Raw genomic sequence first — 56,849 nt, 5'->3', positions numbered from 1 at the left:
CGTCCATACGGCGGCGACGCTGGTCGAGGCCTGGAACTGGGCCACCGGGGCGGCGGGACTGCCCCGGGCAACGGGGTCGGTGCCTGCCCGGTGCCGCAAGGTCCCCGACTTCGCCGACCTGGCCGGACAACCCGAAGCGAGGCTCGCCGCCGAAGTGGCGGCCGCCGGGGGACACCACATGCTGCTGCTCGGCCCGCCCGGATCGGGCAAGTCCATGATCGCCGCCCGGCTCCCGGGCATCCTGCCCCCGCTGACACCTGCCCAGTCGCTGGAGGCCACCGCGGTGCATTCCGTGGCGGGCCGCGGGCAGGTGATGACGCAGGCGCCCTTCATCGACCCGCACCACTCCATCACCCGGGCGGCACTCCTCGGCGGCGGTTCCGGGGTGCCGCGCCCGGGGGCGGTGAGCCTCGCCCATCACGGGGTGCTCTTCCTCGACGAGGTCTCCGAGATACCGGCCGCCATTCTCGACGGTCTGCGTACCCCGCTCGAGGACGGCCACATCCGGCTCATCCGGGCGCGCCGGGAGGTGATATTCCCCGCCCGCCTGCAGCTCATCCTCGCCGCCAACCCGTGCCGGTGCGCGGCGGAGGACCCCGCCCGCTGCCGGTGCCGGTCCCGCGACCGGTCCACCTACCTGGGAAACATCTCCGGGCCGTTGCGCGACCGCCTGGACATCGTCGCCACCACCTCCGCCACGGGTGCCGTCCTGGGCACCGGGGACGATGAACCGTCGAGCCGTATCGCCGAGCGCGTGGCACAGGCCCGCGAGCGCGCGCAGGCGCGGTGGAGAATGACCAACGCGATGATGGATCCCCACGAACTGCGTCGGCATCACCCCGCGGATGAGGCCGGCATGGCGATGCTCGGGGCCCTGCTCTCCGACGGCGGCCTCACCCAACGCGGTGTCGACCGCTCCCTGAAACTCGCCTGGACCCTCGCCGACCTCGACGGCGCCGTCAGTCCCGACCTCGGGCACGTCGCCCGCGCGCTGGACCTGCGGGAGGGAGCATGAGCCTGAAGTCCTGGGCCTACCTCAACCGCGTCGTCGAAGGCCCCAGCCGCCCGCTTCAGCTGCTGCTCGGCGCCGGCCGTGACGCCGAGGAGATCGCCCACGGCGTGCGCACCCGCGCCAGCTGGCTCGGAGAGCTGGAACCCCAGACCGCCGCCCGCCACGGCTGGGACCGTGCCGAACAGGATCTCGCCGAGGCCGCGGCCGTCGGCGCCCGCCTGATCACCCCGGAATCCGGGGAATGGCCCCGGGAGGAGCTCGACCTGGCCTTCGGATTCGCCGCCACGGGACGCAGCGAGCATGTCCGCAGCTACCAGGCGGACGCCGTCCCACCTCATGCCCTGTGGGTCCGGGGCGCCCCGCTCAACCAGGCGGTGGCGCAGTCGGTGGCGGTGGTGGGCACCCGAGCCGCCACCCGCTACGGCCATGAGGCCACCCGCCAGATCGCCACAGGGCTGGCCACCCATCAATGGACCATCGTTTCCGGGGGCGCGCTGGGCGTCGACACGGTGGCACACGAAGCGGCCCTGGCCGCCGGTGGACTCACCCTCGCGGTGGCGGCGTGCGGCATCGACCGGACGTACCCGGCCAGGAACGCCGCACTGCTGGACCGGGTCGCGGGGCAGGGGTGCGTGGTCAGCGAGTATCCCCCGGGCACATCCCCGCAACGTCACCGCTTCCTCACCCGCAACCGGCTCGTCGCGGCGCTGACGGCAGGAACCGTCATCGTCGAGGCCGCCTGGCGCTCGGGTGCACTCAACACCTTGAGCTGGGCGGAGGGGCTCGGCCGGGTGACCATGGCCGTGCCGGGCCCGATCACCTCGGCGGGGTCGCTCGGCTGCCACGAACGGATCAAGGATGGTCGTGCCCAACTGGTCACCGGCGCCGACGACGTCCGTGCCCTCCTGGGTGCCGTCGGCGCCCTCGACATCGCCGAGCAGTATGAGCTGGCGTTCGCCGCAACCCCGGTGCAGTCGCTGACACGCAATGAGCTCCGTGTCTTCGACGCCTGCGCACCGGGTGGGTCCACCGCGCAGGATATTTCGGGGACCGCGGGACTGCCGGTACCGCTCACCGTGCACCTGCTCATGGATCTGGCACGCCGGGGCATCGTCCACCGGGATGGCACCGCCTGGTCGCGAATGGCGGCGCCACAGGGATAGACTTGTGCACCATGAGTGCACATAAGTCCCAGCTGGAGGAGGCGGTCGAGGACTTCGCCGACCACTCCCGGCTGGTTCTGGGCCGTTCTGCGGCGACGGTGCGGGGCTACCGATCCGACCTGCTCGACCTGGCGGCACACGTGCCCACCTTCCGCCACTTCACCCTTCCCGCGCTGCGCGCCTGGCTGGCGCTGGCCGTCTCGGAGGGGAAGTCCCGGGCCACGATCGCACGCCGCACCGCCTCTTTGCGCGGCTTCTCCAGCTGGGCGTTGAAGCAGGGGCACATTGACACGGACGTCGCCGCCCGCCTGGTCACACCGAAGGTGAACCGGCCGCTTCCTCAGGTGCTCAACGTCAGGAAGGCCGGCGAGTTCGTGGGCAATGCCGCCTCCCGGGACGAGACCGAGTTCCTCCGGGACACGGCCATGCTCGAGCTGCTCTACGCCACCGGAGTGCGGGTTGCGGAGCTCACCGGGATCAACGTCAAGGACCTGGACCTGACCCGAAACACGGTTCGTGTGCGGGGCAAGGGCGACAAGGAACGGGTCGTCCCCTTCGGGAGGGCGGCGGCCGACGCCGTGCAGCAGTGGCTGCACAGCGGGCGGCCCACGATGGCAGGGGACACCCCGGCACTGTTCGTCGGCGTCCGCGGCGGGCGGATCGACCCCCGTCAGGTGCGGAGGATCGTCGAGAAGGCGGGCCGGGTCACCGGCCAGCGGATCAGTCCGCACGGGTTGCGACACACCGCGGCGACCCACCTGCTCGAGGGAGGGGCCGACCTCCGTGTCGTGCAGGAGATGCTGGGGCACTCCTCACTGCAGACGACGCAGATCTACACGCACGTCTCCGCGGAACGCCTCAAGGAGGTCTACAGCCGGGCGCATCCCCGGGCCTGAGCGGTTCAGGGGTTGGGTTTGAGGCGGATGGTGGGGGCAGCCAGGAGCGAGAGGGGATTGAGGTAGTCGGACGGGCCGGCGCGGGCGCCCCAGTGGAGTCCCGGCCAGCCGTCGCCCGGATATCCGAGCAGGCCGATCACCTCGCCCCCGGCCACCTCGTCGCCCCCGGCGACCCGGGCGTGGACGGGTTGATAGGTGGTGCGGATGCCGTCCGCATGATCGATGGAGACGGTGGGGGTGCCCGCTACCACGCCGGCGAAGACAACCACTCCCTCCCCGGCGGCGAGCACCGGCGAGCCGACGCCCAGCGCCAGGTCGACCCCGCGGTGTCCGGGCAGCCAGTTGTGTGCCGGTTTGTCGAAGGCACGCAGCACTCCGGTAGCCGCCGGCGCGCCGGTGGTGGGGGAGACGTAGGCCTCGGCGACGGGCGTCACAGTCAGGAGCAGTGAGGCGAGGACTGCCAGGGGTCGGCGCATGCCTGCAGATGCTAGGAGAGGCCGGGGCGGAGGGGGTGTCGGGAAGCGCCGGGCTGTGGATGGTGTGACGGGTGTGGCGGGCCTGTGGAGAAGCCCCGGGTTTCGTTTTGGTGAGCGTGCCGCAGAGGGCTAAGCTGGGCGACAGCAGTGTGTCCTCATACGATGCGCTGACTACGCGCGGCGGGGAAAACCGACGTCGACCTGGTCCCGGGTATCCGGGTGTCGGCGTGGCCACGTCGCTAGGGTGCAGGACAAAAACCTGCACGTCAACACATGAAAACCGAAACTACAAGAAAGCGAGCGTGACATGGCTGTCGTTACCATGCGCGAACTTCTCGATGCTGGTGTGCACTTTGGCCACCAGACCCGTCGTTGGAACCCGAAGATGCGTCGTTTCATCTTCACGGACCGCAACGGTATCTACATCATCGACCTGCAGCAGACCCTGACCTTCATCGACGCAGCGTTCGAGTTCGTCAAGGAGACCGTCGCCCACGGCGGCACCATCATGTTCGTCGGCACCAAGAAGCAGGCCCAGGAGGCCGTGCAGACTGAGGCCGAGCGCGTCGGTATGCCCTACGTCAACCACCGTTGGCTCGGCGGCATGCTCACCAACTTCCAGACTGTCTCCAAGCGTCTGCACCGCCTCAAGGAGCTCCAGGCCATGGACGCCGCCGAGGACGGCTATGAGGGTCGCAACAAGAAGGAAATCCTCATGCTCACCCGCGAGCGCACCAAGCTGGAGCGCGTCCTGGGCGGCATCGCCGAGATGAGCCGCATCCCCTCCGCTCTCTGGGTGATCGACACCAACAAGGAGCACATCGCGGTCAGCGAGGCTCACAAGCTCAACATTCCGGTCGTCGCCATCCTGGACACCAACTGTGATCCGGACGTCGTCGACTGGCCGGTGCCGGGCAACGATGACGCCATCCGCTCCACCGCTCTGCTGTCCCGCGTGATCTCCACCGCGGTGGAGCAGGGCAAGCAGGCTCGCGAGGAGCGCGCTCTGGCCGCTTCCAAGGATGCCGCCGGTGACACCGAGGAGAAGGCCGCGGCTGACGCCGAGAAGGCCGCCGAGGCTGCTGCCGCTGAGGCCACCGAGGCTCCCGCTGCCGAGGCTGCTGAAGCTCCGGCCACCGAGACCACTGAGGCTCCGGCTGCTGAAGCTGCCGAGACCACTGAGGCTCCGGCTGCTGAGAGCACCGAGAACTAAATCAGGCCGAGGCCTGAACTTTAGGCCCCCGCCGGTCGTGCACGCGGCGGGGGCCTAAACCATCGACTACGCTCTGTGAACGAAAACCGTTCCGATATGAGGAGGATCGCCCAGACTATGGCGAACTACACTGCTGCAGACGTCAAGAAGCTCCGCGAGATCACCGGCTCCGGCATGATGGACTGCAAGAAGGCGCTGGAGGAATCCGCAGGCGACTTCGACAAGGCCATCGAGATCCTGCGCGTCCAGGGCGCCAAGGACGTCGGAAAGCGCGCCGAGCGCAGCGCCTCTGAGGGCCTGATCGCCGTCTCCGGCAACACCATGGTGGAGATCAACTCCGAGACCGACTTCGTCGCCAAGAACGCCGAGTTCAAGGAGATCGCAGCGACGATCGCCCGGGCCGCCGCCGCAGCCAAGGCCAACTCCCCGGAGGAACTCGCCGCCGCTGACGTCGACGGCCAGCCTGCCGGCGACGTGATCCAGGAGCTTTCCGCCAAGATCGGTGAGAAGCTCGAGCTGCGTCGCGCCACCACCATCGACGGTGACAAGGTCGCGGTTTACCTGCACCAGCGTTCCGCCGACCTGCCCCCGGCAGTCGGCGTCCTGGTCGCCTACACCGGCGAAGGTGCAGAGGCAGAGACCGCCGCCAAGGCCGCAGCCATGCAGGTTGCCGCCCTGAAGGCCGGTTACCTGACCCGCGAGGACGTCCCGGCCGAGGTCGTCGAGAAGGAGCGCTCCATCGCCGAGCAGATCACCCGCGAGGAGGGGAAGCCGGAGCAGGCCATCCCGAAGATCGTCGAGGGTCGTCTCAACGGTTTCTACAAGGATGTCGTCCTTCTGGAGCAGGCCTCTGTCGCCGACTCCAAGAAGAGCGTCAAGCAGGTCATGGATGACGCAGGCGTCACCCTGACCGGTTTCCGCCGCTTCGAGGTCGGCCAGGCCTAAGCAGCCTGAAGCCGCCTCACGCTTCAACAGGTGACCGCCGTGTCTCCCCGAACCAGGGGAGCGCGGCGGTTTCCGCATGTCCCGGGCCTCTCATGAATACCGGGTGAGGGGGCCTAGGGGATAGGATGGATCCGGTTCAATCGACCCTCGCCCCACCCAAAGGAGAATCCACGGTGACCACCGCTGAAAGCACCACCCCCAAGAGGACCAGCTACAAGCGAGTCATGCTGAAGCTGGGGGGTGAGATGTTCGGCGGCGGCACTGTCGGCATCGACCCGGATGTGGTCGAGAACGTCGCCCGCCAGATCGCCGAGGTCGCCCGCACGGGCGCCGAGATCGCCGTGGTCATCGGCGGCGGCAACTTCTTCCGCGGTGCGGAGCTCCAGCAGCGCGGCATGGACCGCGCCCGCTCCGACTACATGGGCATGCTCGGCACGGTGATGAACTGTCTGGCTCTCCAGGACTTCCTGCATCAGCAGGGCATCGACTGCCGGGTCCAGACCGCCATCAACATGGCACAGGTGGCCGAGCCCTACCTTCCGCTGCGCGCCTCCCGCCACCTGGAGAAGGGCCGCGTGGTCATCTTCGGCGCAGGCATGGGTATGCCCTACTTCTCCACCGACACCACCGCCGCACAGCGTGCGCTGGAGATCGGCTGCGACGTCCTGTTCCTGGCCAAGGGCGTGGACGGCGTCTACTCGGACGATCCCCGCACCAACCCGGAGGCCGAGCTGTACACGGAGATCACCCCGCGCGAGGTCATCGAGAAGGGCCTGAAGGTCGCGGACGCCACCGCCTTCTCCCTGTGCATGGACAACGACATGCCCATCCTGGTGTTCAACCTGCTCACCGAGGGCAACATTGCCCGTGCGGTCGCCGGTGAGCAGATCGGCACGCTGGTCAAGTCCTAGGGGCGTTCGTCCCTGTCCTGGTAGATTGATGCAGGATTACCCCTGCGCAGAATTTGCAGGCGCGTCACAAGGCACCGACAACAGAAAAGGAAATACCTCATGATCGACGAGATCCTCCTCGAGTCCGAGGAACGCATGTCCAACTCGGTTGAGCACACCCGCGAGGACCTGACCACGATCCGTACGGGACGCGCCAACCCTGCCATGTTCAACGGCATCGTCGCCGAGTATTACGGTTCGCCCACGCCGATCACCCAGATGGCGACCATTTCGGTGCCGGAGCCGCGCATGCTCATCATCAAGCCCTACGAGATGGGCCTGATGAACGATATCGAGAAAGCCATCCGTAACTCGGATCTGGGTGTCAACCCGACCAACGACGGCCAGGTTCTGCGCGTGAGCATTCCGCAGCTGACCGAGGAGCGTCGCCGTGACATGGCGAAGATGGCCAAGGGCAAGGGGGAGGACGGCAAGATCGCCATCCGCAACATCCGCCGTAAGGGGATGGAGCAGCTGAAGAAGCTCCAGAAGGATGGCGACGTCGGCGAGGACGAGGTCCAGACCGCGGAGAAGGAGCTGGACAAGATCACCCAGGGTTACGTCGCGCAGGTCGACGAGCTGGTCACCCGTAAGGAAGCGGAACTGATGGAGGTCTAGTCCTCCGCTGTTTCCCGAATTCCCCCCTTTTCCACATCATCCAGGAGGCTCCAGGTGAGCGACGCAAGGCGCCTTGCTCCGGCGGGTCACCTGCCGAAACCGAAGAACAACCCCGGTCGTAACCTGCCGGTTGCCATCGCCGTCGGCGCGATCCTGGGGACACTGGTTCTTCTGGCGGTGTGGATCGGCCCGGTGGGCTGGTACCCGCTCGTGGCTGCTGCGGTGGCCGTGGCGACGTGGGAGGTCATTTCCCGGTTGCGGGAACGGTCCTACCAGATCCCCCTGCTGCCGATGATCCTGCTGGGGCAGCTCATGGTGTGGATGTCCTGGCCCTTCGGCACGAAAGGGCTGGTGGCGGCGTATGTGACGGCGGTGCTGGGCGCGATGTTCGGCCGTCTCTTCTATCACGGTCGCACCACGGCACCGCAGAACTATCTGCGGGACACCTCGATGGCGATCTTCGTCCTCACGTGGATCCCGCTTTTCGCCTCCTTCGCGGCGATGCTCTCCCTCATCGCCTCCGACGGGGTGCCCGGGGGTTTGTACATCATCACGTTCATGCTGTGCGTGGTGGCCTCGGACACAGGTGGTTTCATCGCCGGAGTGATGTTCGGGTCACACCCCATGGCCCCGGCGGTGAGCCCGAAGAAATCCTGGGAGGGCTTCGCGGGTTCCGTCGTCGGCGGTTCCGTCACGGGCGCGCTGACCGTTGCCCTGCTCCTGCAGCACGAGTGGTGGGTCGGTGCCTTCATGGGCGTCGGCCTGGTTGTCTGTGCGACGCTCGGCGACCTGGTGGAGTCCCAGTTCAAACGCGAGCTGGGCATCAAGGACATGTCCACCCTGCTCCCGGCCCACGGTGGTCTCATGGACCGGCTCGACGGCATGCTGCCTTCGGCGATGGTGACCTGGCTGGTGCTCAGCCTGCTGGGTAGTTAGCCCTTCCGCGTTTTCCGCACCTGACGGCGCAGCTCCAGCATCCGCACGGCACCGACCAGTGCCATGATCAGCGCGCCGGTGATCGCGGCGAAGAGGAAGCCGATGCCGATCGGGAACTGGAAGGTCCACGCGAACAGGTTGAGTTGAACCTGTTGCTGGTTCTGCAGGATGAACACCAGCAGACCGATGAGCAGCAGCGCGCCGATGATCAGCGCGGCCCAGGTGCCGCTGGCCACGGAGCCCCGGACCTTCGGCTTCTCCACCTTCTCCTGCTTCACCTTGTGATGTTCAGGTTCTGTCACGGTCGCGGGCAGATTGGCCGTCCCGTGTTCCTCGGCGTAGATATCCCGGTGTTCGTCGAGGTGGGCGGCAGGCGGTTCGTTGCGGACTGAGGGGTTGGTGTCGTAGACGGGATCATCCCCGTACTGGGAGTTGGAACGTGTCATACCATCATTCAACGCTGTGGCTGCGACCTTCGCCACGGGATGTGCCGATCAATGGGTGACCAATTGGGTGATGCCACCCCCGTCGTGCAAGGATGGGAACTATTATGGCCGAACCTGTGACCCTCCAGTTCTCCGCCCCGAAGAGGGGCATGCCGCCCACACACTTCGCCGACCTCACCACCGAGGAGCGCGTCGAGCGCATCACCGCCCTCGGCCTGCCGAAGTTCCGTGCCGACCAGATTGCCCGCCACTACTACGGGCGTTTCGAAGCCGACCCCTCCACCATGACCGACCTGCCGGCAGACGCCCGCGAGACGGTGGCGAAGGATCTTTTCCCCACCCTGCTGTCCCCGGTGCGCAGCATCAGGACCGACAACGGTGACACCACCAAATCACTCTGGCGCCTCAACGACAGCACCCTGCTGGAATCTGTGCTCATGCGTTACCCGGACCGGGCGACGCTGTGCATCTCCTCGCAGGCGGGCTGCGGCATGGCGTGTCCGTTCTGCGCCACCGGCCAGGCCGGCCTGGACCGTAACCTCTCCGCCGCGGAGATCGTCGATCAGGTCCGCGCCGCGGCCGCCGAGATGGAGGCGGAGGGTTCACGCCTGACCAACATCGTCTTCATGGGCATGGGGGAGCCGCTGGCCAACTACAAGCGCGTCGTCTCCGCCGTCCGACAGATCACCCAGCCTTCGCCGCAGGGCTTCGGCATCTCGCAGCGCAACGTCACGGTGTCCACGGTCGGTCTGGCACCGGCGATCCGCAAGTTGGCGGATGAGGACATGAGCGTGCGCCTGGCCGTGTCCCTGCACACCCCGGACGATGAACTGCGTGACACCCTCGTGCCGATCAACAACCGCTTCTCCATCCAGGAGGTGCTCGACGCCACCCGCTACTACGCGGAGAAGTCCGGTCGTCGTGTCTCCATCGAGTACGCCCTGATCCGCGACATCAACGACCAGGACTGGCGCGCCGACCTGCTGGGTAAGAAGCTGCACAAGGCCCTCGGCCCCAAGGTGCACGTCAACCTCATCCCGCTCAACCCCACCCCGGGTTCGAAGTGGGACGCCTCCCCGAAGGAGCGCCAGGAATCATTCGTCCGTCGTGTCATCGCCCAGGGTGTGCCGTGCACGGTGCGTGACACCCGCGGTCAGGAGATCGCCGCCGCCTGCGGACAGCTCGCGGCAGAGGAGAGATAGGGCAGATCGACGGCGTAGCTTGGGAGGCATGCCTGTTCCTCACCTGCCTCCCCTCGTCCCTGATCCGATAACCCAGGCGCTCTCCGTCCGTGACCTGACGAAGGTCTTCGGGGAGCAACGGGCCGTCGACAAGCTCTCCCTCGACATCCCGCGCGGCTCCATCTACGGCGTGGTCGGTCCGAACGGCGCCGGCAAAACCACCATGATCACCATGGCGGCGGGGCTGGCGCGCCCAACCGGGGGGCGGGCCTGGATTGCGGGCCACGACGTGTGGGCTGACCCGATGCCCGCCAAACGCGCGATGGGTCTGCTCGTCGACGGCGTCCCCGTCTTCGACCGTCTCTCGGGTCGGGAGTACCTCTCCTACCTCGGCGGGTTGCGCGGCATCGAGCCCCGGGAGGTGGGGCGCCGGTCCACGGAGCTTCTCGACGCCCTCGGTCTCGCCGACGCCGGCGGCAAGTTCATCGTCGACTACTCGGCGGGCATGACCAAGAAGATCCTGCTGGCCGGCGCGCTGCTGCACAACCCGGAGATCCTCATCCTCGATGAGCCCCTCGAGGCCGTCGATCCGGTGTCGGGCCGGCTCATCCAGCAGATTCTGCGCGACTTCGCCGCCCGCGGCGGCACCGTGGTGTTGTCATCGCACGTCATGGAGCTGGTGGAGGGTCTGTGCGACCATGTCGCCATCATCGATCACGGGCGGGTGCTGTCCGCCGGACACGTCGACGACGTCCGTCAGGGGTCTTCGCTGGTGGACACCTTCGTCGGTTTCGTCGGTGGGGGAGAGCTGGCGGAGGGCGCGCTCGGCTGGCTGCGTGGGGAGGTCGACCATGAGTGAGACCACCCGTCTGCTCCTTCGTCTGCAGCGCACGCTGTGGGTCCGGACGATGAAGGGCAATCCCTCGGCGTGGACCATGATCGTGCTCATCGGCATCTACACGCTGCTGGGCATGGTCAGTCTCGCGGCGACGGTGTGGCTGCTCGCCCCGTCCGACCGGTGGTGGGGGATGGTCGCCGTGGTGGGGATCGGCACGCTCGCCTACCTGGCGGTGGCCGTGGTCATCCCTTCCGGCGAGGCGCATCTGCACGCCGGCGACTTCGCCTCCCTGCCACTCACCGCCCGGCAGCTGCTGCCGGCGATGGCCTGGTCCACCCTGCTCAACAGCCGCGGCGTCACCGCGGTGGTGGCCACGACGCTGACCACCGTCTTCGCTGTCATCCTGCTCCTCAACTCAGGCCATGCCGCGGCTGCTGTGCTCGTTGTTCCGGTCATGGTGGTGGCGTTGGCGCTCACGCTGCTGCTCGGGGAGGTGGTGCTCAGCGTCAGTTCGGGGGCCGGCCGGGTGTCCTCGGAACGCACCACGGTCATCAGCGGCGTGCTGGTCCTGGTCATGATCTTCGGCTTCAACCTCCTCATGTCCTACGGCGTGGAGAACATTCCCCTGGACCGCATCGGGCGGATCTTCGCCTGGACCCCTGTCGGTGCGGCCCCGGCGATGGTGGCCTCCCTCATCGACGCGGATTATCTGTCCGCCCTGGCCCGGCTGGGTATCGTCGTGGCCACGTTCTTCCTGGGGGGCCGGTGGTGGCTGGGCACGGTCACCCGGCGACTGGATGCGCCGCTCGACGCGATGCAGCGGGTCACGGCGGGGGAGAAGGGTCCGGCCGACCAGGAGGAGACCGTGCTTCTCCGTGGCCTGCCGTACACCCCGGCCGCGATGATCTACTCCCGTGCGGTGCGCTATTTCCGGCGCGACCCGCGGATGCTGGGCAGCCTGGTCACCTATCCGGTCGTCGCCGTCGTCCTCCTGGTGCAGGGCGTGCTGGTCGACGATTCCGCGATGCTTCTGGGCATGGTCATTCTGGCCCTGGTCGTCGGCTCCCTGGCCACCAACGACTTCGGCTACGACGGCCCGGCCGTCTGGCTGCACATCATCTCCGGGGTGCCCGCCCGCACCATCCTGCTCGCACGGCACCTCGCCTCACTGTCGCCGATGATCGCGCTGCTCCTGCTTTTCGACGCCGCCGTCATCCTCCTCACCGACAACCGCACCATCGCGCTGCTCATCGCCGCCGCTTCGGTGGGCGTGGTCCTCTCCGTGTCGGCGCTGGCGCTGTTCCTGACCACCCGTAACCCGTTCCCCACCTCGCGGCCGGGCACCAGCCCCTGGTCGGACAAGGCCGGCTTCTCCGGGGCTGCCTTCGTGGCGGCGTTCGCGTCGCTCCTGCTGGGTTGGGTGCCGTCCGCCCCGGGCGGTGCGCTGATCGCCTTCGGGTATGGCGCCGGGCGCCTCTGGCTCGTCCTCCTCGGCCTGGTTCTCTCCCTGGTCATCCCCGCCGCCGTCTACTGGCTCAGCCTGCGGGTGAGCGTGCGTCGGGTGGAGGCGCGGATGCCGGAGATCTACGCCCGGGTCGAGCACTGGGTGAACTGATGCGGGCATGAAGAAACCGCCCTCCCGAACGGGAGGGCGGTCAACTTCCGCACGCTGCTAGTGCTTGGCGTGCTTGGCGTCCAGCTCGCGCAGGTGCTGCACGCGGGCCGGATCGATGTTCATGGAACGCAGCTGGGAGTCGGTGAGACCGGAGTAGGCGCCCGACAGGGTCTTCTGGTCGTAGGACCACTCCGGCTCGCGGTGGCCGATCGGCTGGTTGCGCGCGGTCAGGGTGCGGACCTGGTTGAGCTTCGGCTCGAAGAGGTGGATCAGCAGTCCGACGGCGACCAGGGCCGCGATGGTCAGCAGCCAGATGGTCTCGACATGGCCCTCGTGGTTACCGAAGTTGTAACCCAGCAGGATCAGCACACACACCCAGCCCGAGACCTGGACGGTGGTGCGGGACAGCTCGCTCCAACCGAGTGCAGCAGACGGCACATCCAGGGTGGAGGTTCCGTTGTGAACCTCAGGCACGATCTCGTGGGAAGCAGCCACGTTCTTCTCCTTCTCATGAACGTGCAGCACCCGGACCGGGCGCAGGGCACGTCTCTGCGTCATTTACTTGCTTCACATCTTTGCACATACCTGCCAGGGTTGCGACTGAATACCCCCGGGAAACGCCGGGTGACAGAATGGGTCCGTGACTATCTCCGGTGTTTCCCCCAGGCGTATTCTCCTCCTCGGCTCGACAGGATCGATCGGCACCCAGGCCATGGAGGTGGTGCTGGCCAATCCCGACCTGTTCGAGGTGGTCGGCATCGCCGCGGGTGGTTCGGCCCCGGACCTCGTTGTCTCCCAGGCGTGTCAGCTGGGGCTGGCCCCGGACCGGGTCGCGGTGGCCGACGAGCAGGCCGCGTACACCGTGAGCCGTGCGCTGGGGGGCGCGGTCATCGCCGGCCCGGACGCCGCAGAACGACTGGTCCGGGAGGTGCCGGCTGACACCGTCCTCAATGCTCTGGTCGGTTCCCTCGGGTTGGCGGCCACCCTGGCCACGATCGAGCTCGGCCAGACCCTGGCGCTGGCGAACAAGGAGTCCCTCGTCGCCGGCGGTGACCTGGTCATGGCGGCCGCGGCCGAAGGACAGATCGTGCCGGTGGATTCCGAGCACTCCGCGATGGCACAGTGCCTCCGGTCCGGAACGGAACGGGAGGTGGACCGCCTGGTGCTGACCGCCAGCGGCGGCCCTTTCCGCGGACGGGACCGCAGGCAGATGTGGGACGTCACCCCGGAGCAGGCCGCCGCACACCCGACGTGGTCGATGGGGCAGATGAACACCCTCAACTCGGCGACGCTGATCAACAAGGGTCTCGAACTCATCGAGGCGACCCTTCTCTTCGGCATCCCGGCCCAGCGTATCGACGTCACCGTCCACCCTCAGTCGATCATCCACTCCATGGTCACCTTCACCGACGGCGCGACCATCGCGCAGGCCTCGCCCCCGTCCATGAAGCTGCCGATCGCCCTGGCCCTGGCCTGGCCGAACCGGGTCCCGGAGGCTCAGCCCGCGCTTGATTTCACGCAGGCGCACGACTGGCGTTTCGAGCCGCTTGATGACATCGCTTTCCCCGCCGTCCAGCTCGCCCGCGACGTCGCCCATCGCCGCGGTACCTTCCCGGCGGTGTACAACGCAGCCAACGAGGAGGCCGCGGCCGCCTTCCTGCAGGGGAGGATCCGGTTCCCGCAGATCGTCGACACCGTCGCGGAGGTTGTCGCGGGGGCCGACCGTTATGCTGGTGTACCGTCTACCGTCGACGACATCCTGGCGGTTGAGCGTGAGGCCCGGGTACGGGCGAACGCGATCGTCGACAAGCTCTAGAGGAGATACGTGGGCGCCTACCTGTTCGGCGTGGCCCTGTTCGCCCTCGGCATCGCGGTGACCATCGCGCTGCATGAGGCGGGCCACATGTTCACCGCCCGTGCCTTCGGGATGCGGGTCCGCCGTTATTTCATCGGCTTCGGTCCGACCGTGTGGTCGACCAGGCGCGGCCACACCACCTACGGTGTGGCCGCCCTGCCCTTCGGCGGGTTCTGCGACATCGCGGGCATGACCGCGCAGGATCCGGTCACCGAGGAGGAGGCCCCGCACGCCATGGTGAACAAGCCGTGGTGGCAGCGGGTCATCGTGCTCTCCGGCGGCGTGGTCACGAACGTGCTGGTGGGCATCATCATCCTGTACGGGATCGCCGTGACCAGCGGACTGCCCAACCCGGACGTGGACACCACCCCGACGGTGGGGGAAGTCACCTGTGTCTCCGACCAGGTCGACGCACAGACCCTCTCGGAGTGCACGGGCACCGGCCCGGCGGGTGCGGCCGGCGTGCGGGTCGGCGACCGGATCCTCGCCATCGACGGCGAGGAGATGGCCGACTTCCGCCAGGTCCGCGAGACGGTGATCTCCCGCCCGGGCGAGGACGTCGTACTCACCATCGAACGCGACGGGCGGACCCTGGACATCACCGTGCCGGTCGAACCCGTCACCCGACTGTCCGCGGAAGGCGCCTCCTTCGAGGCCGGGGCCGTGGGTCTGAGCAGTGCACCCATCACGAATGCGGTGAAGTCCTACGGTCCGGTCGAGGCGGTGCCCGCGACCTTCGCCTTCACCGGCCTGCTTCTCGAGGGCACCGTGCAGGGCCTGATGTCCTTCCCGGCCAAGCTCCCCGGGGTCGTCGCCTCGATCTTCGGCGCCGAACGCGACATGGAGGGACCGATGAGCGTCGTCGGCGCCTCCCGCGTGGGCGGCGAACTGGTGGAGCGTTCCCTGTGGGACGTGTTCTGGATGATGCTGGCCTCGTTGAACTTCTTCCTCGCGCTGTTCAACCTCGTCCCGCTGCCGCCGCTGGACGGCGGACACATCGCGGTGGTGCTGTGGGAGAAGGTCCGGGACTTCTTCCGCCGCCTGCGCGGCCTCGCCCCGGCGGGACCCGCGAACTATGAGAAGCTCCTGCCGCTGACCTATGCCATGGCAGCCGTCCTGCTCACGATCGGCATGCTGGTCATCGTCGCTGACGTGGTTAATCCTGTGAGGTTATTCGGCTAGAGTAGGATCATCCCTTTACCCGAACGCCTGAGGAGAAATAGTAACGTGTCGACCTCCATCGGACTTGGAATCCCGGCCTCCCCGCCGCCCACCCTGGCGCCGCGCCGGAAAACCCGCCAGTTGATGGTCGGCAACGTCGGCGTCGGGTCGGAGCACCCGATCTCGGTGCAGTCCATGACGACCACCAAGACCCACGACATCAACGCCACACTCCAGCAGATCGCGCAGCTGACCGCCGCGGGTTGCGACATCGTGCGCGTCGCCTGCCCGAAGACGATCGACGCCGAGGCGCTGCCCATCATCGCCAGGAAGTCCCCGATCCCGGTCATCGCGGACATCCACTTCCAGCCGAAGTACATCTTCGCCGCCATCGACGCCGGCTGTGCCGCCGTGCGCGTGAACCCGGGCAACATCAAGGAGTTCGACGGCCGCGTCAAGGAGGTCGCCAAGGCGGCCGGTGACGCGGGCATCCCGATCCGCATCGGCGTCAACGGCGGCTCCCTGGACCAGCGTCTGATGCAGAAGTACGGCAAGGCCACCCCGGAGGCGCTCGTCGAGTCCGCGCTGTGGGAGGCCGGACTGTTCGAGGAGTACGGCTTCGGTGACATCAAGATCTCCGTCAAGCACTCCGACCCGGTCATCATGGTCGAGGCCTACCGTCAGCTCGCGGAGCAGAGTGATTACCCGCTGCACCTCGGCGTGACCGAGGCCGGCCCGAAGTTCCAGGGCACCATCAAGTCCGCCGTCGCCTTCGGCGCCCTCCTCTCGCAGGGTATCGGCGACACCATCCGCGTGTCCCTGTCGGCCGATCCGGTCGAGGAGATCAAGGTCGGCGACCAGATCCTGCAGTCGATGAACCTGCGTCCCCGCAAGCTCGAGATCGTGTCCTGCCCGTCCTGCGGCCGCGCCCAGGTCGATGTGTACAAGCTCGCCGAGGAGGTCACCGCCGGTCTGGAGGGTATGGAGTTCCCGCTGCGGGTGGCCGTCATGGGCTGTGTCGTCAACGGCCCCGGCGAGGCCCGGGACGCGGACATCGGCGTGGCCTCCGGCAACGGCAAGGGCCAGATCTTCGTCAAGGGCGAGGTGATCAAGACCGTGCCCGAATCCAAGATCGTGGAGACCCTGATCGAGGAGGCCATGCGCATCGCCGAGGAACAGGGGCTCGAGGAGATCGCGGGAACCAAGGCGGAAATCAAGGTCACCCACTAGACACGGGGGCCTGGAGGGCGTCCGGGCGCGCCTGGGTGCCCGGAAGCGGGCCGCCTGTTAACCTGCCTGCATGACCGGGACCGCAAGAACTCTGGTGGGGGCGTTGACAGTGCTGGTCAGCGTATTCACGCTCGCTTCCTGCACCCCCAAGCCGGTGGATGCTTCGCCCGTCGTCGAGGATTTCCTCGAGGCGCTGGCCACGCGCGACACGGAGACGCTCGCCTCCCTGGTGGACCTCCCGTCCAGTGCCCAGCCCGTCATCGACGCCACCTGGGACGGCCTGCAGGCGGAGTCCCTGAGCGCCACGCTGGGTGAGATCGACGTGCGGGAGAACATCGCCACCGCGCAGTACACGCTGGACTGGCGGTTGCCGCGCGAGCGCAACCTCACCTACGACACCACCCTCACCCTGACGAAGACGAACGAGGACTGGACCGTCCGCTGGCAGCCCACGCTGCTGCACCCGCGCCTGGGCGCCAACCAGCACCTCGAGCTGCACCCCGTGACGGCGGACCCCGCGAGCGTGGTCAGCTCGGACGGAGTGGAGATCCTCCAGCCCGGCACGATGTGGCGCGTCCTCGTCGACACCGACGACGTCGCGGACGTCCGGCCCGTCGCCGCCGACATCGCCGCGGCAGTCAATGCGGCCCACGACCGCGACAAGTCGGTGACGCGTATCGACGCCGCCGCCCTCGCCGAGCAACTCGACCGCGCCTCCGGCGTCTACTCCGTCGCGATGATCAACCCGGTGGAAGGTCCCCGGGTGGCGGAGGAGCTCAGGGACGTGGGCGGGGTCATCGTCAACGACGAGGCCGCCATGGTGAACAGGGACCCCTCCTTCGCGCCCGACATCATGGCGCGCGTGTCCGCCATCGTCGCCGCCGATCTCGACGGCACCAACGGCTGGCGGGTCACCGCGGTCAACGACTACGGCGCCCCCATCGACGACGTGGAGTACCACGCGGCGGAACCCGCGCCGGCCATCCGCATCGGCCTGGACCATGACATCCAGCAGGCCGCACAGCAGGCCGTGGATCTGCGGCCCGATTCGCAGGCCATGCTCGTGGCGATCCGCCCCTCCACCGGCCAGGTGCTCGCCGTCGCCCAGACGAAGGCAGCCGACGAGAAGGGCGACGTCGCCCTTTCCGGCCTCTATCCGCCAGGCTCGGTGTTCAAGATCATCACCGCCGCGGCGGGCATCCAGCAGCAGGGGCTCACCACGGGTTCGATCGTGCCGTGCCCGGGGTCGATGAACCTCTACGGTCGCGTGGTCATCAACTACAACCAGTTCGCGTTGGGCAACGTGCCTCTGGAACGCGCCTTCGCGTCCTCCTGCAACACCACCTTCGCGGACATCTCGACCAACCTGGCGCCGGGGGAGCTCTCCCACACCGCCAAGCAGTTCGGCCTGGGCATCGACTTCCAGATCCCCGGACTCCACACCGTCACCGGTTCCGTCCCGGAGGGCGAGACCCCGCTCGACCGGACTGAAGCCGGTTACGGTCAGGGCCTCGACCTAGCCAGCCCCTTCGGTCTTGCGCTGGTCGCCGCGACCGCCGCCCGCGGCGAGACCCCCGTCCCCGTGCTCATCGACGGCCACGCGACCACCGTCAGCGAGGAGGTTCCCGCACCGGATCCCGCTGTGGTGGACCAGGTCCGGCAGATGATGCGCTCCGTGGTCACCTCCGGTACGGCCCGGGGCATGCGGGCCGGCGGAGAGATCCACGGCAAGACCGGTGAGGCCGAGATCAACGAGGGATCCCACGCCTGGTTCGCCGGCTACCGTGCCGACGACGACATCGCCTTCGCCACGCTCGTGGTCCTCGGTGGTGGTTCCGAGTCCGCGGTCGCCATCACCGATCACATGTTCGTCACCCTCGACCAGATGCGCGCAGACCGCGAGCCGGACGCGGTTCCGGGGTCCGTCGGCTAAAGGGCTACCATGTCAGGCATGTCGAATCGTTCCCTTCTTGTCCCCGGTCAGCCCACCCCCATCCGCACCGTCCCGGACCACATCGAGCGCCCCGAGTACGTGTGGAAGGACGAGGTCCGGGAGAACGTCGGCGAGGCCTTCATCCAGCCCCCCGAGGTGATCGAGGCGATGCGCGAGGCGTCGAAGATTGCGGCCAACGCACTGAAGGAGGTCGGCAGGGCCGTCGCCCCCGGCGTGACCACCGACGAGCTTGACCGCATCGCCCACGAGTACATGCTCGACCACGATGCCTACCCGTCCACGCTCGGGTACCGGGGCTACACCAAGTCCTGCTGCACCTCACTGAACGAGATCGTCTGCCACGGTATCCCGGACACCACCGTGATGGAGGAAGGTGACATCGTCAACGTTGACGTCACGGCCTTCAAGAACGGCGTCCACGGTGACACGAACGCGACCTTCCTGGTGGGCGAGGTCTCCGAGGAGCACCGCCTGCTCGTCGAACGCACCCGCGAGGCCCTGATGCGCGGCATCAAGGCCGCGAAGCCGGGCCGCGAGATCAACGTCATCGGCCGGGTCATCGAGTCCTACGCCAACCGTTTCGGCTACAACGTCGTCCGTGACTTCACCGGCCACGGCGTGGGCCCGACCTTCCACAACGGCCTCGTGGTGCTCCACTATGACTCGACGATGTACCGCGACATCCTCGAGCCGGGCATGACCCTCACCATTGAGCCGATGATCAACCTCGGCAGCCTCGACTACACCATCTGGGACGACGACTGGACGGTGCAGAACGTGGACGGCAGGTTCACCGCCCAGTTCGAGCACACCATCGTGATCACCGACGACGGCAACGAGATTCTCACGCTCCCCGACGAGGACCAGCCGCAGTTCTCCGCCTAGAAGTCCAGGCCGAGTAGGGCGTTCTCCGTGACCTCGGGCAGTGCCGGGTGGATCCAGTACTGCTTCGTGGCCACTTCGCGGACGTCGAGGTCGAAGACCATGACCGTGATCATCTGCTGGATGAGCGTGGAGGCCTGGGGGCCGAGGAAGTGTGCGCCCAGCAGCCTGCCGGTGTCCTTGTCGGCGATGAGCTTGACAATGCCGCTGGTGTCCTCCAGTGCCCAGCCGTAGGCGACGTCGCCGTACTTCTGGATCTTCACCGTGACGTTGTGTCCCGCCCTGCGTGCCTCACGCTCGGTGAGACCCACCGTGGCGATCTGCGGATTGGTGAAGACCGCGGAGGGCACGTGCTCGTGGGGCATCTTCTGCAGGTCATCAGGGTGGAGCAGGTTGTGGCGCACGGCGCGCATCTCCGCGTTGGCCACGTGCTTGAGCATGAACGGCGAGGACACGTCGCCCAGGGCCCACACCCCCTCGGCGGAGGTGGAACGTCCGAATTCGTCGACGCTGACGCGGCCGTCCCCGGTTATCTCCACGCCACCGAGATCCAGGTCCATCTGGTCGCCGTTGCGGATGCGGCCGGTGGCGACGAGCAGGACGTCTGCGGTGATGGTGCCGCCGTCGTCGAGCGTGACGGTGATGCCGCCGTGATCCTGGACGGCGTCGGTGACGGTGCGGCCGATGCGGACGTCGTAACGCTTGACGGCGAGGTCGTTGATGCGCGAGCCGAGGTCGGCGTCGAGACGCCGGAGAAGCGCGGAGCGGCTGACGATGTGGACCTTGGTGCCGAGCCCCTCGAAGACGTGCGCGAACTCCATGGCGATGAAGCCGCCGCCCACGATGATGATCGACTGGGGCTGTTGCGGCAGACGCATGATGTCGTCGTTGGTGTGGTAGTGCACACCGGATTCGGCGATGGCCTCGGGAATCATCGGGCGGGAACCGGTGGCGATGATGATGCGGTCGCCGGAGATGGTCTTCTCCTCCGGGCCCTGGCCGGTGCGGAGGGTGCGCTGGCCGATGAAGCGGGCGTGCTGGTCGTAGACGTCGATGTTCGGGGTCTGCGGGCCACGGCGGTAGGTTTCTCCGCCCTCGGCGATCAGGTCGATGCGCTCATCGAACACCCGGGAGACGATCCCCGGCCAGTCGACGTGGTAGACCTGCGCGCTCAGACCCAGCTTGCCCGCCTCCCGGGCGGCCAGAGCGGTGTCCGCGGCATGGACGAACATCTTCGTCGGGATGCAGCCCACGTTCAGGCAGGTGCCGCCGAAGGTGCCCTTCTCCACGATGGCGATCGAGAGATCATCGAACTCCGGGCCGGGAATCGAGTTGCCCGAACCGGTGCCGATGATGATGAGGTCATAATGCTTGTCGACCTTCAGGTCAGCAGTCATGGGGGAGAAGCTCCTTGGATCAACGAGGAATGGTCAGACGTCGAGTCTACCTGCGCTTCAGCCACCCGACCGTCGTGGCCAGCGCCTCCGTCAGCGGTTCCGGCCTCGAGAGGAACACATCATGCTTCGCCCCCTCGATGGGATGCACCGTCACATCGTCGCCGAGCAGCGGCGCACACCGCTTAATCTGCTCGGTGTCCAGGACGGTGTCCACCCCGGCCGACTCCTCCGAGTAGGGCTTCCCCAGCCGGGACCGCGCCGAACACAACGTGAGCACCGGGACACCCACGTTGATCTCTCCACGCTGCACCTTGGCCTGGGTGCGCAACACCTCACGAAGCCAGCCCAGGTACTTCCGGTGGCCGCGCAGCGGCTTGAAGTTGACGTCGAAGTCCCACTCGCCGTGGTGGTCACGGTGGATCGACATGCCGTAGGAACCCAGGTTGCCGCCGGGCACCTCCAGGCCGGGCAGCAGTCGGCCCAGCACCCCCACCAGCGGCCGACCCAGGGCCACCGCCGCCCGCGGGTACATCATGTCCAGGAACGGCGAGTTGAGGACGATGCCGCCCAGCTTCGAATGCCGGGCGGAGTCGTTGCGCGCCAGATGAGCCGCCCACAACGGCACGATCATCCCGGCGGTGGAGTGCGCGATCGGGGTGACGTCCGGGTGTACGGCCGTGATGATGTCCAGCGCGGCCGTCAGCTCCGGGAAGTAGTGCCGGAAGTCCTCGCTGTAGTGCCACCGCTGCCCCTCCTGGCAGGAACGCCCACATTTCCGCAGGTCCAGGGCATAAAAGGCGTAACCGGCCTCATCCAGTGCGCGGGCCACATGCTCATGGAAGAAGTAGTCGGTCATCCCGTGCACCCACAGGACGGCGCGTTTCGACGCCGCCGGCTGCCCGTAGCGCACCAGGGTCGCCACGATGTCACCCTCACCCTCGGGATCTGGCCCCAGGTTGATGTCACAGGCCTGGAAATCGGGCCCGAGGAGATCCTCGTGCCACTCGGAAACATCAGCAACAGTCATGGACACCACTCTATGACGAGTCCGGGGGTGGCGGTCGGGGGAATGCGGGGTGTCGGGAAGTTCATGAAATGCCGACCTTCTACCCACCCGCCCCATATCCAGGGCGTAAGGTAAACGGTTACCGGACAAGGGGAGCGGACTTCCGCCGAGGACGGATCGGCCGCACCCAGAATTGTCCTGCCCGCCGGGAAGTGTGCCGCCACCCGGCGTGGGCCACAACCTTCGACGACGAATGAGGTAATTCAAGGTGTCCACTGACAAAACGAACGCTGCCAAGATCACTGACGAGGTCGATGTCGCCCTCGTCGGTGCGGGTGTCATGAGCGCCACCCTGGGTGCCATGATCCGCGAGCTGGAGCCGAGCTGGTCCCAGATGATCTTCGAGCGCCTCGACGGACCCGCCCAGGAGTCCTCCTCTCCGTGGAACAACGCCGGTACCGGCCACTCCGCACTCTGCGAGCTGAACTACACGCCGGAGAAGAACGGCCGCATCGATGTGTCCAAGGCCATCGACATCAACGAGAAGTTCCAGGTCTCCCGCCAGTTCTGGTCCCACCAGGTCGACAACGGCGTGCTCGCTGACCCGGGCGACTGGATCAAGCCGGTCCCGCACCTCGCCTTCGCACAGGGCCATGACCAGATTGACTACCTGCGTCGCCGCCATGAGGCGCTGAAGGACAACATCCTCTTCCCGGGCATGGAGTTCGTGGACGACGAGGCCAAGTTCGCCGAGCGTCTGCCCGTCATGGCCGAGGGCCGCGACTTCGATGCGGAGAAGGTCGCCTACTCCGGCACCGACGTGGGCACCGACGTCAACTTCGGCACCCTGACCAAGCAGTTCCTGACCGCCGCCGAGGCCTCCGGCACGGAGATCCGCTACGGCCACGAGGTCAAGAACCTCAAGAAGGACGGCAAGCACTGGAAGATCACCGTCAAGAACGTCCACACCGGTGACACCTCCGTGATCCGCGCCAAGTTCGTCTTCGTCGGCGCCGGCGGCTACGCCCTCGACCTGCTGCGCAAGGCGGGCGTCCCCGAGGTCAACGGCTACGCGGGCTTCCCGGTCTCCGGCATGTGGCTGCGCTCCACCAACCAGGAGCTCATCGAGAAGCACTCCGCCAAGGTCTACGGCAAGGCGAAGGTCGGCGCCCCGCCGATGTCCGTCCCTCACCTGGACACCCGCGTCATCGACGGCGAGAAGGGTCTGCTGTTCGGCCCCTACGGCGGCTGGACCCCCAAGTTCCTCAAGGAGGGTTCCTACCTCGACCTGTTCAAGTCGATCCGCCCGGATAACATCCCCTCCTACCTGGGTGTCGCGGTGCAGGAGTTCGCACTGACCAAGTACCTGGTTTCCGAGGTGGCGAAGGACTTCGAGAAGCGACTCGTCGATCTGCGTGACTACGTCCCGTCCGCCAAGGCGGAGGACTGGGAGACCGTCGTCGCCGGTCAGCGCGTTCAGGTGATCAAGCCGACCGCAGCCCCGCGCTTCGGCTCCCTGGAGTTCGGCACCACCCTGATCAACGGCAGCGACGGTTCCATTGCCGGTCTGCTGGGCGCTTCCCCGGGAGCCTCCATCGCCCCGGCCGCCATGCTGGAACTGCTGGAGCGTTGCTTCGGTGAGCGGATGATCGAGTGGGGTCCGAAGATCTACGAGATGATCCCGTCCTACGGCGTCAAGCTGGGCGACGACAAGAAGATGTTCGACGAGCTGTGGGATTACTCCCAGAAGACCCTGCGGCTGGCACCCTAGCCTCCCTCAGGCACGCGCCCCCTCCGCTTTCCGGCGGAGGGGGCGTTGTCCTTTGCTCAGCCCTCGACGAGGTCGCGGCGTCGGAACCCGACGAGGCCGAGAACCAGGAAGGCCAGCGCGAGGAGCGTCATGATGATCAGCGGGAGGGGGTCGACCTCCGTCCCGGGCACTGCGGGGGTGTGCCAGACCGGGGTGGTGCTCCGTGCCCAGTCGGGGAGGCGGAGCAGCTCGCCGAGGAAGAGAACGAGGATGGCCCAGGCCAGATAGAACCAGGTGAATGCGATGAGCCTGGGGGCCAGGCCGAACACCATCACCGCCAGCGTGCCGTGGAGCAGTACTGCGGGGAGGTAGACGAACGAGGCCGCCGTCATGTCACCGATCCACCTGGCGTCCCCGGAACCGAGGGCGATCCCGACCCCGAGTCCGAAACCGAGGAGAATGAGCACGGCGGCCGCCTCCGCAGCCACTACGGCGAACCAGCCGGCCAGAAGTCGCCACTGGGAACTGCCGCTGAGGAACATTGACGTCATCCGCCCCTCACGTTCCTCCGTGCGCAGGTGCAGCACCGCCAGGACCAGGAGGATGGCGGGGCCGAGACTGAGGTAGGACAGGAGCATGGCACCGAAGGAGCTGGTCAGATCCGTCAGATCGAGGACGACCCAGTCGTCGAGCGCGGGCATGACGTCTATCACGTCCTCCAGCTCGTCTGCCAGGGTGCCGAAGGCCACCGCGAAGGAGAACAGGCCCACCGCCCAGATGAGGAAGGTCGGGCTCTCCAGCCGCGAGGCCAGCCCGGCGGGGGAGAGCAGACGCGCCGACGCTCGTGCAGGGCCCGGTCGGCCGTGCCCCATCCCAGAGCCGAGGTCCCGGCGCCCCACCAGCCAGAAGGCCAGGGCTGCCAACGCGAGGGCGGCGACGGCGGAGAGCGCCAGCGGCCACCATCGCAGATCGGCGTAGAGCCGGGTCTGTTGCGGCCAGGCCAGCGGGGAGAACCAGGAGAGCCAGGACCCCTGGTAGTCGATGACGTCGCCGGCGGCACGGATGAGGAAGGTCGCCACGATGGCGGCGATCCCCAGCCCGGAGGCTGCCCGTGCGCTGTCGCTGAGTTGCGCCGCGACGGCCGCGGCTGCGCCGAAGACCATCCCGGTCAGTGCCGTGCCCAGTCCGAAGGCCAGCGAATCGGGGACCCTCATGCCGGGTATGAGCAGGCCTGCGGAGACGGCCCCGCCCAAGGCGACGCTGGCCAGCGCGACGAGGATCATCGAGGCCGTCGGCGCCGCCATGCGCCCGACCGGCAGCGCGCGCAGCATCTCCAACCTGCCGGACTCCTCGTCGGCCCGGGTGTGCCGGACCATGAAGAGCACACCCATGACCGCGGCGACGATGAACGCCCACAGGGAGAGCTCGCTCGCGACCATCAGGCCCATCGTGTAATTCTCGAGCCCGAACACAGGGCCGGACATCATCACCGTCGCGGGGTTCGCACCCAGCATTCCCCGGGCCTGCAGACTCAGCGGGTCGGAGAAACTGGTCTGGAGTGCGTCCACGCTGGCCCACACCACGACGAACATCGACAGGACCCACACGGGCAGCCGGAACCTGTCCAGGCGCAGGTACAGCCGCAGGAGTCGGCCGGTGCCGGTGAACTGGGTGGTCATCGCTCCGCCTCCTCGCCGGTGCCGTAGTGGCGGAGGAAGAGATCCTCCAGCGACGGGGGCGTGATCGTGAGGTTCTGCACCCCCATGTCGGGAAGCATCCGCAGAACGTCGTCCAGGTTGTGGTCCTCCACCTGGAACCGGAACCTGCCCTCGTCCACGGCGAGTTCGTGGACCCCCGGAACCGCCGCCAGACGCCGGGGGTCGGCGGTGGCGGTGCCGGCGACCGCGGAACGGGTGAGGTGGCGCAGCTCGGACATCGTCCCGTGTTCGACGTCCCGGCCCGCCCGGATGATCGTGACGGAATCGCACAGCTTCTCCACCTCGCCGAGGATGTGGCTGGACAGCAGCACGGTCCGGCCTTCGTCGCGACGCGCACGGATCTCCTCGGTGAACAGTGATTCCATCAGTGGATCCAGGCCGGCCGTCGGTTCGTCGAGAAGATAGAGATCGACGTCGAGGGACAGGGCGGCGATGAGCGCGACCTTCTGCCGGTTGCCTTTGGAATAGGTCCGGGACTTCTTCCTGGGGTCCAGTTCGAAGCGTTCGATCAGCTCGTCCCGGCGCCGGCGCAGCGCCTCGGAGCGCTGATGGCGGGTGAACAGGTCGATGGCCTCCCCACCGGTCAGGTTGGGCCACAGATTCGTGTCGCCGGCGACGTAGGCCAGGCGGTGATGCAGCTCCACCGAATCCCGCCACGGGTCCCTGCCCAGGACCCGGGCGGATCCGGAATCGGCGCGGAGCACGCCGAGCAGGACACGGATGGCGGTGGACTTGCCGGAACCGTTGGGGCCGAGGAATCCGCGGACCTCACCGGCCGGCACCGTCATGGTGAACTCGTCCAGGGCACGGGTGGAACCGAAGGTCTTCGTCAGGTTGGTCATGGTGATGGCGGTGTCACTCATCGTGTCTCCTGGTGCTTGCAGAGGTCGCAGGGATACCCGTTCCCACCAGTCTAAACGCGGTTCTCCTCGGCCGACCATGGTTCAGACGCACCCTCGGGGAGTAACGTGATGCGCATCACCCCCGGTGTCCCACGGAAAGAGATCTGACATGCAGACGATCATCCCGCACCTCTGGATCAACCGCGTCGGCGATGACGCGACGGACTTCTACGTCTCCGCGCTGCCCGACACCACTGTCGTGCAGAAGTGGACCTACCCGCCCGACGACCTCCTCGATTTTCAGCGGGAGTTCGGAGGCCAGACCCTGACCGTGGAGCTCGACGTCGCGGGCTACCGCCTGGCGCTGATCAACGCAGGCGATGAATTCACGCCGACCCCGGCGATCACCTTCTTCCTCAACTTCGACCCCAGCCAGCGGGAAGACGCCCGCGGTGACCTCGACCGCACATGGGAGAAACTCTGTGACGGCGGTCAGGTTCTGATGGACCTGGGCGAGTATCCCTTCAGTCCCCGTTACGGCTGGGTCCAGGACAAATACGGGGTGAGCTGGCAGCTCATGCTCACCGACCCCGCCGGGGAGCCCCGTCCCTTCGTCGTCCCCGACCTGATGTTCTGTGGCCCCGTCCAGAACAAGGCCGGGGAGGCGGTCGACTTCTACCTGTCGGTCTTCCCGGACGCGGCACTGGGCAATCGTGTCCACTACGACCAGCCGCACGGGCCTGCCACCACGGATTCGGTGCTCTTCTCTGAATTCCAGATCCGCGGCGAATGGCTGGCGGCGATGGACTCCGCCGTCGAGCAGCCCTTCACGTTCACCCCCGGTGTCTCGCTCCTGGTCAACGCCCGGGGACAGGAGGAGATCGACCGGCTCTGGGACGCACTGTCGGCCGTACCGGAGGCGGAGCAGTGCGGCTGGCTCCAGGACCGCTACGGGGTGAGCTGGCAGATCGCCCCCGAGAACCTCAATGAACTCCTGGAACGCCCCGGCGCTTTCGGAAGGTTGATGGAGATGAAGAAGATCGTCATCGACGACCTCTGACGCTAGGTGCCGCAGAAGGTGCGGAAGGTCTCGTCGAAGCCTTCCGGTGCAGGCTCCCGGAACTCCTGCCCGTGGTCGCTGTAGGGATCGGTGACCACGGACAGCAGGGCCAGGTAGGGCTCCAGGTTCCCGGATTCGGCCTCGGTGAGCGCGGCCTGGAGCAGGTGGTTGCGGGGGATGTGCCGCGGATGCAGCCGGTCGAGTGCGGCGGTGTCGGGGGACAGGGCCTGCCAGTCCTCGACCCACTCCCTGCCCACGATGTCCGCCAGCGCGGTGGGGGAGTCGACGAGCAGCCGGTTGGTGGTGGTGAGATCCGGGGCGCGTTCCTCCAGGAGTTTCAGCCAGCGTTCGGCGATCCCGGCGTCGGATGTCCCGAGTGCGCGCGTGAGTTCGCGCTGCTGGGCCTTCTCCCAGACGTCGGGGAAGTCGTCCATGGCGGCCTGCGCCTTGTCGACGGCCGCGTTCTCGTCGGCGTCGAAAAGCGGGAGCATCGCCTCGGCCAGACGGGCGAGGTTCCAGCCCAGGATGGGTGGCTGGTTGCGGAAGGCGTAGCGGCCGTGGGCGTCGATGGAGCTGAAGAACGTGGCCGGATCGAAGCGGTCGAGGAAGGCGCACGGCCCGTAGTCGATGGTCTCGCCGGACAGGGTGGTGTTGTCGGTGTTCATCACCCCGTGGACGAAACCGAGCCGCATCCACTTCGCGATGGTCTCCGCCTGGGCGTGCATGACGGCCCGGAAGAACTCCTCGTGGGTGCGCAGGGAGGGATGGTGGCGTTCCCGGGCGTAGGTGGACAGCCGCTCCACGAGATCAGGGGAGCCGATCAGGCGCGCGTACTGCACGGTACCGATGCGCAGGTGGCTGGCGGCCGTGCGGACGAGCGCCGCGCCGGGGACCACGCCGGCGCGCTGGATCTTCCGGCCGGTGGACAGGACGGCGAGCGCGCGGGTGGTGGGGACGCCGAGGGCGTGCATCGCCTCGGAGATGAGGTACTCGCGCAGCATGGGCCCCAGTGCGCCGCGGCCGTCGCCACCCCGGGAGAAGACGGTGGGACCGGTGCCCTTGGTGTGCAGGTCACGGACCCTGCCCTCGGCGTCGGTGAGCTCGCCGAGCAGCAGCGCCCGGCCGTCGCCGAGCCGGGGAGAGAGCTGGCCGAACTGGTGGCCGGCGTAGCCCATGGCCACCGTCCGTCCTTCGTTCCGGCCGAGGAGGAAGTTCACGCCCTCGGGGCTGCGGAGCCAGTCGGGGTCGAGGTCGAGCTCCCGGGCGAGAGATTCATTCAGCACCACCAGGTGGGGATCGGGTTGTTCCTCGCCACGTGCCGCGTGGACGAGCTCGGGGAATGCGTCGGCGAAGCGGTGGTCCAGGTGTGGTGCGCTCATACCCCCAGGCTAATGACATATGCGGCCGGAGTCAGCCCCTAGACTTATCTGCCATGACTGCAGTATCTTCCACCACCGGTTCCGTCACGCTCGTCGGCGGTGGTCCGGGCGCCTGGGACCTGATCACCATCCGGGGACAACGTGCCCTCGAGCGGGCCGACGTGATCCTCACCGACCACCTCGGTCCGGCCCACGACCTGGCCCAGCTCTGCGACACCACGGCCAAGGAGATCATCGACGTGTCCAAGCTGCCCTACGGAAGGCAGGTCACCCAGGAGAAGACGAACGAGCTCATCGTCACCCACGCCCTGGCGGGCCGCAACGTGGTGCGCCTGAAGGGCGGTGACCCCTATGTCTTCGGTCGTGGCTTCGAGGAGTTGACCGTCTGCCGGGAACACGGCATCCCGTGTGAGGTCGTGCCGGGCGTGACGTCGGCGGTGTCGGTGCCGGCGGCGGCGGGCATTCCGGTGACTCAGCGTGGAATGGTCCACTCCTTCACGGTCGTGTCCGGACATCTGCCGCCGGGACACAGGAATTCCCTGGTCAACTGGCGTGCGGTCGCCCAGTCCGGAGGGACGATCTGTGTGATCATGGGCGTGAAGAACGCGCCTGTCATCGCAGAGGAGCTTCTCCGGGTCCTGCCCGCGGACACCCCGGCGGCCGTCATCCAGGAAGGTACGACCGACGCCCAGCGCGCGGTGCGCTGCACCCTGGGCACGCTGGGTGCCAGCATGGTGGAGCACGGCATCGGTGCGCCGGCCGTCTACGTCATCGGCGAGGTCGCCGGCCTCTGAACATCCCTGCGTACCCCCCGGGGTATGCGATGCTATGGTTGTTGACGCTTACTCAAAAACCATTGTCAAGAAGCGGAGATATCCATGACGAACACCACCCGGGTGACCCCGGCATCGGGCGCGAAGGCAGTGATCCCCCCGATCATCCTCGGTGTCCTCGCGCTGGTCTCGGCTGTCGAGCCACTCTCCATCAACATGTACCTGTCGGGCCTGCCTCAGCTCGGCCGCGACCTCGACCTCAGCCAGGCCGGCGCGCAGCTCACGCTCACCTTCTTCCTGGCGGGCATGGCCATCGGCCAGCTCGTCATGGGCCCGCTTTCCGACGCCCGCGGCCGCCGCGGCCTCTTCCTCGCCGGCGTCGTGCTGCTCGTCCTCGCCACCGTCGCGAGCGCCCTGGCCCCGCACGCCTGGGTCCTGTTCGCCTCGCGTTTCGTCATGGGCCTGGCCGGCGGCACCGCCGTGGTGCTGGCCCGCGCCGTCGCCGGTGACCTGGCCAAGGGGCCCGAGCTGGCCCGGGTCTTCTCGCTGCTCATGCTGCTCGGCGGCCTGGCACCGGTCATCGGTCCGGTCGTCGGCGGCCTCATCGTCGACGGGGTCGGCTGGCGGGGCGTGTTCTGGGTCCTGACTGTCCTGAACCTGCTCATGGCCGTGGCGGTGTGGCGTTTCATCCCCGAGACCCTGCCCGCCGGGAACCGCTCCACCGGTGGCCTGCGCCCCCTGCTCGCGGCGATGGGCGGCCTGCTCGCCGACCGCGCCTACGTCGGCTTCACCCTGGGCTTCATCTTCAGCTTCTCCACGATGTTCGCCTACGTCTCCGCCTCGCCCTTCATCCTCCAGGACCACTACGGCTTCACGCCGGTGCAGTTCTCGATCATCTTCGCCGTGAACACAACCGGCATGTTCCTCGTCGCCCTGACCAATGCACGCCTGGTCCGCCGGGTCGGGCCGCTGCCGCTGGCGAAGATCGGCAACGCGGTGCTGCTGCTGGCGGTGGTCTACCTGGTCACCGTCGCGCTTCTCGACGCCTCCCGGTGGTTCCTCCTCGCCGGACTCTTCGTCGTCGTCGCGTCCATGGGCGTGAACTTCGCCAACAACTCCGCCCTGGCCATCTCCCGCGCGGGCAAGGTCAGGGGCTCCGCGTCGGCGTTCATGGGCTCGGGCCAGTTCATCATGGCGGGCCTGCTCTCCCCGCTGGTCGGCATCGCTGCCGCGGCCGGCATGTCCCAGCCGGTGGCCATGAGCGTGGTCATGCTCGTCACCGCCGTGATCGCCACGCTCGGCGTCTGGGGCGGGGCCCGGGCGCTGCGGCGGGAATGACGACGCTCCGTCTAACTGACCCGCGTCCGGCGCCCCTGCGAACGCAGGTGCTCGGCCATGTAGGGGAGCGTGAAGGAGACCCGACCCCAGGCGGGCGCCTCGATGAGGCCGCGGTCCATCAGTTTGCCGCGGGTGTCGGTGGCCTGGTTCGGCTTCTTGCCTACCGCCTCGGCGACGTCGCTGGAGGGGACGGTGGTCTCGCCCGGCTTCATCAGATCGGCCATGGCACGCAGATAGGCGACCTGGGCGGCCGGCACACCCTTGAGTGACGGCGCGTGGACCTGGGCGCCCATCGTCTCGATGGCCTCCTCCGAGATGGCGGTGACGTCGTCATCGGTGATCCCGTCCGCGGTGTGGTCCCACGCCAGGTAGCCCACCAACTGGACCAGGTAGGGGTAACCCCGGGCGAGCTGGACCGCGGACTGTGCCGAGGAGTCGTCGAAGGGCCGGCCGGAGTCGGCGGCGGTGGCGGTGAGGGTGGCCAGGGCGTCGGCGTCCGTGAGGGGACCCAGCTCGAAGCGGCGCGCCCGGCGGAGGAAGGTGGTGCCCGGTAGGTCGAGGAGCCGGTTGATGCCGTGTGTGAGCCCGGCCATGACCAGCGCGACCTGCTGATCGTCGCGGATGAGGTCCTGGTAGGTGGTGGCCAGCCGGCTCAGGGCCTCCGGGTCGGCGTCCTGGACCTCGTCGACGGTGATGAGGACGCCCGTACCGCGGAGCAGACCCAGCAGTTCGCGCAGCCGGGAGTTGAGGGTGGGGGTGGGGAGTGGGACGTCGAGAAGCTCGGTGTCGACGCGGCCCAGGCCGCCGACGGTGACGGCCGTGACGGTGCGTGTGGGTGGGGGAGACAGTTCATGGATCCGGCTCGGGATGGTCGAGTCCACCAGCGTGGCGATCATGTCCGCCCGGCCGGTGGCCCGCAGGACGATCCAGCCGCGTGCGGCCGCGATGTCCTCGAGCTCCGTGAGCAGGACGGTCTTGCCGATCCCGCGGGCGCCGTCGATGATGAGGCTGCGGTTGGGGTCGCCGGGGTTGCCGTCGATGGCGTCCGTGAAACGGTGGAGGATCAGCGTGCGGCCGGCCCAGAAGTAGGGGGAGGCACCGAAGGTGGGGCGAAACGGGTTGCGTCTGCTCATGCTCGCCAGCCTACCGCGCTGCGCTCGTTGATAAATTGATAAATTGCCCCGATCACACCACCAGCGTCAGCGCGTTCGCGCTGTGCTGTTCGACCGTCATGCCCGCGTCCGCGGCGATGGACGCCACGCCCGCCGCATCGGTCGCCGGTACCGGCGAGAGCGCCAGGACCCGGGCCAGCTCGCCTTTGTACTGCTTGTTGAAGTGGCTGACCACCTTGCGGGAGCCGTCGGGCCGCACGGACTCCACACGCACCGTCACCGCGGAGTCGACCCTGCCCAGCTGCTGGTAGGCGCCGGAGCGCAGGTCCACGACCAGCCCGTCCACCGAGGAGAGCGCCTCAGACACCGACGTACCCCACCGGGCCTTCATCGTGGGGGCCGAACCATCCGCGCCGGGCAGTTTCGTGCCACCCGAGAGCCGGTAGCGGGGGATCGGGTCGAGCGCGCGGAGGACACCGAACAGGGCGGAGCCGACGGCGAGGCGGGACAGGGCGGCGTGGGGGAGCGAGGGCGCATCCAGGGCGTCGAAAAGCACGCCCGTGTAGCGGTGGATGGCAGGCATGGTCGCGGAGCTCCGCAGGGCGAGGTTGGCCTCCGCCTCGGCGCGGAGTTTCTCCGAGATCCCCAGCACCCCGAGCGCCTCCTCCACCGGCAGCGCCGCCAGATCGGCCACCAGCTCCTCCCGCACGGAGTTCAATCCGGGAAAGGAGAGTTCAGCCAGGTCAAGGGTGGGACCGGAGCCGCCGGGGGCCTTGGTTTCGGAAGGTGGGAGCACGATCAGCATGTCCAGCAGGGTACCGGGTAATGTGACTGCTCATGATCACACGTCTGTCCACGCTGTTCCTGCGCACGCTGCGCGAAGACCCCGCCGATGCCGAGGTCCCCAGCCACAAGCTTCTTGTCCGCGCCGGCTACATCCGTCGCGCCGCCCCGGGTGTCTACTCGTGGCTGCCGCTGGGCCTGCGGACGCTGCGCAAGATCGAGGACGTCGTGCGCGAGGAGATCAACGCGATCGGCGGCCAGGAGCTCCTCTTCCCGGCGCTGCTGCCGCGCGAGCCCTACGAGACCACCGGCCGCTGGACCGAGTACGGCGATCATCTCTTCCGCCTGAAGGACCGCAGGGACAACGACATGCTCCTGGGCCCCACGCACGAGGAGATGTTCACCTCGACGGTGAAGGACCTGTACTCCTCGTACAAGGATTTCCCCGTCACGCTGTACCAGATCCAGACCAAGTACCGCGATGAGGAACGCCCCCGCGCCGGCATCCTGCGCGGCCGTGAATTCGTGATGAAGGACTCCTACTCCTTCGACATGGACGACGAGGGTCTCGAGGCCTCCTACCAGGCACACCGCGGCGCCTACCAGCGGATCTTCGACCGCCTGGGCGTCTCCTACGCCATCTGCCGGGCCACCTCCGGCGCCATGGGCGGATCCGCCTCCGAGGAGTTCCTCGCCATCAGCGAGAACGGTGAGGACACCTTCGTCCGCGCCACCGACGGCGACTACGCCGCGAACGTCGAGGCCGTGGTCACCCAGCCGGGCACCGAGCGTCCCGTCGAGGGCCTGCCCGAGGCCGTCGAGCATGACACCCCGGACGCCGAGACCATCGCCACCCTCGTGGACTGGGCCAACGCCGCCGGTGTGCTCATCGACGGCCGCCCCGTCACCGCCGCCGACACCCTCAAGTGCGTGGTGCTCAAGGTCACCGAGCCGGGCGCCGAAGCCCCCGAGCTGCTCGGCGTGCTCGTCCCCGGCGACCGGGAGGTGGACATGAAGCGCCTCGAGGCCGCCCTCGAGCCCGCCGAGGTCGCCATGGCAGAAGAGGGGGACTTCCGGAAGAACCCCTTCCTGATCAAGGGCTACGTGGGCCCGCGCGGCCTGGCCGCCAACGGCGTCCGCGTCCTCGCCGATCCGCGCGTGGTCACCGGCACCGCCTGGATCACGGGCGCCGACGCCCCCAACCGCCATGTCGTCGGCCTCGTCGCCGGCCGTGACTTCGAGGTCGACGGCTTCATCGAGGCCGCCGAGGTCCGCGAGGGCGACCCCGCCCCGGCGGGCCAGGGCAGCCTCACCCTCGCGCGCGGCATCGAGATCGGCCACATCTTCCAGCTCGGCCGCAAGTACACCGAGGCCTTCGACGTGCAGATCCTCGACGTCAACGGCAAGCGTGCCATCCCCACCATGGGCTCCTACGGCATCGGCGTCTCCCGCCTGATGGCCGTCCTCGCCGAGCAGCGACACGATGACAAGGGCCTCAACTGGCCAGTCGAGGTCGCCCCGTACCAGGTGCACGTGGTCGTGGCGAACAAGGATCAGGCGGCTCTGGAGGCCGGCGAACGCATCGTGGCGGAGCTCGACGCCGCCGGCATCGAGGTGCTTTTCGACGACCGCGCCAAGGTCAGCCCCGGCGTCAAGTTCAAGGACGCAGAGCTCCTGGGCATGCCCTTCGCCGTGATCCTCGGCCGCTCCTTCGCCGACGGCACGGTGGAGCTGCGTGTCCGTGGCGGCGAGACCCTCGAGGTCGCCGCAGATGAGGCGGTGGCCAAGGTCGCGGAGCTCGTCCGCAGCTGACTCCGGCCCTGACGGCAACACCCTCGACCACCCGCTGTCTGCCGGGGGTCGAGGGTGTTGTTGCGTCTGTGGTCCCGTGTCGGTCCTGTGTCGGTCCCGTGTCGGAAAATACGACGCTTCGCACATGTCGACAAATACGAGTCGACGTATTCTTATAGGCCCAGGTCGAGGGGAAGAAGTGGTGCGGGCCTCGTCAGAAAATACGGGTCAGCACCACGGACCCCTAAGAGACGTCGGTGGTGTTCACCCTGCCCGGCCACCAGAACTTCTCGCCCAGCAGCTGCACCAGCGCGGGGATGAGCAGCGTCCGCACGATCATGGTGTCCAGCAGCACGCCGATGAAGATCACGATGCCCACCTGCGCCAGCACCACCAGCGGCAGCACGCCCAGGGCGGCGAAGACGGCCGCCAGCAGCACACCGGCGGAAGTGATGACGCCACCCGTGGCCGAGAGTGAGCGCAGCACGCCCTCCTCCGTGCCGTGGGTCTTCGCCTCCTCCTTGGCGCGGGTGATGAGGAAGATCGAGTAGTCGATGCCCAGCGCCACCAGGAAGACGTAGGCGTAGAGCGGGGTCGAGGCGTCGAAACGCTCGAAACCGAGGAGACCGGTGGACACCCACCAGCCGAGACCCAGCGCGGCGATGTTGGTCAGCAGCACCGTCGCGGTCATGATCACCGGTGCGACGACGGACCGCAGCAGCACCATCAGTGCGAGGAGCAGCACCAGCAGGATCACCGGGAAGATCAGCATCCGGTCCTCGGCGGCGGAGGCCTCGGCGTCGTAGAGCTCGGCATCCTGTCCACCCACGAGTGCATCCGTCCCCTCGAGGGTGTTGCGCAGCTGCTCCGTGTCCGATCCGCTGACCTGGAGGATCTCCCAGCCCCCGACGGGTTCCTGGGGACGGACCGTGGCGCCCGACTGCTCCAGGAGCGTGGTCACGGCCGGCGCCTCCTGCGTGACGACGACCGCCGGTGTCGCCTGCTGGTCAGGGAACTTCTCCTCCAGCGTCGCTGCCGCGGTGATGGACTCCGGGGTGTCGATGAACTGCTCGGCCTGGCTCAGGCCCGTGCTGATCTGCAGCGCACCCAGGCTGGCGGCCCCGAGGAGGATGAGGGACACGGCGGTGACGAGGGCCGGCCGTACGCGGACGACCTGACCGATGCGGTCCCAGAACCGGTGGTCAGGTTCGTCGTCCAGGCGCGGGACCTTCGGCCAGAAGACCCACCTGCCGAACAGGAGCAGGATCCCGGGCAGGACGAAGACGGCGAAGATGAACGCGATCAGGATGCCGATCATGGACGCCAGTCCCAGGCCACGGGTGGTGGGTACCGCAGAGAGCAGGAGGCAGGCCACGCCCAGGATCACGGTGACCGCGGAGGCGAAGACCGTACGGACCGTCGGGCCCCAGGCGGCGGCCATTGCCGCGAAGCGGTCCTCGTGACGGTGGAGTTCATCCCGGTAGCGGGAGATCAGCAGCAGGGCGTAGTTGGTGCCGGCGCCGAAGACGAGCACGGAGAGGATGCCGGAGGTGGACTCGTTCCACGAGGCCCCCAGGACGTCGAGGACCCACGTGTAGGCGATGGCCGCGAGCCGGTCGGCCACGGCGATGACCAGCAGCGGGATGATCCACAGGATGGGGGAGCGGTAGGTGATGATGAGCAGCACCGCCACAATCACGCCCGTCACCGCGAGGAGCAGGAAGTTCGCCCCTTCGAAGACGCCGGCCAGATCGGCCTGGATGGCGGCGGGGCCCGTGACCTGGGCGGTTACTCCGGCGGGGAGATCAGCTCCGGCGTCGGCCCGCAGCTCGCCCACCTTGTCGGCGTTGTCGCTCAGGCCTTCGGAATCCACGGTCACGGGCACGAGTGCCGCCGTGAGATCCTCGTTGGGGATCAACGGGCCACCGAGCTCGGCGGCCTTCGCCCCGAACACGGCCGGGTCGAGTGGGGCGTCACCGGTGAACAGGACGATGGCGGTGTCGCCGTCATCGCCGGGGCGTTGCTGGAGGATCTCCGACACCCGCGTGGAATCCACGTCGTCGGGCAACACCGCGGTGGGTGAGGAAGGAGGGGAGGCCGCCCCGAAAGACATGGCCGCAATTCCGAGCGCTATCAGGACAAGGGCGAGCCAGCGGAAGGCCCGCATGGTGGAGGTTTTCACCGTTCACACGTTACCGGAGTCTCAACCCCCCACGTGGGCCTGAGCGGCGGTTTCCACCTCGGCGGTACCGCGCACCGCGAACTCCCGCCAGGGGCCTGCGGTTGCCGAGACCGCGGCCGCCAGCCAGGTCCGGACGAGGTCCTCCTCCAGACGGGTCACCAGCTCCTCCGCGCCCGCCGCGTCGACGGGCTCCGAGATGCCCGCGAGCTCATAACCGGGCTCCGCCACGGGCACCTCGCCGTAGGGTGAGAGGACCTCGCGGAGGATGCGGATGCGGACTTCGTGGGCGTCGAGAAGCTCATCGACGGAGTCGCGGCGCGCGGGATCGAGGTATGCGCGGGCGACGCCGAGGCCCCAGGCCGTGGCGTACTCACGGACGAGCAGCTCACGCGCGGTGTCGGCGTCCGTGCCCAATTCGACCCGGGTGGGCAGGTCGGCGGGGGCTTCGGCCGCCAGGTCCACCGCCTGACGGATCGCCAGCGCGTGGGATTCGGCGGGCACGGTCGCCTTGAGGGTGAGGGCGAGGGAGTCGTTGATGTTGACCTCGGGGAGGGCGGTCGCCTCAGCCTCGAAGGCGCAGGACTCGGGAACGGTGCCGTCGGCGTGGGTGCCGCACAGTCGGGTGATCTCGGCGCTGAGCTCCTCCGCGTGGCGGGCGCGCAGCTCGGCCTGCCCGCCGCTGAGCACGGCGGCGTCACTGGCTGCCCGGTCAGCGAGCGCCGCGACCTGCGGGTTCGGCCGTGGACCGAGCACTGACGTGACGTCCTCGACCGTGCAGGAGGTCAGCAGCGGCACGGCGAGGAGCAGGGCGAGTCGACGGTTCACAGCCGACACCCTACCCGGGATAGGCTGGTGGGCATGGCATTCCCCGGCGAAGACGAACTAGTCACTCTGATCACTCCCCTCACCGAATCGTGCGGCCTCGACATCGAGGGTGTGAAGGTCACGCGCGCGGGCCGCAAGTCGGTGGTCAGCATCCGGCTGGACTCGGATTCCCGCCCGGATCTGGATCTGCTGGAGTCGGTCTCCCAGGAGATCTCCGCGCTTCTCGACGCCGCCGAGGAGCGCGGCGAGGTCAACCTGGGAGCCGGCTACACCCTCGAGGTCTCCACCCCGGGCGTCGACGCCCCGCTGACCCTGCCGCGCCACTGGCGTCGCAACCGCAACCACCTGGTGGAACTCACGGAGGACGGGCAGACGTCGGTGTGGCGTGTCGGCCCGGTGGCCCCGGACCAGACCGCCGTCGTGCTGGTGCGCTCCGGGAAGAAGGACCGCGAGATGCGGGTCCTGGAATTTACGGAAAATACCCGAGCGGTGGTAGAAATTGAGTTCGCTACACCCCCGGCAGTGGAAACCGAGCTGACGGCACTCAACTATGACCAGGCCATCGCCTGGCAGGAGGAAAACAAGTGAATATCGACATGGCTGCGCTGCAAACCATCGAAAAGGAGAAGAGCATCCCGGTGGATGACATGCTCCAGACGATCGGTGGCGCACTCATCCAGGCTTATCGTGAGTACCGTGGCGACGAGGGGGACTCCCGCGCACGCGTGGACATCGACCGGGCCAACGGCTCCGTCACGATCATCGTCTCCGAGCTTGATGAGGAAGGGGCGGTATCCTCCGAGTACGACGACACCCCCGACAACTTCGCACGACTGAGCGCCCAGGCTGTCCGCGAGGCCATCGTCAAACGCCTCCGTGAGGCGGAGAATGTCCGGCTCTTCGACGAGTACCAGGGCTTCGAGGGCAGCGTTGTCTCGGGCGTGGTGCAGCAGGACGACAACGCGAACTCGCGCGGCATCGTCGTGGTCGAGCTGGGAACCGAGAGTGATCCGCAGGACGGCATTCTGCTGCCGGCCGAGCAGATCCCGGGCGAGAAGCTCAAGCACGGCGACCGCGTCAAGGCGTTCGTCGTCGGCGTGAACAAGGGTTCGCGCAACGTGCAGATCAACCTGTCGCGCACCCACCCGGAACTCGTCCGCGGCCTGTTCGAGCTGGAGGTCCCTGAGGTGGCCGACGGTTCCGTCGAGATCCTGGGCATCGCCCGCGAGGCCGGCCATCGCTCCAAGGTGGCCGTCGCCGGCAAGATCAAGGGGCTCAACGCCAAGGGCGCCTGCATCGGTCCGCGTGGACAGCGGGTGACCAACATCATGAATGAACTCAACGGAGAGAAGATCGACATCATCGACTTCTCGGAGGACCCGGCAACCTACGTCGGCAACGCTCTGGCTCCGTCCAAGGTGGTCCGCGTGGAGATCACGGACGCCGAGGCGCAGACCGCGCGGGTCACCGTGCCGGACTACCAGCTTTCCCTGGCGATCGGTCGGGAGGGGCAGAACGCCCGTCTCGCCGCCCGCCTCACGGGATGGAAGATCGACATTCACTCGGACGTCGATTAGTTCCGAACTTGGTGGGAGTTCAATTTCAGGTGAAGATAGCGTAAACTATTGGATGGCCCATGTGCCGTTGATCAACAGGCTTTATGTAGGAGACGAATGACGCAGCCCCGTGAGATGCGCATACGTACCTGCATCGCCACCCGCGAGCGCAAGCCCGATACGGAGCTGCTCCGGGTGGTCGTCGATCCCAGGGACGGGTCCCGCCTTCTGGCGGATCCGTCTCGTAGGCTTCCCGGAAGGGGAGCCTGGATCACCCCTGATATCGAGGCACTCGAGCTGGCGGAACAACGCCGCGCCTTCGGGCGGGCGTTCCGGATGCCCGGGAGCAACCTGGACACAGGTGACGTACACACGTACCTCGCAGCGCAAGCTGCCGGACCCGACATTGTAAGGAAGACCGAAAACTGATGAAAACACCACGATGAAGCATCAGCAATGAAAGTCACAGACATCGTCTAGAGGTCGAGTTCCCTTTCCGGGGCTTAACTCGATCTCTGACACAGATTAGAGGAGTAAAGTGCCCGGAAAGCTACGCGTTCACGAGCTTGCAAAGCAGCTCGGCGTAACCAGCAAAGAATTGCTCACCACGCTGAAAGAGCAGGGTGAGTTCGTCAAGACCGCATCGTCCACCGTGGAACCCCCCGTGGTCCGGAAGATGCTGGATGTCTATGAGAAGGAGGCCGCCCCCAAGCAGGGAGCAGCCCCCTCCTCCAAGCCCGGCCCCAGGCCCGGTGGCGCCCCCAAGCCGGGTGCCGCAGTGAAGCCCGGCCCGAAGCCGGCTGCACCGGCCCCCAAGCCCGCAACTCCGGCTCCGGCTCCGGCAGCGAAGCCTGCCGCCGCCAAGCCGACCCCGGCCGCGGCGCCGGCCCCCAGGCCCGCAACTCCGGCTCCGGCTCCCGCAGCAGCGAAGCCCGCTGCCGCTGCCGCAGCCCAGCCGACCCCGGCTGCGGCCCCCAAGCCTGCTGCTGAAACGGCCACGCCCGCTGCCGCGGGCAAGCCGGGCCCGAAGCCGGGTCCCGCAGCCAAGGCCGCCCCCAAGCCGGGCGGCGCACCGAAGCCGGGCGGCGACCGTCCGACCCCGGGTTCCGCCATGCCGCGACCGATGCCCCGTCCGGGTGGTCGTCCGCGCGTCGCCAACAACCCGTTCTCCTCGGGTGGCGGCGATCGTCCGGCCCCGCGTCCCGGTGGCGGCCGTGGCCAGGGCGCACCGCGTCCGGGTGGCCAGGGTGGTCAGGGCGCACCGCGTCCCGGCGCTGGCGCTGGCGCCAGCCGTGGTCAGGGCGCACCGCGTCCGGGCGGCGATCGTCCGGCACAGGGCGGCGGACGTCGTCCTTCTCCGGCGGCAATGCCCACTTCCCAGGCTCCTACCCCCGGCCAGATGCCCCAGAAGGCTGCCGCCCCAGGCCGTGGCCGTGGCGGCGGCCAGGGTGGCGCCGGCGGTCGTACCGGTGGCGGCACCGGTGGCGGTACCGGCGGCGGTTTCCGTGGCGGCGGACGTCGCGGTGGCACTGCAGGTGCCTTCGGTCGTCCGGGCGGCGCACCGCGTCGTGGCCGTAAGTCGAAGCGTCAGAAGCGTTCCGAGTACGAGGCAATGCAGGCGCCGAACGTCATCGGCGGCATTCGTCTGCCCGACGGCCGTGGCGAGTCCATTCGTCTGCGCCGTGGCGCCTCGCTGTCTGACTTCGCGGAGAAGATCAACGCTGATCCGGCTGCACTGGTTCAGGCTCTGTTCAACCTCGGCGAGATGGTCACCGCGACCGCCTCGGTGCCCGAGGAGACCCTGCAGCTGCTGGGTGCAGAGATCAACTACGTCGTCCAGGTCGTCTCTCCGGAGGACGAGGACCGTGAGCTGCTCGAGTCCTTCGACCTGCAGTTCGGTGAGGACGAGGGCGGCGAGGCTGACCTGGCCAAGCGTCCGCCGGTGGTGACCGTCATGGGTCACGTCGACCACGGTAAGACCCGACTGCTGGACACCATCCGTAAGGCTGACGTCGGTGCGGGTGAGGCCGGTGGCATCACCCAGGGCATTGGCGCGTACCAGATCCGTCGTGTCATCGACGGCCGCGAGCGTCCCATCACGTTCCTGGATACCCCGGGCCACGAGGCGTTCACCGCCATGCGTGCCCGTGGTGCCAAGTCGACGGATATCGCGATCCTCGTGGTCGCCGCCGACGACGGCGTCATGCCGCAGACGATTGAGGCCCTCAACCACGCGAAGGCGGCCGGTGTGCCGATCGTCGTCGCGGTGAACAAGATCGATAAGCCGGGGGCTTCCCCGGAGAAGATCCGTGGCCAGCTCACCGAGTACGGCCTGGTTCCGGAGGAGTACGGCGGCGACACCATGTTCGTCGACATCTCCGCGAAGCAGGGCACCAACATCGATGAGCTGCTCGAGGCCGTCATCCTCACCGCGGATGCCTCCCTGGATCTGCGCGCCAACCCGGACATGGACGCACAGGGTGTCGCCATCGAGGCGAACCTGGACCGCGGTCGCGGTCCTGTGGCCACCGTCCTGGTTCAGCGCGGTACCCTGCGCGTCGGCGACTCCATCGTGGTGGGTGACACCTACGGTCGCGTCCGTCGCATGATTGACGAGCACGGCCACGACGTGGAAGAGGCGGGTCCGTCCCGTCCCGTCCAGATGCAGGGCCTCAACGGCGTCCCCGGCGCCGGCGACAACCTGCTCGTCGTCGAGGATGACCGTCTTGCCCGCCAGATCGCCGCACAGCGTGACGCCCGCAAGCGTTCCGCCGCACAGGCACGTGCCCGCAAGCGCGTCTCCCTCGAGGACCTGGATTCGGTGCTCAAGGAGACTTCGGTCCTCAACCTCATCCTCAAGGGCGACAACGCCGGCTCCGTCGAAGCGCTGGAGGAGTCCCTCCTGAAGATCGAGATGGAGGACGAGGTCGAGCTGAACATCATCGACCGCGGCGTCGGTGCCGTCACGCAGACCAACGTCTCGCTGGCCTCCGCTTCCGATGCGATCATCATCGCCTTCAATGTTCGCGCAGAGGGCAAGGCCACTGAAGAGGCCAACACCGAGGGTGTGGAGATCCGCTACTACACCATCATCTACAAGGCCATCGAAGAGGTCGAGGCTGCTCTGAAGGGCATGCTGAAGCCGATCTACGAGGAGCGCGAGGTTGGTGTCGCGGAGATCCGCGCAACCTTCAGGGCCTCCGCCATCGGCCTGATCGCAGGTTGCATGGTCGAGAGCGGCAAGGTGCGTCGTAACGCAACTGCCCGCCTGATCCGTGACGGTAACGTCATCGCGGAGAACGTGAAGATCGAGTCCCTGCGACGTGAGAAGGATGACGTCACCGAGGTCACCGCAGGCTACGAGTGCGGTATGGTCCTGTCCTACCCGAACATCCAGGTCGGCGACAAGGTCCAGGTCTTCGAGCAGGTTGAGGTCCCGCGCGACTAGCATGACGCGCACCCTGTGGTCCGTTTCGGACCTGCACGTCACCTGGCCCGCCAACCGCGAGCGCATTGAGCGCCTGCGGCCGGCGGATCCGGGGGACTGGCTCATCGTCGCCGGAGACGTGGCCGAGCGTATCGACGTAGTCGTCGACACCCTCGCCCGTCTCCGGCGGCGTTTTGCCCGCGTCATCTGGACGCCGGGCAACCATGAACTTTTTGCCCGCAGCACAGACCGGTTCAAGGGGCGGGAACGCTACCTGCGCCTGGTGGAGCTGCTGCGGGAGGTGGGCGTCGATACGCCCGAGGACGACTTTCCCGTGTTCGGGGGCGTCACGGTCGTGCCGCTGTTCACCCTGTACGACTACTCCTTCCGGCCACCGGGAACGAGTGTCGCAGAGGCGCTGCTGCGGGCCCGGGAGGCGCGGGCCATGCTCGACGACGAGCTGCTCATCGCGCCCTACGTCGACATTCCGACCTGGTGTGCGGAGCGGGTCGCCTACTCCCGTGAGCGGCTGGCAGCCCTCGGAGGGCCGACGCTGCTGGTCAATCACTGGCCGTTGGTGGTGGAACCGACTCTGCGCATGGCAAAGCAGGAGATGGCACTGTGGTGCGGAACGACCGCCACCCGCAACTTCACCACTGACCACCACGCCATCGGCGCGATCCACGGTCATCTGCACATGCCGGAGGAGATCCGTGTCGACGGCGTCCCACACTTCGACGTCTCCCTCGGCTACCCCTTCGAGCAGGAGCGGATGCCGCGGCGAGCCTGGCCGCTACCGGCCCTTCAGATCCTCTGATGGTGCCCCGGGGCGGGGATGCTCAAGGCTCGGGAGGCGTGCGGGGTAGAATCTGTGGAAGTTCTGAGTACGACTATCAAGGAGACTCCCGACATGGCAGACAACGCCCGCGCCGGCCGAATGGCAAAGCGCATCCAGACCATCGTGGCCTCTGCCATCGAACGCGAGGTCAAGGACCGCCGCCTGGAGCTGGTCACCGTCACCGATACCCGGGTGACCGGTGATCTGCATGACGCGACGGTGTACTACACGGTCCGCGGACAGTCCATCGATGACAAGCCCGACTATGACACCGCCGCCGAAGCCCTCCACCGCGCCCGCGGTCAGCTGCGCAAGATCGTGGGTGACCAGCTGGGTGTGCGTTTCACCCCCACCCTCTCCTTCGAGGTGGATACCGTTCCGGAGTCCTCGGCCCACATGGAGGGCCTGTTGGCCCGCGCCCGCGCCCGTGACGCGGAGCTGGCGAAGCTGAAGGAGAACGCGAAGCCGGCCGGCGACGCCAACCCGTACAAGACAGAGGGCGATCAGTAGTGCCGCCCTACGCGGAGGCGGCGGCGGCGATCGAGGCTGCGCACAGCGTCGCCGTCATCGGTCACGTGCGCGCTGACGCGGACGCCATCGGTTCCGTATGCGCCACGGTGGGTGCCCTGCGTCAGCTGGGCAAGCAGGCGGTGGGGCTCATCGGACAGTCCCATCCCTTCGCGGACAACCTGCGCACCATCCCCGGTGCGGAGGAGATCGCGCTGGCCGATTCGCTTCCCGACGTCGACCTCATCATCACAGTCGACTGCGGCTCACTCGACCGCACGGGAACGCTCGCCACTGCGGTGTCGGCGCGCGCGCAGGACACCGTGGTCATCGACCACCATGCCTCGAACCCCGGTTTCGGCCGGGTGGACCTGATCGATGTCCAGGCCGAATCCACGACCACGGTCCTCGGCCGACTCTTCGAGCACCTGGGCGTCACGCTGGATCAGCCGATCGCCCACGCCCTGTACGCGGGCGTGCTCACCGACACCGGGAGCTTCCGGTGGGGCAGCCCGCAGATGCACACCTTCGCGGCCCGTCTCATGGAGACCGGTCTGGATGTCCGTTCCATCGCCGTCGACCTCCTCGATTCCGGCACCGTCGTCGACCTGCGCATGATGGGACGCGCCCTGTCGAGCGTGGAGGTCCATGAGGCCGGTGACTACCGGTTGGCGGTGATCGTGGCCGACCATGACCTCATCCGGACGGGATCGTTGCCGGCGGTCGAGGGCCTGGTGGATTTCGTGCGTTCCCTGCAGGGCACGAATCTGGGCGTGGTGTTCAAGGAATCCCTGCCTGACCTCTGGCACGTCTCGCTGCGGTCCAACCAGATCAACGTCGCACTGCTCGCCGTCGCTCTGGGCGGCGGCGGGCACACACCGGCGGCCGGCTACACCGCCCACGGCACCATCGAGGAGGTCCTGGAGGAACTGCTGGGGGAGCTGCGGGCGTCGTGACTGTCTCCGCCAGGCAGATCTTCGCACTGGCACTGCCCGCCCTCGGCGTTCTCTCCGCCACCCCGCTCTACCTGCTTCTCGACACCGCCGTCATCGGCCGTCTCGGCTCCTTCGAGCTCGCGGCCCTCGCCGTGGGCACCACCGTCCAGTCGACGGTGACCACGCAGCTGACCTTCCTGTCCTACGGGACCACTGCGCGTGCCTCCCGGCTCTACGGTTCGGGGCAGCGCGACAGGGCCGTCGCCGAGGGCGTGCAGGCCACCTGGGTGGGCCTTGCGGTGGGCATGGCCATCGCCTCGTTGATCTGGCTCTCCGCCGGGCATATCGGTCTGTGGCTCTCGGGTGACGAAGCCACGGCAGCGGCGGCGGCCGAGTGGCTGCACATCGCCGCCTTCGCCATACCGCTGACGCTGGTGGTCATGGCGGGCAACGGTTGGTTGCGAGGTGTCCAGGACACCCGACGGCCGCTCTGGTTCACCCTGGCGGGAGTCATTCCGGGGGCGGTTCTCATTCCCGTGCTGGTGGGGAGGTTCGGACTGTCGGGTTCTGCGATGGCCAACGTCGTGGGTGTGTCCATCACCGCCCTGTGCTTCCTCTTCGCCCTGGCCCGGGAGCATCAGGGCAGTTGGCGGCCGGACAGGTCGATCATGCGTCGGCAGCTGGTCATGGGCAGGGACCTGATCCTGCGGTCCCTGTCCTTCCAGGTGGCCTTCGTGTCGGCGGCCGCTGTGGCCGCGCGTTTCGGCACCTCCTCCCTGGCGGCGCACCAGATCATGCTGCAGCTGTGGAACTTCATCACGCTCGTTCTGGATTCGCTCGCGATCGCCGCGCAGGCGCTGACGGGGGCGGCGCTCGGTCGGGGATCGGTGGGCGTGGCGAAGCAGGTGGGACAGCGGGTGATCGTGTACTCGCTGGTGTTCGCCGGGGTGCTCGGAGCTGCGTTCGCGGCGGGCGCCCACGTGATTCCGCGGCTGTTCACCAACGACGGATCCGTCCTGGCGATCATCACGGGGCCGTGGTGGGTGATGATCATCATGATCGTCCTCGGCGGAGTCGTCTTCGCCCTCGACGGCGTGCTGCTGGGCGCCGGTGACGCCGCCTTCCTGCGGACGATCACCCTCGCGTCCGTCATCCTGGGTTTCCTGCCCGGCGTGTGGATCTCCTTCGCCGTCGACGGCGGCCTGACCGGCATCTGGCTGGGGTTGCTGGCGTTCATCGTCATCCGGCTCCTCGCGGTGGTCTGGCGCTTCCGGTCCATGGCGTGGGCTGTGGTAGATACTGAGGGATAAGGAGGTGCATCCATGACCACAACGCTGTGGGCCGTGAGCGACCTGCACGGCGCCGTCAAGGCCAATGTCGTCCGAATCGAGGAGATCCAGCCCACCGATCCTTCGGACTGGCTCATCGTCGCCGGTGACGTGGCGGAACGCACCGAGCTGGTGCTGCGCATACTCAAGCAGCTGCAGGAACGCTATGCCCGGGTGATCTGGGTTCCCGGCAACCACGAGCTCTTCTCTCGTTCCGCCGACCGCTACCAGGGTCGCGAGAAGTACACCGAGCTGGTCGACGGCTGCCGGGACATCGGCGTCCTCACCCCCGAGGACCCGTACCCGGTGTTCGACGGCATCACCATCGTGCCGCTGTTCACGCTCTACGACTACTCTTTCCGCGGCCCCGGCATGACCGTCGAGGAGGCCGTCCAGGCCGCTCACGACCGGCAGATCATGATGACCGACGAGTTCGCCATCGCCCCCTTCGTCGACGTCCGTGCCTGGTGCTGGGACCGGCTGGCCTACTCCATCAAACGACTCTCGCTCATCGAGGGACCCACCATCCTGATCAACCACTGGCCCCTCGTGCAGGAGCCGACGCTGGAGCTGCGCCACCCGGAGATCGCCCTGTGGTGCGGCACCCGGCACACCCGCACCTGGGCCGAACGCTACAACGCGCAGGCGGTCATCTACGGGCATCTGCACACGCCGGGGGAGACGTTGGTCTCCGGTGTGCCGCACATCGAGGTGTCCCTGGGGTACCCGCGCGAATGGGAACGCCACGGCCACCTCAACCCCTGGCCCTACCCGGTCAGGACCATCGCGGCAGGTGATCGAGATGCTTGAGTCGAGTCTCTTCCCCGAGGCCGCCCGCTTCTGTTATGTCATCACCGACAAACACGAGCCTGACCTGCAGAACTTCCACGGCCTGAATCCCCTCGAGCAGGCGCTGGTGTCGCACTCGGTGGACATCCGCAAGGCGGAGTTCGGCGACGCCCGGTGGTGCGCCCATCAGGCGCTCCACGACCTGGGCAGGTGTGAGGACGAACCCATCCTCCGCGGTGAACGGGGCATGCCCCTGTGGCCGGAGAACATCACCGGATCCATGACCCACACCGAGGGTTTCCGGGCCGCCGTCGTGGCCCCGAAGACACACGTCCGCTCCATGGGGCTGGATGCCGAACCCGCGGAACCGCTTCCCCGGGAGGTCATCAGCTCCATCGCGCGCCCGGGCGAGATGCCCCAGCTTGAACGCCTGCACTCCGAGGGCATCGAGTGCGCCGACCGCCTGCTCTTCTGCGCCAAGGAAGCCACCTACAAGGCGTGGTTCCCCATGACGCACCGCTGGCTGGGTTTCGAGGACGCGGAGATCGACATCCGTTCCGACGGTTCCTTCATCTCCTACCTGCTGACCCGGCCCACCCCGGTGCCCTTCATCTCCGGTCGGTGGATGGTGCGTGACGGGTACGTGATCGCTGCGACGGCGGTGACCTAGAGGGTCGAGGGGCGTGCCACGAAGACGGTGGACAGCCGATTGCCCTTCTCCCTGATGAGGGCGATCGCCCGCCCGTCGGGCGCCACGGCCGCGTGGGTGTCCGCCAGGCCGCGCGGTTCGAGCCACTTACCCATGGCCAGGGCGTCGGCCTCCTCGTCGGTGACCGGGAGGACGGGGAAGTTCCGGGTGAGCGCCTCGTCCAGTGAGAGCGAGAGCTTCGGGGAGGACTCGAGGGAATCGAGGGGTTGGGCGTCGGAAAGCAGGAAGGGCCCGACCGCGGTGCGTCGCAGGGCGGTGAGGTGCCCGCCGACACCGAGCGACTCGCCGAGGTCGCGGGCCAGCGAACGGATGTAGGTGCCTGAGGAGCAGTCGACGCTCACGTCGACGTCGAGGAAATCGCCCTCCCGGCGGAACTCCAGCACGTCGAAACGGGTCACCGTGACGGGCCGTTCAGGCAGGTTGACCTCCACCCCGGCGCGGACGAGCTCGTGGGCGCGGCGGCCGTCGATCTTGATGGCGCTGACCGAGGAGGGACGTTGCAGGATGTCGCCGCTCAGCGCCTCGACGCCGGCGCGTACCTGCTCCTCGCTTATCGACGCCGCGCTGGCCCCGCCCGTGACCTCCCCTTCGGCGTCGTCGGTGGTCGTGGACGCCCCGAGGCGGATGGTGGCGTCGTAGGATTTCGTGGCGGCGACCATGTGCGCGAGGAACTTCGTGCCCCGTTCGATGCCGACGATCAGCACTCCCGTGGCCATCGGATCGAGGGTGCCGGCGTGGCCCACCCGTCGGGTGGAGAAGTATCGACGAAGGCGGGCGACCACATCATGCGAGGTCATGCCCGCGGGCTTATCAACGACTACGAGTCCGGAACCGGCCAGGGGATCAGTCATATGGGCAGTCTATGCCGTAGTCTGTAGCGGTGATTGTTTGGCACGGAGTTGACGACATCCCCGCTGACCTCGAAGCATCGGTGGTCACCATCGGGGTGTTCGACGGAGTCCACCGCGGGCACCGCGCGCTCATCGAGAAAGCGGTTGAGGTGGCCCGGGTTAAAGGGCTGCCGTGTGTGATGGTCACCTTTGACCCGCACCCGCTCTCGGTGTTCGCGCCTGAGCGCACCCCGGTGCTGCTGATCCCCGTCGAGCAGCGGCTACGGCACGCGATGGAGCTGGGGGTCCACGGCGTCCTGGTCCTGGACTTCCGGCGCGAACTGGCGGGCATGGAGCCGGAGGAGTACTTCACCGTGCTGCTCCGCGACAAGCTCAGGGCGAAGGCGGTGGTGGTGGGGGAGAACTTCACCTTCGGCCGCAACGCCGCAGGCACCGCGGACACGATGCGGGAGCTGGGGAAGAAGTACGACGTGGACATCAACATCGTCGAACTGCTCTACGACGAGGACACCAGGATCTGCTCCTCGCAGATCCGGGAGTACCTCGGCGCCAGCGACGTCAAGAATGCCGCCTGGGCCCTGGGCCGTGATTTCATCGTCACCGGCGAGATCGTCCACGGTGCCGGCCGTGGTGGGCGCGAGCTGGGTTTCCCCACCGCGAACCAGTATTTCCCGGAGTCCGTGGCCCTGCCCGCTGACGGTGTCTACGCCGGCTGGTTCACCATCCGGGATGACCGCCCGATCGACGGCAACATGACACGGGATGTGCCGTACCCGGCGGCGATCTCGGTGGGCACCAACCCGACCTTCGGAGACGAACCGCGCAGCGTCGAGTCGTTTCTGCTGGACCGGGATGCCGACCTCTACGGGCACACCGCGGACGTCTCCTTCGTCGGACACGTCCGCGACATGGTGAAGTACAACTCGGTGGAGGAGCTGACCGCCGCCATCACCGCGGACGTGGAGAAGGTCCGGGAGATCCTCGGCATCAAGGAGTAGCCGGTGCGCAGGAAGATCATCCTCGATCTGGACACCGGTATCGACGACGCCCTCGCCCTGGCCTATGCGCTCGGCTCCCCGGAGCTGGAGATCATCGGCGTCACCGGCACCTACGGCAACGTGGCTGTGGACACCGGTGTGCGCAACGCCCTGGCCATCCTGGAGCTCTTCGGCCGCACGGACGTCCCCGTCCACGCCGGCCTTCCGTGCGCCCGGGAGTGTGACTCCTTCGAGGTCCTGGAGATCTCCGAATTCATCCACGGCGCCAACGGCATCGGCGGGGCGCAGCTGCCCGAGCCCACGACGGCCGCCGCCGAGGGCGACGCGGTGGAGTTCCTGGTCGAGTCCGTCCGGAAGTACGGCGACGAGCTCGTGATCGTACCCACCGGCCCGTCCACCACCATTGCCGCCGCCATCGAGGCCGACTCCTCCTTCGCGGAGAACGCCCGCATCATCATGATGGGTGGCGCACTGACCGTCCCTGGCAATGTGCGGCCCTGGGCGGAGGCCAACGTCCACCAGGACCCCGAGGCCACCGACCTGCTCTTCCGTCGAGCCCGGGACGTGACCATGGTCGGCCTGGACGTGACCCTGCAGACCCTGCTGACCACCCGGGAGACCGCCGTGTGGCGCAGCCTGGGCACCCGGGGCGGAACCTTCCTGGCCGACGCCGCCGACCACTACATCCGGGCCTACGAGACCACCTCGCCGCACCTGGGGGGCTGCGGCCTGCATGACCCGCTGGCCGTCGCCGTCGCCGTCGACCCGGGCCTGGTGGAGTTTCTGCACCTCAACCTCAAGGTGGACACACACGGGGAGACCCGCGGCCGCACCATCGCCGACGAGACCCGCCTGAACGATCCCGTGAAGACCGCCCGCGTCGCCGCGCTCGTCGACGTCGAGCGTTTCCTGGCCGAGTTCATGGGGCGGCTGACCGCGCTGGCGGAGAAGACCCCGGCAGCGTAGAGATTTGGCCGCTCCGCCCATCAGCGGGTAACGTTTCACCAGGCTTTGAAGCATCTGCGGTCCACAGCAGTTGCGCCCACCGGTCGCCCGGTGACATTTCATGTGGACTGAAACAAGGAAAAGAGAATCATCATGGCTCTGACCAGTGAGCAGAAGAAGGCCATCCTCGGCGAGTACGGTCTCCACGAGACCGACACCGGCTCCCCGGAGGCCCAGGTCGCAATGCTGACCAACCGCATCAACACCCTGACCGAGCACCTGAAGTTCCACAAGCACGATCACCACTCCCGTCGTGGCCTGCTGCTGATGGTCGGCCGTCGTCGTGCGCTGCTGAAGTACCTGGCCGGCGAGAACATCGCCCGCTACCGTGACCTGATCGCCCGCCTGGGCCTGCGTCGCTAACTGAGCTTTCCGACATCTCCATCACCCGCCCGCCGTTCGCACGGCAGGGCGGGTGTTGTCGTCTGTGCCCGGGCGTCGATAAGCGCCATATGACCGGCATTGCCATGCCTGGTAGAATGGGCCTTCGTTGTATCAAAGACAGCGCTTTCTGGCGGCATCGACGATCGCCAAACATTTTTTTCGAGGAGATACATGAACAATCCCGTGGCATTTCACGTGGACGAGGATTTCGGCGTCACTGAGGCAGCCGTCACCATCGACAACGGCGACTTCGGTTCCCGCATCATTCGTTTCGAGACCGGCCAGCTGGCCCGCCAGGCCGGCGGATCCGTCACCACCTACCTGGATGACGACAACATGATGCTGGCCACCGTGACCGCCTCCAACCAGCCGCGTGAGGGCCTCGACTTCTTCCCGCTGACGGTGGACGTCGAGGAGCGGATGTACGCCGCCGGACGCATCCCCGGTTCCTTCTTCCGCCGCGAGGGTCGCCCGTCGACCGACGCGATCCTCGCCTGCCGTCTGATCGACCGCCCGCTGCGTCCGACCTTCGTCAAGGGGCTGCGCAACGAGGTCCAGGTCGTCATCACGGTCCTCTCCCAGAACCCGGAGGACTACTACGACGTCGTCGCCATCAACGGCGCCTCCGCCGCCACCCAGCTCTCCGGCCTGCCGGTGTCCGGTGCCGTCGGCGGCGTCCGTATGGCGCTGATCGCCGACGACAAGCACCCCAAGGGCCAGTGGGTCGCCTTCCCGACCCACGAGCAGCGCGACAACAGCGTCTTCGAGATGGTCGTCGCCGGCCGCCTCGTCGAGCGTGAGCAGGGTCGCCACAAGGGCGAGGACGTCGCCATCATGATGGTCGAGGCCGGTGCCGGCGCGAACACGCTCGAGCGCATCAAGGACGGCGCCCCGGCTCCGACCGAGTCCACCGTGTCCGAGGGCCTGGAGTCCGCGAAGCCTTTCATCGCCCTGCTCTGCAAGGCGCAGGCCGGCCTGGCCGAGCGTGCCGCCCGGGAGCGTCGGGAGTTCCCGCTGTTCCCGGAATACTCCGACGAGGTCTACTCGGCCGTGGAGAAGAAGGCGGGCAGGAAGCTCTCCGAGCTGCTGACCATCAAGGGTAAGCAGGAGCGCGAGGACTCCACCAACGCCTTCATGATCGAAGTTGAGGACTCCCTGCGGGGCGCTGTCGCCGCTGACGACGCCTCCAAGCAGATCCGCGCCGCCTTCAACGCAGTGATGAAGCAGATCGTACGCACCAAGATCCTCACCGAGGGTTACCGTATCGATGGCCGCGGCGTCTCCGACATCCGTGACCTGGGCGTCGAGGTCGACCTGATCCCGCGCGCCCACGGCTCCGCACTCTTCGAGCGCGGTGAGACGCAGATCCTCGGCGTGACCACCCTGGACATGCTCAAGATGGAGCAGCAGATCGACTCGCTGTCCCCGGAGACGGCCAAGCGCTACTTCCACCACTACAACTTCCCGCCGTACTCCACCGGTGAGACCGGCCGCGTCGGTTCCCCGAAGCGCCGCGAGATCGGTCACGGTGCGCTCGCCGAGCGTGCCCTCGAGCCGGTCATCCCGTCCCGCGAGACCTTCCCCTACGCCATCCGCCAGGTCTCCGAGGCACTGAGCTCCAACGGTTCCACCTCCATGGGTTCCGTCTGTGCCTCCACCCTCGCCCTGTACAACGCCGGTGTGCCGCTGAAGGCCGCGGTCGCGGGTATCGCCATGGGCCTCGTCTCCGACGAGGTCGACGGCGAGACCAAGTACGTCGCCCTCACCGACATCCTCGGTGCGGAGGACGCCTTCGGTGACATGGACTTCAAGGTCGCCGGCACCGCCGAGATCATCACCGCGCTGCAGCTGGACACCAAGCTCGACGGCATCCCGTCGCAGGTGCTCTCGGACGCCCTCGAGCAGGCCCGTGAGGCCCGTCTGGCCATCCTGGAGACGATGGCCGAGGTCATCGACGCTCCCGACGAGATGTCGCCGCTGGCTCCGAGGATCACCAGCCTGAAGATCCCGATCTCCAAGATCGGTGAGCTCATCGGCCCGAAGGGCAAGATGATCAACTCGATCACCGAGGAGACCGGCGCACAGATCTCCATCGAGGACGACGGCACCGTCCACGTCTCCGCGATCACCGGCGAGGCCGTCGAGGCCGCGGTGGAGAAGATCAACTCCCTCGCGAACCCGCAGCTGCCGAAGGTCGGCGAGCGTTTCCTGGGCACCGTGGTCAAGACCGTCGCCTTCGGCGCGTTCGTCTCCCTGACCCCGGGCCGTGACGGCCTGATCCACATCTCGAACCTCGGTGGCGATGAGCGCATCGAGAAGGTCGAGGACGTGATCAACGTCGGCGACAAGATCCAGGTCGAGATCGCCGACATCGACAACCGCGGAAAGATCTCCCTGACCCCTGTCGAGGGCTAGGACTCCGCTTTCCGACGCCCCGGTCGCCCCTTCTCCGAGGGGTGACCGGGGCGTTTCCGGTTTCTCCGTCCCCGGTCATTCCGGGGCATACTCGGTGGTGTGACCGAACCCGAGGTACTCGCATTTCCTCTCACCGGCCGCTGGCTCGCGCGCAACAGCCCTGCCCGCCGGATCCCCAGCCACGGCAGTCACCTGATGGGCACCACCTATTCGATCGACCTCATCGGCGTCGACGGTCGTGGCAGGGCCGCGACCCGGGGGTGGGCGTCCGCCTTCGGGACGGAACCGCCGGAGAAGTTCCTCGGTTTCGGCAGGCCGGTGCTCGCCCCGGTCGACGGGACCGTGGTCGTGGCGCATGACGGCGAGGAGGATCATGCCGCCAGGCGTTCCCCGCTGACGCTCATTCCCTACCTGCTGAGCCAGCGTTCCCGGCTCCGCGAGGGCGGGATCACGGCGATCACGGGCAACTACGTCATCATCGACGCCGGTTTCTGCGGCCCCTACGTCACGCTCGTCCATCTCCGGCGGGGGTCGCTCCAGGTCGAGTCGGGTCAGCGGATCCAGGTCGGCCAACAGATCGGGGAGTGCGGGAACTCGGGCAATTCCACCCAGCCGCATCTGCATGTCCAGGTGACCGACTCCGCCGACTGGGAGACCTGCCGGGGGCTGCCGATGCTCTTCCGTTTCGGGGACGGCTCTGTGGGCATGCCGGACGAAGGTGAGATCGTCAGCCAGTGGTAGGGGCGGAAACTACCCGGGCAGATGCTCGACGTCGATGACCAGGCGGGTGGGGTTGCTCAGCAGGGTCACCGAGTAGGGGAGTTCCCGGTCGAGCCCGATGTAGCTTTCGGTGTGGCCCTCGAAGATACCCGTGTAGGCGACCTCGTTGACCACCCCTGCCCCCGGGTAGGTGCCGGGCTCGAAGGGATCCTCGATCCCGAGTTCAAAGGGGTAGGTGGTGTTGGTGATCACCACGTGCAGGAGGGCGTCACCCTCCACGTCCACGGGAAGGCCGGAGGCCTGCTGCATGGCTTCGTCCACGTAGTCGACCCGCCAGCCCGGCTCTTCACCGTCGCTCAGGTCGAAGACGACGCGGTCGAAGCCCTGGTGGCGGCCGCTCCGGATGTTCTCGAGCAGGGTCGGGTTCCCTGTCCCGGTCACCTCCCGTGTCTTGGGCGCCAGGTCCGGCTGGCCCAGGGGGCGTTCGGTGGCGGAGGCCTGGGAAGGTGGGGCGGTGTCGCTGCTCGGCGCGGTGTATCCGCCGCCGTCACCGCAGGCGACGAGCAGCAGAGCTGCGACGGTGAGGGCGACGGGGACGAGGGGGCGTCGATAAGCGGTCATGAATACATGATAGTTGTCATAACCGGTGGCTGTCGCCGGTTATGGCCCAATCGTTGTGGAAGGCTGCATCAGCTGGATGTAGTGGCCGCAGGTGTCATCCAGCACGGCGACGGTGACGGAACCGGCCTCGGTGGGCTCCATGACGAAGTGCACGCCGAGGTCGCGGAGACGCGCGTGCTCGGCGTGGATGTCGGTGACCTCGAACTGGGTGAACGGCACCGCGTCCGCGTAGAGGGCCCTGCAGAAGACCTGCGCCGCGGGGTGGCCCATGGGCTCGAGGAGCAGTTCGGGACCCTCGGGATGCTCCGGCGAGACGAGCGTCAGCCAGCGGGCACTGCCCTCGACGGGGATGTCGTGCCTGACCTCGAATCCGAGCCTGTCGACGTAGAAATCGCGGGCCTTGTCCTGATCCTCGACGTAGATCGAGGTGATGTTGATTCGCATGACCGGATTCTAATGACGAGCAGAGGGGAGTGCCGTGGAACTTTTCGGCGGGCGGGGGCCTAGACTGATACACCGGACAACTGCAGTGGACATCACAGGAGGAACCATGGCCATCAAGGTGGGAGTGCTCGGCGCGAAGGGACGTGTCGGTTCGGCGGTGTGCGACGGCGTGAACGCCGCAGACGACCTCGAGCTGGTTGCACAGGTCGATCAGGACGATGACCTCCAGATGCTCATCGACGCCGGCGCTGAGGTCGTCGTCGACTTCACCACCCCGGGTTCCGTGATGGGCAACCTGGAGTTCTGCGTCGCCAACGGAATCAACGCGGTGGTGGGCACCACCGGCTTCGACGAGGAGCGCCTCAACCAGGTACGCGAGTGGTGCGCCGCCGACGGTGCCGGCAACGTGCTCATCGCCCCGAACTTCGCCGTCTCCGCGGTGCTGGCCATGGCCTTCGCCAAGCAGGCCGCCCGGTTCTTCGACTCCGCCGAGGTTGTCGAGTACCACCACCCCCACAAGTTGGATGCGCCGTCCGGTACCGCCATCCACACCGCGCAGGGCATCGCCCAGGCGCGTCGTGAGGCCGGCCTGGGCCCCATCCCGGACGCCACCGAGCAGACCCTCGAGGGTGCCCGCGGCGCCGACGTCGACGGCGTCAGGGTCCACGGCATCCGCATGACCGGCATGGTCGCGCACGAGGACATCATCTTCGGCTCCCAGGGCCAGACCCTGACCATCCGGCAGGACTCCTATGACCGCACCTCCTTCGTGCCCGGCGTGCTCCTCGGCGTGCGCGAAGTGGCCGGGCACGACGGCCTGACCGTGGGGCTCGACGGCTACCTGGGGGTCTGAGTACCGTGGCGAAGCCTGTCGAGCTTCAGGTACAGCTGATCGCGGCGACCCGGTTCACGCCGCCCCCGGGGGTGGACTGGTCCGCCGACGCCACGGCGACCGACGCCGAGGCGCTCGTCGAGTTCGCCGGTCGCGCCTGCTACGAGTCATTCGACAAGCCCAACCCGCGCACCGCGGCAAACGACGCCTACCTCCGTCACATCATGGAGGTCGGCCACGCCGCACTTCTCGAGCACGCCACCGCGACGCTCTACGTCCGCGGCATCTCCCGCTCAGCCACCCATGAGCTGGTCCGCCACCGGCACTTCAGCTTCTCGCAGCTCTCCCAACGTTTCGTCCATTCGGACGAGGCCGAGGTCGTGCTGCCGAAGCTCATCGCCGACGATCCGCAGCTGGCCACGCTGATGCTGCGGGCGGTCGACGAGTCCCGTTTCGTCTACCAGGAGCTTCTCGACGCCCTCGAGGAGCGGCTCTCCGATGAGCCGAACGCGCTGCTGCGCAAGAAGCAGGCCCGCCAGGCGGCCCGCAGCGTGCTGCCCAACGCCACCGAATCCCGCATCGTCGTCACCGGCAACTACCGTGCCTGGCGGCACTTCATCGGTGCCCGGGCCACCGAGCACGCTGACGTGGAGATTCGTGCCCTGGCGGTGTCCTGCCTGCGTCTGCTGGCAGAGCAGTCCCCGGTGCTGTTCGCGGACTTCCAGATATCCCGGCTCTCCGACGGCACCGAAATGGCCGTCAGCCCCTACGCCACAGACTTCTAGAGATTCCCCCAGAGGAAAGGTAAGCAGGTACCCTTGACCACCATGAGTACAGGTTTGACAGCGAAGACCGGAGCTGAACACTTCGGCACAGTCTCCGTCGCCATGGTCACCCCCTTTGACCGTCACGGCGCCCTCGATATCGATGCCGGCCGTCGTATCGCCGCACATCTCGTCGACAACGGACTTGATGCGCTGGTCCTCGCCGGCACCACCGGCGAGTCCCCCACGACCACGCTGGCGGAGAAGATGGATCTGCTCAGGGCGGTGAAGGAGGAGGTCGGCGACCGCGCGAAGCTCATCGCGGGTGCCGGCACCAACGACACCGCCGCCTCTGTCGAACTTGCCCGGGCCTCCGCCGAGGCTGGCGCTGACGCGCTG

General features: G+C 67.6%; 54 protein-coding genes (2 of these 54 cut by a window edge). 39 read left to right on the top strand and 15 right to left on the bottom strand.

Features of this window, described 5'->3' with window-relative positions:
- The 3 genes in view from CETAM_RS08240 to CETAM_RS08230 are tightly spaced (at most 11 nt apart) and all read left to right on the top strand, a layout consistent with a single transcriptional unit that may run on beyond the window.
- A protein-coding gene (locus CETAM_RS08240) for a YifB family Mg chelatase-like AAA ATPase (protein WP_156228413.1) crosses the window boundary here: on the top strand, positions 1-1,015 show its 3' portion. It extends 461 nt beyond the left edge of the window; only the last 1,015 of its 1,476 coding nucleotides appear in the window; its start codon lies beyond the left edge, outside the window; it ends in the stop codon at positions 1,013-1,015.
- On the top strand, positions 1,012-2,175 hold the full coding sequence (dprA, locus tag CETAM_RS08235) for a DNA-processing protein DprA (protein WP_156228412.1): 1,164 nt from the start codon (positions 1,012-1,014) through the stop codon (positions 2,173-2,175). Before CETAM_RS08240 ends, dprA begins: the two co-directional genes overlap by 4 nt.
- Positions 2,176-2,186: 11 nt before the next feature.
- Complete coding sequence (locus tag CETAM_RS08230; protein ID WP_156228411.1) at positions 2,187-3,071, top strand: tyrosine recombinase XerC; 885 nt, start codon at positions 2,187-2,189, stop codon at positions 3,069-3,071.
- Between the two features lie 5 nt (positions 3,072-3,076).
- Here the strand turns inward: CETAM_RS08230 and CETAM_RS08225 are convergent, their stop codons facing one another.
- Complete coding sequence (locus CETAM_RS08225; protein ID WP_156228410.1) at positions 3,077-3,547, bottom strand: M23 family metallopeptidase; 471 nt, start codon at positions 3,545-3,547, stop codon at positions 3,077-3,079.
- 307 nt (positions 3,548-3,854) lie between these two features.
- Here CETAM_RS08225 and rpsB point away from each other — a divergent pair, with 307 nt between their 5' ends.
- The 5 genes from rpsB (at position 3,855) to CETAM_RS08200 (ending at position 8,209) form a co-directional block, all read left to right on the top strand.
- On the top strand, positions 3,855-4,760 hold the full coding sequence (gene rpsB, locus CETAM_RS08220) for a 30S ribosomal protein S2 (RefSeq protein ID WP_156228409.1): 906 nt from the start codon (positions 3,855-3,857) through the stop codon (positions 4,758-4,760).
- Positions 4,761-4,877: 117 nt separating this feature from the next.
- Entirely contained in the window at positions 4,878-5,705 is an 828-nt protein-coding gene (gene tsf / locus CETAM_RS08215) for a translation elongation factor Ts (RefSeq protein WP_156228408.1), read from the top strand.
- Positions 5,706-5,929: 224 nt separating this feature from the next.
- Positions 5,930-6,616 carry a UMP kinase gene (gene pyrH / locus CETAM_RS08210; protein WP_231587647.1) on the top strand — a complete coding sequence of 229 codons (687 nt, stop codon included), beginning with the start codon at positions 5,930-5,932 and terminating at the stop codon, positions 6,614-6,616.
- Positions 6,617-6,715: 99 nt separating this feature from the next.
- Entirely contained in the window at positions 6,716-7,273 is a 558-nt protein-coding gene (gene frr, locus CETAM_RS08205) for a ribosome recycling factor (protein ID WP_156228406.1), read from the top strand.
- Positions 7,274-7,327: 54 nt separating this feature from the next.
- Complete coding sequence (locus CETAM_RS08200; protein ID WP_231587402.1) at positions 7,328-8,209, top strand: phosphatidate cytidylyltransferase; 882 nt, start codon at positions 7,328-7,330, stop codon at positions 8,207-8,209.
- On the opposite strand, the gene CETAM_RS08195 is transcribed toward CETAM_RS08200, so the two are convergent.
- A complete protein-coding gene (locus CETAM_RS08195) occupies positions 8,206-8,655 on the bottom strand; it encodes a LapA family protein (protein WP_156228405.1) in 450 nt (149 codons plus the stop codon). The two genes, CETAM_RS08200 and CETAM_RS08195, sit on opposite strands and share 4 nt — an antisense overlap.
- A gap of 104 nt (positions 8,656-8,759) precedes the next feature.
- On the opposite strand from CETAM_RS08195, the gene rlmN reads away from it, so the two are divergent.
- From rlmN to CETAM_RS08180, 3 genes are read left to right on the top strand one after another with little or no spacing between them, the layout of a single operon-like run.
- A complete protein-coding gene (rlmN, locus tag CETAM_RS08190) occupies positions 8,760-9,857 on the top strand; it encodes a 23S rRNA (adenine(2503)-C(2))-methyltransferase RlmN (protein WP_156228404.1) in 1,098 nt (365 codons plus the stop codon).
- Between the two features lie 28 nt (positions 9,858-9,885).
- Complete coding sequence (locus tag CETAM_RS08185) at positions 9,886-10,695, top strand: ABC transporter ATP-binding protein (protein ID WP_156228403.1); 810 nt, start codon at positions 9,886-9,888, stop codon at positions 10,693-10,695.
- Positions 10,688-12,289: a hypothetical protein gene (locus tag CETAM_RS08180; RefSeq protein WP_156228402.1), complete on the top strand. Its 1,602-nt coding sequence runs from the start codon at positions 10,688-10,690 to the stop codon at positions 12,287-12,289. The genes CETAM_RS08185 and CETAM_RS08180 overlap by 8 nt, the downstream gene beginning before the upstream one ends.
- A gap of 57 nt (positions 12,290-12,346) precedes the next feature.
- Here CETAM_RS08180 and CETAM_RS08175 read toward each other — a convergent pair whose 3' ends face one another.
- Positions 12,347-12,847, bottom strand: coding sequence for a DUF2631 domain-containing protein (locus CETAM_RS08175; protein ID WP_156228401.1), 501 nt, complete (start codon positions 12,845-12,847; stop codon positions 12,347-12,349).
- A gap of 88 nt (positions 12,848-12,935) precedes the next feature.
- Between CETAM_RS08175 and dxr the strand changes: the two genes are divergently transcribed.
- From dxr to map, 5 genes are all read left to right on the top strand, one after another.
- A complete protein-coding gene (gene dxr, locus CETAM_RS08170) occupies positions 12,936-14,105 on the top strand; it encodes a 1-deoxy-D-xylulose-5-phosphate reductoisomerase (protein WP_156229442.1) in 1,170 nt (389 codons plus the stop codon).
- Positions 14,106-14,114: 9 nt separating this feature from the next.
- Positions 14,115-15,326 carry a M50 family metallopeptidase gene (locus CETAM_RS08165; RefSeq protein WP_156228400.1) on the top strand — a complete coding sequence of 404 codons (1,212 nt, stop codon included), beginning with the start codon at positions 14,115-14,117 and terminating at the stop codon, positions 15,324-15,326.
- A 45-nt stretch (positions 15,327-15,371) separates the two neighbouring features.
- Entirely contained in the window at positions 15,372-16,535 is a 1,164-nt protein-coding gene (gene ispG / locus CETAM_RS08160; RefSeq protein WP_156228399.1) for a flavodoxin-dependent (E)-4-hydroxy-3-methylbut-2-enyl-diphosphate synthase, read from the top strand.
- Between the two features lie 70 nt (positions 16,536-16,605).
- Positions 16,606-18,468 carry a penicillin-binding transpeptidase domain-containing protein gene (locus CETAM_RS08155; RefSeq protein ID WP_156228398.1) on the top strand — a complete coding sequence of 621 codons (1,863 nt, stop codon included), beginning with the start codon at positions 16,606-16,608 and terminating at the stop codon, positions 18,466-18,468.
- Positions 18,469-18,486: 18 nt separating this feature from the next.
- A complete protein-coding gene (gene map / locus CETAM_RS08150) occupies positions 18,487-19,374 on the top strand; it encodes a type I methionyl aminopeptidase (RefSeq protein WP_156228397.1) in 888 nt (295 codons plus the stop codon).
- On the opposite strand, the gene mtr is transcribed toward map, so the two are convergent.
- Positions 19,371-20,768, bottom strand: a complete 1,398-nt coding sequence (gene mtr, locus CETAM_RS08145; RefSeq protein WP_197085699.1) for a mycothione reductase — start codon at positions 20,766-20,768, stop codon at positions 19,371-19,373. The two genes, map and mtr, sit on opposite strands and share 4 nt — an antisense overlap.
- 46 nt (positions 20,769-20,814) lie before the next feature.
- On the bottom strand, positions 20,815-21,795 hold the full coding sequence (locus CETAM_RS08140; RefSeq protein ID WP_156228396.1) for an alpha/beta fold hydrolase: 981 nt from the start codon (positions 21,793-21,795) through the stop codon (positions 20,815-20,817).
- A gap of 247 nt (positions 21,796-22,042) precedes the next feature.
- On the opposite strand from CETAM_RS08140, the gene mqo reads away from it, so the two are divergent.
- Entirely contained in the window at positions 22,043-23,545 is a 1,503-nt protein-coding gene (gene mqo, locus CETAM_RS08135; RefSeq protein WP_156228395.1) for a malate dehydrogenase (quinone), read from the top strand.
- Positions 23,546-23,601: 56 nt separating this feature from the next.
- Here mqo and CETAM_RS08130 read toward each other — a convergent pair whose 3' ends face one another.
- Positions 23,602-25,203: an ABC transporter permease gene (locus CETAM_RS08130; RefSeq protein ID WP_156228394.1), complete on the bottom strand. Its 1,602-nt coding sequence runs from the start codon at positions 25,201-25,203 to the stop codon at positions 23,602-23,604.
- Positions 25,200-26,105, bottom strand: a complete 906-nt coding sequence (locus CETAM_RS08125; RefSeq protein ID WP_156228393.1) for an ABC transporter ATP-binding protein — start codon at positions 26,103-26,105, stop codon at positions 25,200-25,202. The genes CETAM_RS08130 and CETAM_RS08125 overlap by 4 nt, the downstream gene beginning before the upstream one ends.
- A 148-nt stretch (positions 26,106-26,253) precedes the next feature.
- On the opposite strand from CETAM_RS08125, the gene CETAM_RS08120 reads away from it, so the two are divergent.
- Positions 26,254-27,144, top strand: coding sequence for a VOC family protein (locus CETAM_RS08120; RefSeq protein WP_156228392.1), 891 nt, complete (start codon positions 26,254-26,256; stop codon positions 27,142-27,144).
- Positions 27,145-27,146: 2 nt separating this feature from the next.
- Here CETAM_RS08120 and CETAM_RS08115 read toward each other — a convergent pair whose 3' ends face one another.
- Complete coding sequence (locus tag CETAM_RS08115) at positions 27,147-28,523, bottom strand: protein adenylyltransferase SelO (RefSeq protein WP_156228391.1); 1,377 nt, start codon at positions 28,521-28,523, stop codon at positions 27,147-27,149.
- Positions 28,524-28,576: 53 nt separating this feature from the next.
- Here CETAM_RS08115 and cobA point away from each other — a divergent pair, with 53 nt between their 5' ends.
- Together cobA and CETAM_RS08105 are read left to right on the top strand one after the other, a co-directional pair.
- Positions 28,577-29,317, top strand: a complete 741-nt coding sequence (gene cobA / locus CETAM_RS08110) for a uroporphyrinogen-III C-methyltransferase (RefSeq protein ID WP_156228390.1) — start codon at positions 28,577-28,579, stop codon at positions 29,315-29,317.
- Positions 29,318-29,401: 84 nt separating this feature from the next.
- Complete coding sequence (locus CETAM_RS08105; protein WP_156228389.1) at positions 29,402-30,634, top strand: multidrug effflux MFS transporter; 1,233 nt, start codon at positions 29,402-29,404, stop codon at positions 30,632-30,634.
- Between the two features lie 11 nt (positions 30,635-30,645).
- Here the strand turns inward: CETAM_RS08105 and CETAM_RS08100 are convergent, their stop codons facing one another.
- Positions 30,646-31,767: an ATP-binding protein gene (locus CETAM_RS08100; RefSeq protein WP_156228388.1), complete on the bottom strand. Its 1,122-nt coding sequence runs from the start codon at positions 31,765-31,767 to the stop codon at positions 30,646-30,648.
- A gap of 52 nt (positions 31,768-31,819) precedes the next feature.
- On the bottom strand, positions 31,820-32,551 hold the full coding sequence (gene yaaA / locus CETAM_RS08095; RefSeq protein WP_156228387.1) for a peroxide stress protein YaaA: 732 nt from the start codon (positions 32,549-32,551) through the stop codon (positions 31,820-31,822).
- 32 nt (positions 32,552-32,583) lie between these two features.
- On the opposite strand from yaaA, the gene CETAM_RS08090 reads away from it, so the two are divergent.
- Complete coding sequence (locus CETAM_RS08090) at positions 32,584-34,341, top strand: proline--tRNA ligase (protein ID WP_156228386.1); 1,758 nt, start codon at positions 32,584-32,586, stop codon at positions 34,339-34,341.
- A gap of 223 nt (positions 34,342-34,564) precedes the next feature.
- On the opposite strand, the gene CETAM_RS08085 is transcribed toward CETAM_RS08090, so the two are convergent.
- Together CETAM_RS08085 and CETAM_RS13930 are read right to left on the bottom strand one after the other, a co-directional pair.
- Positions 34,565-36,502: an MMPL family transporter gene (locus CETAM_RS08085; protein ID WP_156228385.1), complete on the bottom strand. Its 1,938-nt coding sequence runs from the start codon at positions 36,500-36,502 to the stop codon at positions 34,565-34,567.
- 21 nt (positions 36,503-36,523) lie between these two features.
- Positions 36,524-37,327, bottom strand: coding sequence for a DUF4439 domain-containing protein (locus tag CETAM_RS13930; RefSeq protein ID WP_197085698.1), 804 nt, complete (start codon positions 37,325-37,327; stop codon positions 36,524-36,526).
- 33 nt (positions 37,328-37,360) lie between these two features.
- On the opposite strand from CETAM_RS13930, the gene rimP reads away from it, so the two are divergent.
- From rimP to CETAM_RS08030, 10 genes are all read left to right on the top strand, one after another.
- Positions 37,361-37,915, top strand: a complete 555-nt coding sequence (gene rimP / locus CETAM_RS08075; RefSeq protein ID WP_156228383.1) for a ribosome maturation factor RimP — start codon at positions 37,361-37,363, stop codon at positions 37,913-37,915.
- On the top strand, positions 37,912-38,904 hold the full coding sequence (nusA, locus tag CETAM_RS08070; protein WP_156228382.1) for a transcription termination factor NusA: 993 nt from the start codon (positions 37,912-37,914) through the stop codon (positions 38,902-38,904). The genes rimP and nusA overlap by 4 nt, the downstream gene beginning before the upstream one ends.
- Positions 38,905-39,000: 96 nt before the next feature.
- The gene (locus CETAM_RS08065; RefSeq protein WP_156228381.1) at positions 39,001-39,312 is read left to right on the top strand and encodes a YlxR family protein; all 312 of its coding nucleotides are present in this window, start codon (positions 39,001-39,003) and stop codon (positions 39,310-39,312) included.
- A 109-nt stretch (positions 39,313-39,421) separates the two neighbouring features.
- Positions 39,422-42,331: a translation initiation factor IF-2 gene (infB, locus tag CETAM_RS08060; protein ID WP_156228380.1), complete on the top strand. Its 2,910-nt coding sequence runs from the start codon at positions 39,422-39,424 to the stop codon at positions 42,329-42,331.
- Position 42,332: 1 nt separating this feature from the next.
- Entirely contained in the window at positions 42,333-43,127 is a 795-nt protein-coding gene (locus CETAM_RS08055; RefSeq protein WP_156228379.1) for a metallophosphoesterase family protein, read from the top strand.
- A 93-nt stretch (positions 43,128-43,220) separates the two neighbouring features.
- Positions 43,221-43,658, top strand: coding sequence for a 30S ribosome-binding factor RbfA (gene rbfA, locus CETAM_RS08050; RefSeq protein WP_156228378.1), 438 nt, complete (start codon positions 43,221-43,223; stop codon positions 43,656-43,658).
- Positions 43,658-44,611, top strand: a complete 954-nt coding sequence (locus CETAM_RS08045; protein ID WP_156228377.1) for a DHH family phosphoesterase — start codon at positions 43,658-43,660, stop codon at positions 44,609-44,611. Before rbfA ends, CETAM_RS08045 begins: the two co-directional genes overlap by 1 nt.
- The gene (locus CETAM_RS08040) at positions 44,608-45,900 is read left to right on the top strand and encodes an MATE family efflux transporter (protein ID WP_156228376.1); all 1,293 of its coding nucleotides are present in this window, start codon (positions 44,608-44,610) and stop codon (positions 45,898-45,900) included. The genes CETAM_RS08045 and CETAM_RS08040 overlap by 4 nt, the downstream gene beginning before the upstream one ends.
- Before the next feature lie 12 nt (positions 45,901-45,912).
- A complete protein-coding gene (locus tag CETAM_RS08035) occupies positions 45,913-46,728 on the top strand; it encodes a metallophosphoesterase family protein (RefSeq protein WP_156228375.1) in 816 nt (271 codons plus the stop codon).
- Positions 46,721-47,377 (top strand): 4'-phosphopantetheinyl transferase family protein, encoded by a 657-nt coding sequence (locus CETAM_RS08030; protein ID WP_156228374.1) that lies wholly within the window; start codon positions 46,721-46,723, stop codon positions 47,375-47,377. Before CETAM_RS08035 ends, CETAM_RS08030 begins: the two co-directional genes overlap by 8 nt.
- Here the strand turns inward: CETAM_RS08030 and truB are convergent.
- Positions 47,374-48,267 (bottom strand): tRNA pseudouridine(55) synthase TruB, encoded by an 894-nt coding sequence (gene truB / locus CETAM_RS08025; protein WP_156228373.1) that lies wholly within the window; start codon positions 48,265-48,267, stop codon positions 47,374-47,376. The two genes, CETAM_RS08030 and truB, sit on opposite strands and share 4 nt — an antisense overlap.
- Before the next feature lie 29 nt (positions 48,268-48,296).
- Between truB and CETAM_RS08020 the strand changes: the two genes are divergently transcribed.
- The 5 genes from CETAM_RS08020 (at position 48,297) to CETAM_RS08000 (ending at position 53,810) form a co-directional block, all read left to right on the top strand.
- Complete coding sequence (locus CETAM_RS08020; RefSeq protein ID WP_156228372.1) at positions 48,297-49,265, top strand: bifunctional riboflavin kinase/FAD synthetase; 969 nt, start codon at positions 48,297-48,299, stop codon at positions 49,263-49,265.
- A gap of 3 nt (positions 49,266-49,268) precedes the next feature.
- A complete protein-coding gene (locus CETAM_RS08015; RefSeq protein WP_156228371.1) occupies positions 49,269-50,231 on the top strand; it encodes a nucleoside hydrolase in 963 nt (320 codons plus the stop codon).
- A gap of 132 nt (positions 50,232-50,363) precedes the next feature.
- The gene (gene rpsO, locus CETAM_RS08010) at positions 50,364-50,633 is read left to right on the top strand and encodes a 30S ribosomal protein S15 (protein WP_156228370.1); all 270 of its coding nucleotides are present in this window, start codon (positions 50,364-50,366) and stop codon (positions 50,631-50,633) included.
- Between the two features lie 192 nt (positions 50,634-50,825).
- On the top strand, positions 50,826-53,069 hold the full coding sequence (locus CETAM_RS08005; RefSeq protein ID WP_156228369.1) for a polyribonucleotide nucleotidyltransferase: 2,244 nt from the start codon (positions 50,826-50,828) through the stop codon (positions 53,067-53,069).
- 99 nt (positions 53,070-53,168) lie between these two features.
- Positions 53,169-53,810: a M23 family metallopeptidase gene (locus CETAM_RS08000; RefSeq protein WP_197085697.1), complete on the top strand. Its 642-nt coding sequence runs from the start codon at positions 53,169-53,171 to the stop codon at positions 53,808-53,810.
- Between the two features lie 9 nt (positions 53,811-53,819).
- Here CETAM_RS08000 and CETAM_RS07995 read toward each other — a convergent pair whose 3' ends face one another.
- Both CETAM_RS07995 and CETAM_RS07990 read right to left on the bottom strand, forming a co-directional pair.
- Entirely contained in the window at positions 53,820-54,410 is a 591-nt protein-coding gene (locus tag CETAM_RS07995; RefSeq protein ID WP_156228367.1) for an AMIN-like domain-containing (lipo)protein, read from the bottom strand.
- A gap of 39 nt (positions 54,411-54,449) precedes the next feature.
- Positions 54,450-54,854: a VOC family protein gene (locus tag CETAM_RS07990; protein ID WP_156228366.1), complete on the bottom strand. Its 405-nt coding sequence runs from the start codon at positions 54,852-54,854 to the stop codon at positions 54,450-54,452.
- 106 nt (positions 54,855-54,960) lie between these two features.
- On the opposite strand from CETAM_RS07990, the gene dapB reads away from it, so the two are divergent.
- The 3 genes in view from dapB to dapA are tightly spaced (at most 42 nt apart) and all read left to right on the top strand, a layout consistent with a single transcriptional unit that may run on beyond the window.
- Positions 54,961-55,707 carry a 4-hydroxy-tetrahydrodipicolinate reductase gene (gene dapB / locus CETAM_RS07985; protein WP_156228365.1) on the top strand — a complete coding sequence of 249 codons (747 nt, stop codon included), beginning with the start codon at positions 54,961-54,963 and terminating at the stop codon, positions 55,705-55,707.
- Between the two features lie 5 nt (positions 55,708-55,712).
- A complete protein-coding gene (gene thyX / locus CETAM_RS07980) occupies positions 55,713-56,471 on the top strand; it encodes an FAD-dependent thymidylate synthase (RefSeq protein WP_156228364.1) in 759 nt (252 codons plus the stop codon).
- Between the two features lie 42 nt (positions 56,472-56,513).
- On the top strand, positions 56,514-56,849 hold the 5' portion of the coding sequence (dapA, locus tag CETAM_RS07975; protein WP_156228363.1) for a 4-hydroxy-tetrahydrodipicolinate synthase. 573 nt of this gene lie beyond the right edge of the window; 336 of the gene's 909 nt are visible here — the first part of the coding sequence; the start codon lies at positions 56,514-56,516; the stop codon falls past the right edge of the window.

The organism is Corynebacterium comes (assembly GCF_009734405.1).
Lineage (GTDB): Bacteria > Actinomycetota > Actinomycetes > Mycobacteriales > Mycobacteriaceae > Corynebacterium > Corynebacterium comes.
Note: the sequence above shows the minus strand (reverse complement) of the source record. Positions and strands in the feature narration are given on the sequence as shown.

Coding starts and splice junctions, on each gene's coding strand:
- CETAM_RS08130 (WP_156228394.1), bottom strand. CDS start 25,203: ATGACCACCCAGTTCACCGGCACCGGCCGACTCCTGCGGCTGTACCTG.
- CETAM_RS07990 (WP_156228366.1), bottom strand. CDS start 54,854: ATGCGAATCAACATCACCTCGATCTACGTCGAGGATCAGGACAAGGCC.
- rpsO (WP_156228370.1), top strand. CDS start 50,364: ATGGCTCTGACCAGTGAGCAGAAGAAGGCCATCCTCGGCGAGTACGGT.
- CETAM_RS08005 (WP_156228369.1), top strand. CDS start 50,826: ATGAACAATCCCGTGGCATTTCACGTGGACGAGGATTTCGGCGTCACT.
- mtr (WP_197085699.1), bottom strand. CDS start 20,768: ATGACTGCTGACCTGAAGGTCGACAAGCATTATGACCTCATCATCATC.
- CETAM_RS08115 (WP_156228391.1), bottom strand. CDS start 28,523: ATGAGCGCACCACACCTGGACCACCGCTTCGCCGACGCATTCCCCGAG.
- frr (WP_156228406.1), top strand. CDS start 6,716: ATGATCGACGAGATCCTCCTCGAGTCCGAGGAACGCATGTCCAACTCG.
- CETAM_RS08180 (WP_156228402.1), top strand. CDS start 10,688: ATGAGTGAGACCACCCGTCTGCTCCTTCGTCTGCAGCGCACGCTGTGG.
- CETAM_RS08030 (WP_156228374.1), top strand. CDS start 46,721: ATGCTTGAGTCGAGTCTCTTCCCCGAGGCCGCCCGCTTCTGTTATGTC.
- CETAM_RS08175 (WP_156228401.1), bottom strand. CDS start 12,847: ATGACGCAGAGACGTGCCCTGCGCCCGGTCCGGGTGCTGCACGTTCAT.
- CETAM_RS08105 (WP_156228389.1), top strand. CDS start 29,402: ATGACGAACACCACCCGGGTGACCCCGGCATCGGGCGCGAAGGCAGTG.
- pyrH (WP_231587647.1), top strand. CDS start 5,930: ATGCTGAAGCTGGGGGGTGAGATGTTCGGCGGCGGCACTGTCGGCATC.
- cobA (WP_156228390.1), top strand. CDS start 28,577: ATGACTGCAGTATCTTCCACCACCGGTTCCGTCACGCTCGTCGGCGGT.
- rbfA (WP_156228378.1), top strand. CDS start 43,221: ATGGCAGACAACGCCCGCGCCGGCCGAATGGCAAAGCGCATCCAGACC.
- dprA (WP_156228412.1), top strand. CDS start 1,012: ATGAGCCTGAAGTCCTGGGCCTACCTCAACCGCGTCGTCGAAGGCCCC.
- CETAM_RS08195 (WP_156228405.1), bottom strand. CDS start 8,655: ATGACACGTTCCAACTCCCAGTACGGGGATGATCCCGTCTACGACACC.
- tsf (WP_156228408.1), top strand. CDS start 4,878: ATGGCGAACTACACTGCTGCAGACGTCAAGAAGCTCCGCGAGATCACC.
- CETAM_RS08065 (WP_156228381.1), top strand. CDS start 39,001: ATGACGCAGCCCCGTGAGATGCGCATACGTACCTGCATCGCCACCCGC.
- rlmN (WP_156228404.1), top strand. CDS start 8,760: ATGGCCGAACCTGTGACCCTCCAGTTCTCCGCCCCGAAGAGGGGCATG.
- CETAM_RS08120 (WP_156228392.1), top strand. CDS start 26,254: ATGCAGACGATCATCCCGCACCTCTGGATCAACCGCGTCGGCGATGAC.
- CETAM_RS08185 (WP_156228403.1), top strand. CDS start 9,886: ATGCCTGTTCCTCACCTGCCTCCCCTCGTCCCTGATCCGATAACCCAG.
- CETAM_RS08035 (WP_156228375.1), top strand. CDS start 45,913: ATGACCACAACGCTGTGGGCCGTGAGCGACCTGCACGGCGCCGTCAAG.
- CETAM_RS08090 (WP_156228386.1), top strand. CDS start 32,584: ATGATCACACGTCTGTCCACGCTGTTCCTGCGCACGCTGCGCGAAGAC.
- yaaA (WP_156228387.1), bottom strand. CDS start 32,551: ATGCTGATCGTGCTCCCACCTTCCGAAACCAAGGCCCCCGGCGGCTCC.
- CETAM_RS08140 (WP_156228396.1), bottom strand. CDS start 21,795: ATGACTGTTGCTGATGTTTCCGAGTGGCACGAGGATCTCCTCGGGCCC.
- rpsB (WP_156228409.1), top strand. CDS start 3,855: ATGGCTGTCGTTACCATGCGCGAACTTCTCGATGCTGGTGTGCACTTT.
- rimP (WP_156228383.1), top strand. CDS start 37,361: ATGGCATTCCCCGGCGAAGACGAACTAGTCACTCTGATCACTCCCCTC.
- dapB (WP_156228365.1), top strand. CDS start 54,961: ATGGCCATCAAGGTGGGAGTGCTCGGCGCGAAGGGACGTGTCGGTTCG.
- CETAM_RS08225 (WP_156228410.1), bottom strand. CDS start 3,547: ATGCGCCGACCCCTGGCAGTCCTCGCCTCACTGCTCCTGACTGTGACG.
- truB (WP_156228373.1), bottom strand. CDS start 48,267: ATGACTGATCCCCTGGCCGGTTCCGGACTCGTAGTCGTTGATAAGCCC.
- CETAM_RS08230 (WP_156228411.1), top strand. CDS start 2,187: ATGAGTGCACATAAGTCCCAGCTGGAGGAGGCGGTCGAGGACTTCGCC.
- CETAM_RS07995 (WP_156228367.1), bottom strand. CDS start 54,410: ATGACCGCTTATCGACGCCCCCTCGTCCCCGTCGCCCTCACCGTCGCA.
- CETAM_RS08125 (WP_156228393.1), bottom strand. CDS start 26,105: ATGAGTGACACCGCCATCACCATGACCAACCTGACGAAGACCTTCGGT.
- CETAM_RS08155 (WP_156228398.1), top strand. CDS start 16,606: ATGACCGGGACCGCAAGAACTCTGGTGGGGGCGTTGACAGTGCTGGTC.
- CETAM_RS08100 (WP_156228388.1), bottom strand. CDS start 31,767: ATGAGCAGACGCAACCCGTTTCGCCCCACCTTCGGTGCCTCCCCCTAC.
- CETAM_RS08055 (WP_156228379.1), top strand. CDS start 42,333: ATGACGCGCACCCTGTGGTCCGTTTCGGACCTGCACGTCACCTGGCCC.
- map (WP_156228397.1), top strand. CDS start 18,487: ATGTCGAATCGTTCCCTTCTTGTCCCCGGTCAGCCCACCCCCATCCGC.